This window comes from Bacillus sp. YH3-2-B2, assembly GCF_053663335.1.
On the sequence record NZ_JBSJQE010000001.1, the window covers coordinates 56,899 to 113,973 of the forward strand.

Annotated in this window: 59 protein-coding genes (2 of these 59 cut by a window edge); 31 read left to right on the forward strand and 28 right to left on the reverse strand. The window is 47.5% G+C overall.

Annotation, left to right across the window (positions count from 1 at the left end):
• The 6 genes from glpK to ACWJJX_RS00405 all read left to right on the forward strand — a co-directional run.
• Positions 1–143: the final stretch of a glycerol kinase GlpK gene (gene glpK, locus ACWJJX_RS00380; protein WP_007610291.1), read on the forward strand. Its footprint begins 1,348 nt before the window's first position; 143 of the gene's 1,491 nt are visible here — the last part of the coding sequence; the start codon falls outside the window, past its left edge; its stop codon occupies positions 141–143.
• Positions 144–281: 138 nt separating this feature from the next.
• Positions 282–1,949, forward strand: a complete 1,668-nt coding sequence (gene glpD / locus ACWJJX_RS00385; RefSeq protein WP_003155341.1) for a glycerol-3-phosphate dehydrogenase — start codon at positions 282–284, stop codon at positions 1,947–1,949.
• Between the two features lie 139 nt (positions 1,950–2,088).
• Complete coding sequence (locus ACWJJX_RS00390; RefSeq protein ID WP_071392057.1) at positions 2,089–3,831, forward strand: phospho-sugar mutase; 1,743 nt, start codon at positions 2,089–2,091, stop codon at positions 3,829–3,831.
• Between the two features lie 145 nt (positions 3,832–3,976).
• Positions 3,977–5,113 carry a GAF domain-containing sensor histidine kinase gene (locus ACWJJX_RS00395; RefSeq protein ID WP_454022646.1) on the forward strand — a complete coding sequence of 379 codons (1,137 nt, stop codon included), beginning with the start codon at positions 3,977–3,979 and terminating at the stop codon, positions 5,111–5,113.
• Complete coding sequence (locus tag ACWJJX_RS00400) at positions 5,113–5,760, forward strand: response regulator (RefSeq protein ID WP_454022647.1); 648 nt, start codon at positions 5,113–5,115, stop codon at positions 5,758–5,760. The genes ACWJJX_RS00395 and ACWJJX_RS00400 overlap by 1 nt, the downstream gene beginning before the upstream one ends.
• The gene (locus ACWJJX_RS00405; protein WP_014304698.1) at positions 5,757–6,281 is read left to right on the forward strand and encodes an NADPH-dependent FMN reductase; all 525 of its coding nucleotides are present in this window, start codon (positions 5,757–5,759) and stop codon (positions 6,279–6,281) included. The genes ACWJJX_RS00400 and ACWJJX_RS00405 overlap by 4 nt, the downstream gene beginning before the upstream one ends.
• Positions 6,282–6,294: 13 nt before the next feature.
• Here the strand turns inward: ACWJJX_RS00405 and ACWJJX_RS00410 are convergent, their stop codons facing one another.
• Positions 6,295–6,537, reverse strand: a complete 243-nt coding sequence (locus tag ACWJJX_RS00410; RefSeq protein ID WP_070081560.1) for a YhdB family protein — start codon at positions 6,535–6,537, stop codon at positions 6,295–6,297.
• A gap of 191 nt (positions 6,538–6,728) precedes the next feature.
• On the opposite strand from ACWJJX_RS00410, the gene ACWJJX_RS00415 reads away from it, so the two are divergent.
• Positions 6,729–7,052, forward strand: a complete 324-nt coding sequence (locus tag ACWJJX_RS00415) for a DUF3889 domain-containing protein (RefSeq protein WP_003155332.1) — start codon at positions 6,729–6,731, stop codon at positions 7,050–7,052.
• A 42-nt stretch (positions 7,053–7,094) separates the two neighbouring features.
• Here the strand turns inward: ACWJJX_RS00415 and ACWJJX_RS00420 are convergent, their stop codons facing one another.
• From ACWJJX_RS00420 to ACWJJX_RS00430, 3 genes are all read right to left on the reverse strand, one after another.
• Complete coding sequence (locus ACWJJX_RS00420) at positions 7,095–8,549, reverse strand: LysM peptidoglycan-binding domain-containing protein (protein WP_454022648.1); 1,455 nt, start codon at positions 8,547–8,549, stop codon at positions 7,095–7,097.
• Between the two features lie 179 nt (positions 8,550–8,728).
• Positions 8,729–9,163: a nitric oxide-sensing transcriptional repressor NsrR gene (gene nsrR, locus ACWJJX_RS00425; RefSeq protein WP_003155328.1), complete on the reverse strand. Its 435-nt coding sequence runs from the start codon at positions 9,161–9,163 to the stop codon at positions 8,729–8,731.
• Between the two features lie 133 nt (positions 9,164–9,296).
• Entirely contained in the window at positions 9,297–10,811 is a 1,515-nt protein-coding gene (locus tag ACWJJX_RS00430) for a mechanosensitive ion channel (RefSeq protein ID WP_031378438.1), read from the reverse strand.
• 169 nt (positions 10,812–10,980) lie between these two features.
• On the opposite strand from ACWJJX_RS00430, the gene ACWJJX_RS00435 reads away from it, so the two are divergent.
• Positions 10,981–12,387: a SpoVR family protein gene (locus ACWJJX_RS00435; RefSeq protein ID WP_454022649.1), complete on the forward strand. Its 1,407-nt coding sequence runs from the start codon at positions 10,981–10,983 to the stop codon at positions 12,385–12,387.
• A 37-nt stretch (positions 12,388–12,424) separates the two neighbouring features.
• Here the strand turns inward: ACWJJX_RS00435 and ACWJJX_RS00440 are convergent, their stop codons facing one another.
• Complete coding sequence (locus ACWJJX_RS00440) at positions 12,425–13,804, reverse strand: alkaline phosphatase (RefSeq protein WP_229153927.1); 1,380 nt, start codon at positions 13,802–13,804, stop codon at positions 12,425–12,427.
• Between the two features lie 458 nt (positions 13,805–14,262).
• Between ACWJJX_RS00440 and ACWJJX_RS00445 the strand changes: the two genes are divergently transcribed.
• A complete protein-coding gene (locus tag ACWJJX_RS00445; protein ID WP_024085067.1) occupies positions 14,263–15,087 on the forward strand; it encodes a C40 family peptidase in 825 nt (274 codons plus the stop codon).
• Between the two features lie 68 nt (positions 15,088–15,155).
• Here ACWJJX_RS00445 and ACWJJX_RS00450 read toward each other — a convergent pair whose 3' ends face one another.
• Positions 15,156–16,031, reverse strand: a complete 876-nt coding sequence (locus ACWJJX_RS00450) for a LysR family transcriptional regulator (protein ID WP_015239479.1) — start codon at positions 16,029–16,031, stop codon at positions 15,156–15,158.
• Positions 16,032–16,140: 109 nt separating this feature from the next.
• Between ACWJJX_RS00450 and ACWJJX_RS00455 the strand changes: the two genes are divergently transcribed.
• The 4 genes from ACWJJX_RS00455 (at position 16,141) to ACWJJX_RS00470 (ending at position 21,397) form a co-directional block, all read left to right on the forward strand.
• Positions 16,141–17,244, forward strand: a complete 1,104-nt coding sequence (locus ACWJJX_RS00455; protein ID WP_024085068.1) for a citrate synthase/methylcitrate synthase — start codon at positions 16,141–16,143, stop codon at positions 17,242–17,244.
• A gap of 79 nt (positions 17,245–17,323) precedes the next feature.
• Entirely contained in the window at positions 17,324–18,193 is an 870-nt protein-coding gene (locus ACWJJX_RS00460) for an SDR family oxidoreductase (RefSeq protein WP_353574839.1), read from the forward strand.
• A 330-nt stretch (positions 18,194–18,523) separates the two neighbouring features.
• A complete protein-coding gene (locus ACWJJX_RS00465) occupies positions 18,524–19,927 on the forward strand; it encodes an amino acid permease (protein ID WP_014304702.1) in 1,404 nt (467 codons plus the stop codon).
• Positions 19,928–20,041: 114 nt separating this feature from the next.
• A complete protein-coding gene (locus tag ACWJJX_RS00470; protein ID WP_070081565.1) occupies positions 20,042–21,397 on the forward strand; it encodes a sodium-dependent transporter in 1,356 nt (451 codons plus the stop codon).
• A 36-nt stretch (positions 21,398–21,433) separates the two neighbouring features.
• On the opposite strand, the gene ACWJJX_RS00475 is transcribed toward ACWJJX_RS00470, so the two are convergent.
• The 3 genes from ACWJJX_RS00475 to sigM are packed head-to-tail and all read right to left on the reverse strand — an operon-like array spanning position 21,434 to position 23,269.
• Positions 21,434–21,724: an anti-sigma-M factor gene (locus ACWJJX_RS00475; RefSeq protein WP_003155315.1), complete on the reverse strand. Its 291-nt coding sequence runs from the start codon at positions 21,722–21,724 to the stop codon at positions 21,434–21,436.
• Entirely contained in the window at positions 21,712–22,788 is a 1,077-nt protein-coding gene (locus ACWJJX_RS00480) for an anti-sigma factor (RefSeq protein WP_088005355.1), read from the reverse strand. The genes ACWJJX_RS00475 and ACWJJX_RS00480 overlap by 13 nt, the downstream gene beginning before the upstream one ends.
• Entirely contained in the window at positions 22,778–23,269 is a 492-nt protein-coding gene (sigM, locus tag ACWJJX_RS00485; RefSeq protein WP_003155312.1) for an RNA polymerase sigma factor SigM, read from the reverse strand. Before sigM ends, ACWJJX_RS00480 begins: the two co-directional genes overlap by 11 nt.
• 238 nt (positions 23,270–23,507) lie before the next feature.
• On the opposite strand from sigM, the gene ACWJJX_RS00490 reads away from it, so the two are divergent.
• Positions 23,508–24,107, forward strand: a complete 600-nt coding sequence (locus tag ACWJJX_RS00490; protein ID WP_003155309.1) for a lysophospholipid acyltransferase family protein — start codon at positions 23,508–23,510, stop codon at positions 24,105–24,107.
• 45 nt (positions 24,108–24,152) lie between these two features.
• On the opposite strand, the gene ACWJJX_RS00495 is transcribed toward ACWJJX_RS00490, so the two are convergent.
• A complete protein-coding gene (locus ACWJJX_RS00495; protein WP_017417354.1) occupies positions 24,153–25,487 on the reverse strand; it encodes a hemolysin family protein in 1,335 nt (444 codons plus the stop codon).
• Positions 25,488–25,548: 61 nt separating this feature from the next.
• Positions 25,549–25,974 (reverse strand): MerR family transcriptional regulator, encoded by a 426-nt coding sequence (locus tag ACWJJX_RS00500; RefSeq protein ID WP_014304704.1) that lies wholly within the window; start codon positions 25,972–25,974, stop codon positions 25,549–25,551.
• A 179-nt stretch (positions 25,975–26,153) separates the two neighbouring features.
• On the opposite strand from ACWJJX_RS00500, the gene ACWJJX_RS00505 reads away from it, so the two are divergent.
• The 3 genes from ACWJJX_RS00505 (at position 26,154) to ACWJJX_RS00515 (ending at position 30,233) form a co-directional block, all read left to right on the forward strand.
• On the forward strand, positions 26,154–27,338 hold the full coding sequence (locus ACWJJX_RS00505; protein ID WP_025649535.1) for a pyridoxal phosphate-dependent aminotransferase: 1,185 nt from the start codon (positions 26,154–26,156) through the stop codon (positions 27,336–27,338).
• A gap of 32 nt (positions 27,339–27,370) precedes the next feature.
• Entirely contained in the window at positions 27,371–28,615 is a 1,245-nt protein-coding gene (locus ACWJJX_RS00510; RefSeq protein ID WP_146283676.1) for a beta-ketoacyl synthase N-terminal-like domain-containing protein, read from the forward strand.
• Between the two features lie 229 nt (positions 28,616–28,844).
• Positions 28,845–30,233 carry a hemolysin family protein gene (locus ACWJJX_RS00515; RefSeq protein ID WP_146276428.1) on the forward strand — a complete coding sequence of 463 codons (1,389 nt, stop codon included), beginning with the start codon at positions 28,845–28,847 and terminating at the stop codon, positions 30,231–30,233.
• A gap of 13 nt (positions 30,234–30,246) precedes the next feature.
• On the opposite strand, the gene crcB is transcribed toward ACWJJX_RS00515, so the two are convergent.
• The 3 genes from crcB to ACWJJX_RS00530 are packed head-to-tail and all read right to left on the reverse strand — an operon-like array spanning position 30,247 to position 31,716.
• A complete protein-coding gene (crcB, locus tag ACWJJX_RS00520; RefSeq protein WP_121984134.1) occupies positions 30,247–30,606 on the reverse strand; it encodes a fluoride efflux transporter CrcB in 360 nt (119 codons plus the stop codon).
• A complete protein-coding gene (locus ACWJJX_RS00525; RefSeq protein WP_070081569.1) occupies positions 30,603–30,998 on the reverse strand; it encodes a fluoride efflux transporter FluC in 396 nt (131 codons plus the stop codon). The genes crcB and ACWJJX_RS00525 overlap by 4 nt, the downstream gene beginning before the upstream one ends.
• Position 30,999: 1 nt before the next feature.
• Complete coding sequence (locus tag ACWJJX_RS00530; protein WP_121984135.1) at positions 31,000–31,716, reverse strand: glycerophosphodiester phosphodiesterase; 717 nt, start codon at positions 31,714–31,716, stop codon at positions 31,000–31,002.
• A gap of 169 nt (positions 31,717–31,885) precedes the next feature.
• On the opposite strand from ACWJJX_RS00530, the gene ACWJJX_RS00535 reads away from it, so the two are divergent.
• From ACWJJX_RS00535 to ACWJJX_RS00545, 3 genes are all read left to right on the forward strand, one after another.
• A complete protein-coding gene (locus ACWJJX_RS00535) occupies positions 31,886–31,990 on the forward strand; it encodes a YhdX family protein (RefSeq protein WP_003155299.1) in 105 nt (34 codons plus the stop codon).
• 163 nt (positions 31,991–32,153) lie between these two features.
• Entirely contained in the window at positions 32,154–33,269 is a 1,116-nt protein-coding gene (locus ACWJJX_RS00540) for a mechanosensitive ion channel family protein (RefSeq protein WP_003155296.1), read from the forward strand.
• A 24-nt stretch (positions 33,270–33,293) separates the two neighbouring features.
• Complete coding sequence (locus ACWJJX_RS00545; RefSeq protein WP_454022650.1) at positions 33,294–34,064, forward strand: NAD-dependent protein deacylase; 771 nt, start codon at positions 33,294–33,296, stop codon at positions 34,062–34,064.
• Positions 34,065–34,097: 33 nt separating this feature from the next.
• Here ACWJJX_RS00545 and ACWJJX_RS00550 read toward each other — a convergent pair whose 3' ends face one another.
• Entirely contained in the window at positions 34,098–34,946 is an 849-nt protein-coding gene (locus tag ACWJJX_RS00550; protein ID WP_025649537.1) for a polysaccharide deacetylase family protein, read from the reverse strand.
• Between the two features lie 256 nt (positions 34,947–35,202).
• On the opposite strand from ACWJJX_RS00550, the gene dat reads away from it, so the two are divergent.
• Positions 35,203–36,054: a D-amino-acid transaminase gene (gene dat / locus ACWJJX_RS00555; protein ID WP_077722003.1), complete on the forward strand. Its 852-nt coding sequence runs from the start codon at positions 35,203–35,205 to the stop codon at positions 36,052–36,054.
• 42 nt (positions 36,055–36,096) lie between these two features.
• On the opposite strand, the gene ACWJJX_RS00560 is transcribed toward dat, so the two are convergent.
• Positions 36,097–36,681: a TetR/AcrR family transcriptional regulator gene (locus ACWJJX_RS00560; RefSeq protein ID WP_015388489.1), complete on the reverse strand. Its 585-nt coding sequence runs from the start codon at positions 36,679–36,681 to the stop codon at positions 36,097–36,099.
• Positions 36,682–36,789: 108 nt separating this feature from the next.
• On the opposite strand from ACWJJX_RS00560, the gene ACWJJX_RS00565 reads away from it, so the two are divergent.
• Positions 36,790–37,341: a hypothetical protein gene (locus tag ACWJJX_RS00565; protein WP_060657740.1), complete on the forward strand. Its 552-nt coding sequence runs from the start codon at positions 36,790–36,792 to the stop codon at positions 37,339–37,341.
• 38 nt (positions 37,342–37,379) lie between these two features.
• Here the strand turns inward: ACWJJX_RS00565 and ACWJJX_RS00570 are convergent, their stop codons facing one another.
• Positions 37,380–37,880 (reverse strand): universal stress protein, encoded by a 501-nt coding sequence (locus tag ACWJJX_RS00570; RefSeq protein ID WP_003155289.1) that lies wholly within the window; start codon positions 37,878–37,880, stop codon positions 37,380–37,382.
• A 421-nt stretch (positions 37,881–38,301) separates the two neighbouring features.
• Here ACWJJX_RS00570 and ACWJJX_RS00575 point away from each other — a divergent pair, with 421 nt between their 5' ends.
• Complete coding sequence (locus ACWJJX_RS00575) at positions 38,302–40,059, forward strand: ABC transporter transmembrane domain-containing protein (protein WP_182068752.1); 1,758 nt, start codon at positions 38,302–38,304, stop codon at positions 40,057–40,059.
• Entirely contained in the window at positions 40,056–42,077 is a 2,022-nt protein-coding gene (locus ACWJJX_RS00580; protein ID WP_454022651.1) for an ABC transporter ATP-binding protein, read from the forward strand. Before ACWJJX_RS00575 ends, ACWJJX_RS00580 begins: the two co-directional genes overlap by 4 nt.
• Positions 42,078–42,117: 40 nt before the next feature.
• Here the strand turns inward: ACWJJX_RS00580 and ACWJJX_RS00585 are convergent, their stop codons facing one another.
• From ACWJJX_RS00585 to ACWJJX_RS00610, 6 genes are all read right to left on the reverse strand, one after another.
• Entirely contained in the window at positions 42,118–42,738 is a 621-nt protein-coding gene (locus ACWJJX_RS00585; protein ID WP_454022652.1) for an NAD(P)-dependent oxidoreductase, read from the reverse strand.
• Between the two features lie 28 nt (positions 42,739–42,766).
• Positions 42,767–42,892, reverse strand: coding sequence for a hypothetical protein (locus tag ACWJJX_RS00590; protein WP_003155283.1), 126 nt, complete (start codon positions 42,890–42,892; stop codon positions 42,767–42,769).
• A gap of 101 nt (positions 42,893–42,993) precedes the next feature.
• Positions 42,994–43,200, reverse strand: coding sequence for an alpha/beta-type small acid-soluble spore protein (locus tag ACWJJX_RS00595; protein ID WP_003155280.1), 207 nt, complete (start codon positions 43,198–43,200; stop codon positions 42,994–42,996).
• Between the two features lie 224 nt (positions 43,201–43,424).
• Complete coding sequence (locus tag ACWJJX_RS00600) at positions 43,425–43,640, reverse strand: YheE family protein (RefSeq protein ID WP_012117190.1); 216 nt, start codon at positions 43,638–43,640, stop codon at positions 43,425–43,427.
• A gap of 82 nt (positions 43,641–43,722) precedes the next feature.
• Positions 43,723–45,081: a YheC/YheD family endospore coat-associated protein gene (locus ACWJJX_RS00605; RefSeq protein WP_053573527.1), complete on the reverse strand. Its 1,359-nt coding sequence runs from the start codon at positions 45,079–45,081 to the stop codon at positions 43,723–43,725.
• Positions 45,071–46,162 carry a YheC/YheD family endospore coat-associated protein gene (locus ACWJJX_RS00610; protein ID WP_070081574.1) on the reverse strand — a complete coding sequence of 364 codons (1,092 nt, stop codon included), beginning with the start codon at positions 46,160–46,162 and terminating at the stop codon, positions 45,071–45,073. Before ACWJJX_RS00610 ends, ACWJJX_RS00605 begins: the two co-directional genes overlap by 11 nt.
• 237 nt (positions 46,163–46,399) lie before the next feature.
• On the opposite strand from ACWJJX_RS00610, the gene ACWJJX_RS00615 reads away from it, so the two are divergent.
• Together ACWJJX_RS00615 and ACWJJX_RS00620 are read left to right on the forward strand one after the other, a co-directional pair.
• The gene (locus ACWJJX_RS00615; protein WP_033574472.1) at positions 46,400–47,533 is read left to right on the forward strand and encodes a DUF445 domain-containing protein; all 1,134 of its coding nucleotides are present in this window, start codon (positions 46,400–46,402) and stop codon (positions 47,531–47,533) included.
• A gap of 85 nt (positions 47,534–47,618) precedes the next feature.
• Positions 47,619–47,969 carry a YlbF family regulator gene (locus ACWJJX_RS00620; RefSeq protein ID WP_007409239.1) on the forward strand — a complete coding sequence of 117 codons (351 nt, stop codon included), beginning with the start codon at positions 47,619–47,621 and terminating at the stop codon, positions 47,967–47,969.
• Between the two features lie 38 nt (positions 47,970–48,007).
• On the opposite strand, the gene ACWJJX_RS00625 is transcribed toward ACWJJX_RS00620, so the two are convergent.
• Entirely contained in the window at positions 48,008–49,147 is a 1,140-nt protein-coding gene (locus ACWJJX_RS00625) for a DNA alkylation repair protein (protein WP_173612612.1), read from the reverse strand.
• Between the two features lie 383 nt (positions 49,148–49,530).
• On the opposite strand from ACWJJX_RS00625, the gene ACWJJX_RS00630 reads away from it, so the two are divergent.
• The 3 genes from ACWJJX_RS00630 (at position 49,531) to ACWJJX_RS00640 (ending at position 53,403) form a co-directional block, all read left to right on the forward strand.
• The gene (locus ACWJJX_RS00630) at positions 49,531–50,397 is read left to right on the forward strand and encodes a Cof-type HAD-IIB family hydrolase (RefSeq protein ID WP_031378450.1); all 867 of its coding nucleotides are present in this window, start codon (positions 49,531–49,533) and stop codon (positions 50,395–50,397) included.
• A 112-nt stretch (positions 50,398–50,509) separates the two neighbouring features.
• Positions 50,510–52,012: a coproporphyrinogen III oxidase gene (locus ACWJJX_RS00635; protein ID WP_007409236.1), complete on the forward strand. Its 1,503-nt coding sequence runs from the start codon at positions 50,510–50,512 to the stop codon at positions 52,010–52,012.
• Positions 52,013–52,113: 101 nt separating this feature from the next.
• Entirely contained in the window at positions 52,114–53,403 is a 1,290-nt protein-coding gene (locus ACWJJX_RS00640; protein ID WP_003155267.1) for a lysine N(6)-hydroxylase/L-ornithine N(5)-oxygenase family protein, read from the forward strand.
• A gap of 26 nt (positions 53,404–53,429) precedes the next feature.
• On the opposite strand, the gene ACWJJX_RS00645 is transcribed toward ACWJJX_RS00640, so the two are convergent.
• Genes ACWJJX_RS00645 through ACWJJX_RS00655 form a run of 3 tightly spaced genes read right to left on the reverse strand, consistent with a single transcriptional unit; the run spans position 53,430 to position 55,530 of the window.
• Positions 53,430–54,644 carry a cation:proton antiporter gene (locus ACWJJX_RS00645; RefSeq protein WP_326360262.1) on the reverse strand — a complete coding sequence of 405 codons (1,215 nt, stop codon included), beginning with the start codon at positions 54,642–54,644 and terminating at the stop codon, positions 53,430–53,432.
• A 7-nt stretch (positions 54,645–54,651) separates the two neighbouring features.
• Complete coding sequence (locus ACWJJX_RS00650) at positions 54,652–55,149, reverse strand: cation:proton antiporter regulatory subunit (RefSeq protein WP_061890517.1); 498 nt, start codon at positions 55,147–55,149, stop codon at positions 54,652–54,654.
• 27 nt (positions 55,150–55,176) lie between these two features.
• The gene (locus ACWJJX_RS00655) at positions 55,177–55,530 is read right to left on the reverse strand and encodes a hypothetical protein (protein ID WP_077722007.1); all 354 of its coding nucleotides are present in this window, start codon (positions 55,528–55,530) and stop codon (positions 55,177–55,179) included.
• A 184-nt stretch (positions 55,531–55,714) separates the two neighbouring features.
• On the opposite strand from ACWJJX_RS00655, the gene ACWJJX_RS00660 reads away from it, so the two are divergent.
• Positions 55,715–56,482 (forward strand): enoyl-CoA hydratase, encoded by a 768-nt coding sequence (locus tag ACWJJX_RS00660; protein WP_077722008.1) that lies wholly within the window; start codon positions 55,715–55,717, stop codon positions 56,480–56,482.
• 24 nt (positions 56,483–56,506) lie between these two features.
• Here ACWJJX_RS00660 and ACWJJX_RS00665 read toward each other — a convergent pair whose 3' ends face one another.
• A complete protein-coding gene (locus tag ACWJJX_RS00665) occupies positions 56,507–56,692 on the reverse strand; it encodes a YhzD family protein (RefSeq protein ID WP_071392043.1) in 186 nt (61 codons plus the stop codon).
• A gap of 105 nt (positions 56,693–56,797) precedes the next feature.
• Here ACWJJX_RS00665 and ACWJJX_RS00670 point away from each other — a divergent pair, with 105 nt between their 5' ends.
• Positions 56,798–57,075: the start of an ABC transporter ATP-binding protein gene (locus tag ACWJJX_RS00670; protein ID WP_003155257.1), read on the forward strand. 619 nt of this gene lie beyond the right edge of the window; the window shows 278 of its 897 coding nt (coding positions 1–278); it begins with the start codon at positions 56,798–56,800; its stop codon lies beyond the right edge, outside the window.

Consider the following 57,075-nt stretch of genomic DNA (forward strand, 5'->3'; position numbering starts at 1 on the left):
TCGGCTACTGGAAGGACAGCACTGAAATCGCCGATCAGTGGAACCTTGATAAGCAATTCAAACCGGAAATGGAAGATGAAAAACGCGATGAATTGTACGGCGGATGGAAAAAAGCAGTAAATGCAGCTATGGCTTTTAAATAAGATAAAATTATGGTATACTGAAAACAAGTTAATAGGAACGGTCCTGAGATGAGGAGAGACCACAGCACCAAAGTGATGACATGCACTTTGGCTGTTGTGGTCTCTTTTTCTATACCGTGACAACAAGGAGGAAGCGTAATGATGAATCACCAATTTTCAAGTTTGGAACGGGATCATATGCTGGAAGACATGACTAAAAAAACATACGATCTGTTTATTATAGGCGGAGGTATTACGGGTGCCGGTACGGCGCTTGACGCTGCTTCAAGGGGAATGAAAGTCGCTTTGAGCGAAATGCAGGATTTCGCGGCCGGCACATCAAGCCGATCCACAAAGCTTGTCCACGGCGGTTTGCGTTATCTGAAGCAATTTGAAGTCAAAATGGTGGCTGAAGTCGGTAAGGAACGCGCCATCGTGTACGAAAACGGCCCGCACGTCACGACGCCGGAATGGATGCTGCTGCCGTTTCATAAAGGCGGCACGTTCGGTTCATTCTCTACTTCCATCGGCCTGCGTGTGTATGACTATTTAGCGGGAGTAAAAAAATCAGAGCGCAGAAGCATGCTGTCTGCTAAAGAAACGCTGCAAAAAGAGCCGCTCGTCAAAAAAGACGGCTTAAAAGGCGGAGGCTATTATGTAGAGTACCGGACGGACGATGCGAGACTGACGATTGAAGTCATGAAAGAAGCCGTTAAATTCGGTGCGGAGCCTGTCAACTATTCTAAAGTGAAAGAACTGCTTTATGAAAAAGGAAAAGTTGTCGGCGTTTTAATTGAAGATCTGCTGTCAGGCAAGGAATACAAAGTGTACGCCAAAAAAATCGTCAATGCGACAGGTCCGTGGGTCGACGAACTGAGAGAAAAAGACCACAGCAAAAGCGGAAAACATCTCCAGCACACAAAAGGGGTCCATCTTGTATTCGACCAATCCGTATTCCCGCTTAAACAGGCGGTGTACTTTGATACGCCGGACGGCCGGATGGTGTTCGCCATTCCGCGTGAAGGAAAAACATATGTGGGTACGACCGATACGGTTTACAAACAAAAACTTGAGCACCCGCGCATGACGGTGCAGGATCGCGATTATGTCGTCAGCTCCATCAATTATATGTTCCCGGAACTGAACATTACGGCGGACGATATTGAATCTAGCTGGGCCGGCCTCAGACCGCTTATTCACGAAGAAGGGAAAGACCCGTCTGAGATCTCCCGTAAAGATGAAATCTGGACATCTCAATCAGGCCTGATTACGATCGCTGGAGGAAAACTGACGGGCTACCGTAAAATGGCTGAGCACATTGTCGATCTTGTCCGCGACCGCTTGAAAGAAGAGGGCGGCCAGGACTTCGGCGGCTGCAAGACGAAGACGATGCCGATTTCCGGCGGACATGTCGGCGGCTCTAAAAACTTCGAGTCATTTGTGGAAGCAAAGACAAAAGACGGCTTGAAAATCGGTTTATCACAGGAAACCGCTAAGCAGTTAGCCATCAGATACGGCTCTAACGTTGAAAATGTATTCAGCCGGATTGAAGGACTGAAAGACGAAGCGGAAAAACGCCAGATTCCGGTTCACATTCTGGCGGAAGCGGCTTACAGCATCGAAGAAGAAATGGCTGCGACACCTGCCGATTTCTTCGTCCGCAGAACGGGAAGACTGTTCTTCGACATCAAATGGGTGCAAACGTATAAAACGGCCGTGATTGATTACATGAGCGACCGATTCCAATGGAATGACGAAACGAAAGAAAAACACACTGAGTGGTTAAATACGCTGCTGCACGACGCGGTTGTTCCGCTCGAACAATAATAACCGGAGGGCTGTGCCGAAAAGGCATGAGCCCTTCTTTTATCTTTTTACATAAAGCATTTGGTTAAGTTATCAAGTGACACGGGCAGCCGCTTCATATTAAAATATGGTCATAAGCTGAAATTATAGGAGGACGAACATGAGTTGGAGTAAGAGTTACGAACGCTGGAATCAGGCCGAACAATTAGATTCAGAATTGAAAAAATTATTGGCGGACGCAGAAGGAAACGAGCAGCTGCTGGAAGATTTTTTCTACAAAAATCTTGAGTTCGGAACAGGAGGCATGAGAGGAGAAATCGGGCCGGGTACGAACAGAATGAACATTTACACGGTCCGCAAAGCATCCGCCGGACTTGCGGCGTATATCGCGAAACAGGGGGAAGACGCGAAAAAAAGAGGGGTTGCGATCGCATACGACTCCCGTCATAAATCTCCTGAGTTTGCGATGGAAGCTGCAAAAACCCTTGCTTCCCAAGGCATTCAAACATACGTATTTGATGAGCTCCGCCCGACGCCTGAGCTGTCTTTTGCGGTGAGAAAGCTGAACGCTTATGCCGGTATCGTCGTGACGGCCAGCCATAACCCGCCTGAATATAACGGATATAAAGTGTATGGCGATGACGGCGCACAGCTGCCGCCGAAAGAAGCGGACATCGTCATTGCGGAAGTGAATGCCATAGAAAATGAATTAACGATTCAAGTTGAAGATGAACAGTCGCTGAAAGAAAAAGGTTTGATTAAAATAATCGGTGAAGAAATTGATAAACCGTATACTGAAAAACTGACTTCCATCTCCGTACATCCCGAGCTTTCGGATGAAGTGGATGTCAGCGTCGTGTTCACTCCGCTGCACGGCACGGCAAATAAACCGGTGCGCCGCGGTCTCGAAGCACTCGGTTACAAAAACGTCACCGTCGTAAAGGAGCAAGAGCTGCCGGACCCGGATTTTTCAACCGTCAAATCGCCGAATCCGGAAGAGCACGCGGCATTCGAATATGCCATTAAGCTCGGAGAAGAACAAAATGCCGATATTCTCGTCGCTACGGACCCGGATGCCGACCGTCTCGGCATTGCCGTAAAAAACAGCGAAGGCAAGTACACAGTGCTGACGGGAAACCAGACAGGCGCGCTTTTATTGCATTACCTGCTTTCCGAGAAGAAAAAACAGGGCACCCTTCCTGAAAACGGTGTCGTCATGAAAACGATTGTCACGAGCGAATTGGGCCGCGCCGTCGCTTCATCGTTCGGATTAGATACGGTTGACACGCTGACAGGCTTCAAATTTATCGGTGAAAAGATCAAAGAATATGAAAAATCAGGCCAATACACGTTCCAGTTTGGGTATGAAGAAAGCTACGGCTACTTAATCGGCGATTTCGCGCGTGACAAAGACGCGATCCAGGCTGCGCTGTTAGCCGTCGAGGTATGCGCCTTTTATAAAAAGCAGGGCATGTCGCTTTATGACGCGCTGCTGTCCATTTTTAAAGAATACGGATATTACCGTGAAGGCTTGAAGTCATTGACGTTAAAAGGAAAACAGGGAGCAGAGCAGATTTCCGCTATCCTGACTTCATTCCGAAACGATCCGCCGAAGCAGATGGCCGGAAAACAAATCACGCAGGCTGAAGACTATTCAACGGGAAAACGGACTGTATTTGCCGATCATCATGAAGAAGATATTGATCTGCCGAAGTCAAATGTCCTGAAATATTTCCTTGAAGACGGCTCTTGGTTCTGCCTTCGTCCATCAGGAACGGAGCCGAAAGTGAAGTTCTATTTCGCCGTGAAGGGAACTTCTTTACAAGACAGCGAACAGCGTCTTGCCGCATTATCTGAAGCAGTCATGAAAACGGTGGATGACATAGTGGAAAAAACGAAATAAACAACAAACCGCCGGAAGCGACATCCGGCGGTTTTTTTATACGCCTCATCCGAAAGTATGAGGAAAATTCATGCTGAAAACAAAGGAATATACAGAAAAGAATTGATATAATATGGATAATTCTGATTGGCCGGAGTGAGGGAAATTGACGAAAACGACGGTAGAAACGTTAAAAACGTTAAAAGCGATTGCGGAAACCTTAAACCAAAACCACGATTTAAAGGAAGCGCTTGATAAAGTGCTCAGCGAACTGCTCAGCCTGACCGGACTGCAGACAGGGTGGATTTTTCTGATTGAGCCGGACGGGTCTTATACGCTCGCCGCATCCGCTTATTTACCGCCGGCTCTCGGTCAGCGGGAAAATGCACTGATGTGCAGCGGGGAATGCTATTGTCTGACCAAATTCAGCAATGGCGGATTGACAAAGGCCGTAAACATAATGAATTGTAAACGGATTGAATTTGCGGAACAGACGACGAACTGCCGCGATACGGAGGGCATTACCCATCATGCGACCGTACCGCTTGAGGACGGCGGCCGGAAGTTCGGTTTATTAAACGTCGCCGCAAGTGAAAAGACATTTTTCAACGAAGAAGAACTGCATCTGCTTGAAGCGGTTGCATTTCAAATCGGAACGGCGATTCAGCGGATGAAATTGGCCGAATTTGAGCAGCAGAACGCCCTGTTGATGGAACGAAGCAGACTTGCGCAAGACCTGCATGATTCCGTCAATCAGATGCTGTTTTCTGTCAGCTTAACGGCAAAAGCCGCAAAGAGCTTTACAGATGATGATCGGCTCCGGCAGATGATTACGTTTATTCAAGAGCTGTCTCAGGATGCGCTAACAGAAATGAGGGCGCTCATTTGGCAGCTGAAGCCGGAAAGCTTAACGAAAGGGCTGTATGCGTCGATCAAAAGCTACGCCGCTCTTATCGGCCTGGAAGCCGTTTGTGAAACGGAGGATGAGCTGGAGCTTACGGATGAACAGGAACACGCGCTTTGGCGGATCGCCCAGGAAGCCTTGAATAACTGTAAAAAGCATGCGGGAACGGACCGGGTTATCATTTCCGCCGTTAAAAAGCCGGGTTACGCTGAGCTTCACATTAGCGACCGTGGAGCGGGCTTCAGCGCTGATGCGCATGCTGTGCTCCCATCGCTTGGCGTGGCCGGCATGAAAGCGCGGGCTGAAGCGATCGGAGGCCGCTTTACATTGCAATCCGAGCTTGGCGCCGGAACGATTGTCTCCGTTCGGCTTCCGTTTCGGGACAGGAGGTCTGATTGATGAAAATTGTGATTGCTGATGATCATCACGTTGTCCGCAAAGGACTGCGCTATTTCTTCGCCACTCAGGAAGACATTGAAGTTGTCGGTGAGGCGTCCACCGGTGCTGACGCGCTTCAGCAAGCTGAAAAGACGGAGCCGGACATCATTCTGATGGATTTATCAATGCCTGATATGGACGGCATAGAAGCGGCAAAAATCGCGGCTGAACGATTTCCGGACATCAGTATCGTCGTTTTGACGAGCTATTCTGATCAGGAGCACGTCATTCCCGCCCTTAAAGCCGGCGCAAAAGCGTATCAGCTGAAAGACGCTCAGCCCGATGATTTAGTGAAAACGCTCCGGGAAGTGTATTCCGGACGTTACCGGCTGTCGGCGGATATTGTGCCTCACGTGCTGACCCATATGGTTCAGGATAATCAGGATAAGGAAAAATATTATCAGCTGACCCCCCGTGAAAAAGATGTTCTTCAAGAAATAGCCAAAGGAAAAAGCAATAAGGAAATTGCGGCGGCACTGTTTATTTCAGAAAAAACAGTGAAGACCCACGTGTCCAACCTGCTGTCAAAGCTGAATCTTTCCGACCGGACGCAGGCGGCATTGTATGCGGTAAAATATAATGTTTTTGGAAAGGCGGTAAAATCATGAGCATATTAGTGATCAGCGGCACACCGAGAAAAAACGGGCGGACTAGAATTGCCGCTTCTTATATCAGAGATCGGTTTCATACCGATTTTATTGATTTGAGCGAAAGTGAACTGCCGCTTTATAACGGTGAAGAAGAACAGAATGAGCTGCCTTCAGTGCAAAAGTTAAGGCGGCAGGTGAAAAAGTCGGCGGCCGTCGTCTTATTATCTCCCGAGTATCACAGCGGCATGAGCGGCGCTTTAAAAAACGCCATCGATTTTTTAAGCAGCGATCACTGGGCATACAAACCGGTGGCCATCATTGCCGCGGCCGGCGGAGGAAAAGGAGGCATGAACGCGCTGGCGAATATGCGGACGGTCATGCGGGGCGTCTATGCAAATGTCATCCCGAAACAGCTGGTATTAGACCCGATTCACATCGACATGGAGCGCCGGACCGTATCTGAGGATATGGCGGTCAGCCTGAAAGACATGATCGAAGAGCTGAATATGTTCACAAACACAAGAAATCCCGGCGTATGACGCCGGGATTGTTTTATGTCAAAATGGCTAATTGATCTTCATAAGCGAGCTCTGTCGCATGATCAATATACCCGAGAAGGGAATACAGCTCTTTTTCAAGCACCGCATGATCGTATTCGAAATGATACGCGTGCAGAAAGTGCTCAATACGCTTTGATAATAAATCATCTTTTGTACGAACCATCAAAATTAATAAATTGTCCCATTGAGACCGGTGTGTGTAATACAAGGCTTTATCATAATCGGCATGATCCATCTTACGCTTCTCCTTTCAATGAGAAGTTCTCCGTTAGTTTATGCCGCCGAAGCCCGGATGCAACGGGGGAAAACTTGGTGTCCTTATCATTGCGGCATAGCAATATGAGGGAGACATAAAATAAAACCGCATATCCGTCTCTTCTTTGGACACGCTAAGATTGACAAAAAACGACTCAGGAGAACATAAAGATGAAATCCCTTCCATTTGCGCTTGCCCTCTTGTTTTGCGGCATTCTCATTGCCTCTATCGCTGAAAAAGGGCATACAGAACACCTCGATCCGTCAGTTGAAAAATGGGAACAGCTCGCATGGAACCAGCTTGAACGTGAATACAAGGGGGCCGAGCTTACCGATTATTCGTACATGGGCCGTACAAAAGTGAACCGGGAACAGACGAAAGACGTGTTTCGCGTAACGGTGCAAACCGCAAAAGAAACGTTTTCATCCCGTGCTGAAGTGTATTTCCATCCCGTAACAAAACACGTGATCAGCATCAATATTTTCAGACTGTAAAAAAGCTGCACAGCCTTATGCGGCCGTACAGCTTATCAGATATCAGAAGAAACGTTTTGCGCCGAGGTAGCGCTGTTTCCAATAGGAATTGTTCATGCTGGAAATAACGACACCCGAATCGTTGGCATTAATAAACTGGCCGTTCCCGAGATAAATACCGACGTGGGAAGGTCCGGCTTTATAAGTTGAGAAAAAGACAAAGTCACCGACCGCCGGCTGGCTGACTGATGTCATCGTATTCCAGTAGCCTGCGGCTGAAAGTCTGGATACAGAAGTGACCTTATTGAGAACGTAATAAATGAAACCGCTGCAGTCAAAGCCTCTCGGCGTCGTCCCGCCCCATACATACGGTACGCCCAGCTGAGCTTTTGCGGCATCGATCATTACATTAATCTTCGCGCTTGTTGAACCTGTGCCGCCTGTGCTGCCGGACTGATTCGGTGTCGTGTTTGTCTGCTGCCCGGTAATCGTCAGTTTCTGTCCGATTTGAAGAACGTCTGTTTTCAGATTGTTTTTCTCGCGGATCTGCTGGGCGGTTACATTGAACTTTTGGGCGATCACCCATAAAGAATCCCCGCTTTTCACGGTATATGTAGTGGTTTTCCCTGTATTTCCGGACTGGTTCGGAGCTGACGGTGAAGACGAAGAGCCGGAAGAAGACGTTTTGGTCAGCTTCAGCACTTGTCCGACCCGCAGCATGTCTGACGTCAGTTTGTTGATGCTTCTGATTTGCTGAACCGTCATATTGTATGCGTTTGCGATTTTCCAGAGTGAGTCTCCGCTTTTTACTGTATAGGAGGACGTTTGCGTCTGGTTTTTATTTTGGTTTGAATTGTCTTTTGACGGCGTGTTTCCCGAAGAAGACGTTCCTTTTGTTTTCAGGACTTGGTTTACGTAGATCGTATCCGTTTTTAAGTTGTTTAATACTTTGAGTTCCGCAATGGTCATATTGACGCTGTTTGCGATCTTCCATAGGGAATCGCCGAGTTTTACTTTATAGGTCCCGGAAGATGATGACTGATTTTTGCTGCTGTTTGAGCTGCTGCCCGGCGCGGTTTTTTTCTGATCGGTGCTTGAGGAAACTTTCCCCGTCACTTGCAGCTTCTGTCCGGCGCGGATTAAGTCGCTTGTCAGACCGTTCAATTTTTTCAGTTCCTGTACGGACATTTTAAAATCAGATGCGATCAGCCACAGCGAATCGCCGTTTTTCACTGTATAAACGCTTTTAGTCGTGCCGCTGTTCTTTGAAGATGGCTTTTTGCTGCCGGAATCTGATTTGCCGTTAGGGATGGTGAGCGTCTGCCCGATAGAAAGAACGGTGGATTTTAGATGATTCGCTGATGTAATGGCATCCACGCTTGTATTGTAGTTTTGGGCAAGCTTCCATAATGAATCTCCGCTTTTAACCTTAATCGTTTGTGCTTCTGCCGGTGTTACAGCTAACGCAGACCCGACGATCGCAGATGCAGTCAAACCGACCGCTACCTTTTTTTTCATAGTGAATCTCCCTTTTCCTGCGATAATTTTTCTATCCCCATTCGTTGCAGCCGCAAGGTGAGGATATCAGTAATGATAATCTTTATATCGGCACTTGTCTGCAATCGTTTATCATATTAATAGAAATAGTCCTTTTTTCTTATGCCGGCATAAAAAAAAGAAGGAATGCGGACATTCCTTCAGCTTCTGAGCAGTCTCATAATCTCCTCTTTGTTTTTGACCAGATCCCTTAACGTATATTTGTCTAAAACGGCCAGGTAAGCTTGCAGGGCTTCATTCAGAAGGTTCTTTAAGTTGCAGGCGGGAGATATGATACAGAGATTTTTTTTGGAGTCAAAGCATTCTACGATGTTAAAGTCGTCTTCTGTATGTCGAACGACTTCTCCAATGTTTATGTCTTCCGGTGTCATTCCTAATCGAATTCCGCCTCCCCGGCCCCGGATCGTTTCGACATACCCGAGCTGGCCGAGACGGTAAATGACTTTCATGAGGTGGTTTTTAGAGATGGAATAAGTATCTGCGATTTCTTTTATGTTGGAAAGTTCGTCGGAATGTCTGGAAGCCAAAAAAATCAAAACGCGTAAAGAGTAATCGGTATAGTTCGTTAATTTCATAGAATGACCTCGAAAAAAGAGATTTTGCTTCTGTTACAGTCTATCATATATGAATCTAAAATGAAAAAAAAGGAATTTGCTCCCTTAACTTTTAAAAAAAACGTGCGCTCCTTCTGAGCACACGTTTTTTTCGTTAAGACATCGGCGGCTTACGATCGTCAGCCGATTGATGTTTTTCAATTTTGCGATCCAATTTTGCGAGATAACGGGAGGCAAATTCTTTTCCGCCAAGCCCGAATGAAAGTCCGAAGGCAAGCGCGAAACCGCCCAGAATCAGAATAAACGCGGCATTTACGATCGTGTCGGCGACACCGAGCTGATCCAGCGCCATAAAGATTGAGAGAGTGATAATGGTATATTTCGCAAGCGGCGCCAGGAATCTGAATTCCTTTCCGCTCAGCATGCCGGCAAGCAGCCTGCTGACGAGCTGTCCGGCCAAAAGCCCGATTCCGAGAATAAATACAGCGGCCAGAACATTAGGCAGGTAAGCGATAATACCGGTTGCGATAACGACGAGAAATTCGAGATGAACAAGCTGCAGCGCCTCTGCCGTAAAGAGCAGGACGATGATGATCTGAACAATCATGCCGACCGTCTGAGAAAGCGTCAGCTTCGGGGTGCCCGCCTGTTCAAAGCCCATTTTACCGAGAAGAGAGTCGAAACCGGCCCGGTGCAAGAGCCCGGATACAATGCTGTTGACCCATTTTCCGACCCAGATGCCGGCGATGATCAGCACAATACCGATGATGATATTAGGTAGCATTGTGAAGACCGTGTGCAGCATGGCTGACGCCGGTTCAGAAATACCCGCCACATCAAGCCGGTCAAGCGCAGAGATGATCACCGGAATGAAAATCAGCACGTAGACAATCGTTCCGATGATTGCCGACAGGCTCGTATCCTTCAGATAAATAGAAAGCCCCATACGTGCGGCGAGCCTTTCCGTGCCGATACTCGCCAGAAAGTTTGTGACGATATCACGGACGAGACGGGCAACAAGCCAGCCGATTAAAACAATCAGCGCCGCGGCGAATAATTTCGGTATAAAGGACAAAACGCTTTGGATCATATTTGTAAACGGCCCTGATACTCCGCTGATTTGGAGAGCGGACAAGACGCCGGGCAGGAACAAGAGCAAGACGAAGTAAAAAACGATTCGTGAAGCGGCCGTAACGGATCTGCTCATCTCCGCTTCTTCAGACACCATTGTCCATTTTCTGAGCCGGCCGTTTTCAGCGAGTTTCATGCCCGCTTTTTTGACGAGATAGCTGAAAAGCGAAGCGGCCGCCCAGCCCACGAGCAGAATCAAGCCGGCTTTTAAGACGCTCGGCACAGCCGCCGTTATCGCCGACAGCATGCTGACAAAAGGCGAAGCCACGGTTGTCAGATGCAGAATGTTAAAGAATAGAATAAAAACGATGATTAATGCGATAAAATAAATGACTTTACTGATGACTTTTTCTGAGGAATAGCGCGCCGGCTTTTTTTCGGCGAACAGCCTGTCGTCGATTTTTGTTTTTTGCAGGCCTTTGTATACGGCTTTTTCAATGATTTTGGCAATGCCCCAGCCGATAAGCAGGACGAGCAGTGCAATGATCAGATTCGGGAGTTTGCTGAGATACGTCGTAAGCATGTCTGCTGTATTCAAGTAGAATCGCTCCTTTTCTTTTTGGGGTATGGTGTGTGTTTTACCCACTTACATATAAAGCAAACGGGGCGGATGTGCCGAAAGTTTTCAGTCGGAAACCGGCCTGTTATTTCATCTTTTGAGAGGAGGGGTCATACATTATAAATAAGTCCAAGTAGGGGGGATTCGCTTGAACGCGGAGGAGACAAAAGGTTTACAGCGGGCAATTGAGGAAATAACCGACATTGCGAAGGGTTTCGGCCTTGATTTCTACCCGATGAGATATGAAATTTGCCCGGCTGAAATTATTTATACATTCGGCGCGTACGGCATGCCGACGAGATTCAGCCACTGGAGTTTCGGCAAACAATTTCATAAGATGAAACTCCATTATGATCTCGGTTTGAGCAAAATTTATGAACTTGTCATTAATTCCAACCCTTGCTACGCTTTTTTGCTGGACAGCAATTCGCTGATCCAAAATAAATTAATTGTAGCCCATGTTCTTGCCCATTGTGATTTTTTCAAAAATAACTGCCGCTTTCAAAATACGAACCGGGACATGGTTGAGAGTATGGCGGCTGCGGCGGAGCGGATTAAGCATTATGAAAGAATTCACGGGATAAAAGAGGTGGAGTCCTTTTTAGATGCCATTCTGGCGATTCAGGAGCATATCGATCCGTCGCTTGTCAGGCCAAAGCTGCTGTGGAGCGTCGATGACGAAGAGGAGGACGAAGAAGAAACCGCGCCATCGCCTTACGATGATTTATGGGGAATGGATAAGCCGAAGCAGGTGAAAAAGAAAAAAGGGAAAAAACCGTTTCCGCCCCGGCCGGAAAAAGATATTCTGCTGTTTATCGAAGAACATTCGCGGGAGCTTGAACCGTGGCAGCGTGACATTTTAACCATGATGAGAGAAGAAATGCTGTATTTCTGGCCTCAGCTGGAAACGAAAATCATGAACGAAGGCTGGGCATCCTATTGGCATCAGCGGATTATCCGCGAGCTTGACCTGACTTCAGATGAAGCCATCGAATTTGCGAAGCTGAACGCAGGCGTCGTTCAGCCGTCAAAAACGGGAATCAACCCGTATTATTTAGGGCTGAAAATTTTTGAAGACATCGAAGAGCGTTATGACAACCCGACAGATGAAATGAAAAAAACAGGGGTAAAGCCCGGTTCCGGCCGCGAGAAAATGTTTGAGGTCAGGGAAATTGAATCGGATATCTCATTTATCCGCAATTATTTGACGAAAAATCTCGTCATGCGTGAGGATTTGTATTTATTCCAAAAGCAGGGCAGGGACTATAAAGTGATCGACAAAGAATGGAAGGCCGTGCGCGACCAGCTCGTGAACATGCGGGTCAACGGGGGATTTCCTTATCTGACCGTCAATGACGGGGATTACCTGAAGAATAATGAGCTTTATATTAAACATTGGTATGAGGGAATTGAGCTTGATCTGAAATACTTGGAGAAAGTGCTGCCGTATCTGTACCAGCTGTGGGGCAGGAGCGTGCACATCGAATCTGTTCTTGAAGACAGAGAAGTGATGTTCTCGTATGACGGCAAAGGAGTGCACCGGAGATATCTGTAAAAGAAGAAAGGATGCGGGGAAACCCCCGCATCCTTTTTTATTTTCCGTGTTTCAGGATGTGAAAGATCTTTTTGGCCTGGTCCGTGTTGTTTAAAAGCCCCGTAAATGATTCTCTTCCCGGACCGTATGCGTAAACGGGAACTTCTTCGCCCGTATGATCGCCGGTTGTCCAGCCGCTGTTGGTTTTCGCATTAAAAAGCTTAATGATCGCTTTGTAGACGCTCTTGTCAGCATCCTGTTTTGCGGCCGTTTCGATCTGTTTAATTTCAGCTTTTGACCATTTCAGGTCTGTATAACGCGCAAGCACGGAAGATACGGATTTGCCCGCTTTGATTTGGTCAGCCATAAATGCCGGGGTTTTCTTGGCGGCAAGAATCGGTTCAACATGCCAGTTTTTATCGTCATTCGCGCCGATCGTCAATCCGCCGGTGGTATGATCAGCCGTGGCAACGACAAGCGTATGTTTGTCCTTTTTGGCAAATGCGATCGCTGCTTTATACGCTTTTTCAAAATCCTTCATTTCACTCATTGCGCCGACTATATCATTGTCATGTCCCGCCCAGTCTATTTGGCTGCCTTCGACCATTAAGAAGAACCCTTTTTTATTCTTGTTCAGCCTGTCGATCGCCGCCGTTGTCATGTCTTCTAATGAAGGGACGGCGTTTGACCGATCGATTGCTTTATCGAGTCCGCCATCGGCAAACAGGCCGAGAATCTTCTTGTTACGATCTTTTTTCAGCTCCTGTTTTGATGTCACATAGCTGTATCCCGCTTTTTTGAAATCCTTTGTTACATTGCGGTCTTTACGGATAAAGTTTGATTTGCCGCCTCCGAGGAGCACATCGACTTTTTGTTTTCCGTTGATGCGGTCATCAAAGTAGCTGCTTGCGATGTCATCCATATTCTTTCGGGATTTGTTATGGGCTCCGAATGCCGCAGGGGTGGCGTGGGCAATCTCCGAAGTTGCGACAAGTCCGGTGGATTTCCCTCTTTGTTTCGCTTCTTCGAGGACGGATTTGACCCGCTTTCCTTTTTTATCGACTCCGATCGCCGCGTTATACGTTTTCACGCCCGTGGCCATTGCCGTGCCAGCCGCCGCGGAATCGGTAATATTGGAATCAGGATCGTCAGGATAAGTCATCATCATACCGGCGAGATTGGGGTCGAATGCCGTCAGTTTCATACCATCCGAAGGCTTTCCTTTGTTAATGACCGAACGGTAGGCGTTCATATAGGGAGCGCCCATTCCGTCGCCGACCATGAAGATGACGTTTCTGATCTCGTTTTTGTCAGGCTGTTTTTTTGCCGCAGCCTGTTCAGAGTGCTGAAACCCCGCGCCCGCAATCAGACCGGCTGTCAGCACGGATACGGCTGCCGCCGGCAGAAGTTTTGATCGAACCTGTTTAAATAGACTCATTCTCACTCGTCCTCCTTTAATCGTGTCTGCATGTCTAATGGTAGGGGGTGTTTGTAAAGAGCGCCTGTTTCTCCTGTAAATTTCAGGTGAAACATTGTTAGAAATGTAAATTCCGGTGTAACTTATGTTTTCAAGAAAGGGTGAAAACCATTCACTTTTTTGAAAAAGACGAGGATTTTTTTAACAAGGAGTTATTTGGAAAGTAAACTGCTTTGTTTTTCCAAAATACGAGGATCACAGGAAAAAAACATGACAAATTGACTCGTTTTTCGTCACGTTTGAAATCAAATTGAAATATTTAATACCCTTAAAAACTTTTTTCAAAAACGAATTAGTAAGAAATTTGTCACGGGAAGTCAAGTCTATTTCTAGTGGAAATTGAACCTTATAATAGGAAACAGATAAAAACATTAAAAAAGAGACACATAAAATAGATAGAATCATTCAGGGAGGAAAATATGAAAAAGCAACTTGTTACAGCAACAACGGCAGTGGTTTTGGGGACGACTTTGTTTGCGGGCGCGGCATCTGCGCAAACGATTAAGGTAAAAAAAGGCGATACATTATGGGGACTTTCAAATCGGTATGGAACGTCAATTAATTCCATTAAATCTGAGAACAAATTAAAATCGGATATCATTTACATCGGTCAGACGCTTTCGATCAACGGTAAATCATCTTCAGGTTCAAATTCGGGCAGCAAGTCATCATCGTCTACATATAAAGTCGTAAAAGGCGACAGCCTTTGGAAAATTGCGAATAAATATAAAATGACGGTAAACCAATTAAAAAGTTTAAACGGTTTAAAAACGGACCTGATCCGCATCGGGCAAGTGCTTAAAGTAAAAGGATCAACTTCCGGTTCAGCGTCTTCAGGATCTTCGTCATCAAAGAAGCCTTCATCCAGCCATAATATTGCACAGACGAGCCTGAATGTAAACAAGCTGATTTCTGATGCGCAATCTTTAATCGGCACGCCGTATGTATGGGGCGGAACAACGACTTCCGGCTTTGACTGCAGCGGATTTATCTGGTACCTGTTAAACAAACAGACGAGTGTCGGCAGAACAAGCACTGCGGGATACTGGAGCTCAATGAAGAGCGTGTCCAGCCCGTCAAGAGGAGACTTCGTCTTCTTTACAACATATCAGGCCGGCCCTTCACACATGGGTGTGTACATCGGAAACAACAAGTTCATCCATGCCGGTTCTGACGGCGTCACAACAAGTGATCTGAATAACAGCTACTGGAAGCCGCGCTACCTGGGCGCGAAAAGATTCTAGCAGTGAGAGAAACCCGTTCATCCGAACGGGTTTTTTATTTAGACGGGGCAGAGCTCCATTTGTTTCACCTAAAAATGAAAATGTGATAAAAAATCTAAAAAGGTTTTCTTTTTTTCATTTTCATAGAGGGCGATGGCGTACGCGCCCGCGCTCGGCATCTGGGCGAATTCGCACGGAATTTCAATCATGCTGCCTGCGGCGAGTTCGGACCGTACCGCTGACAGCGGCAGAAATGAGACGCCCAGCCCCTCTTTAATAAATCGTTTCGTAATATGCGTCTGTGTCACCTTCATTGTTCTGACGAAAGGGAACTGTATTCTGACCTGGCGGAGCAAATCATCCCAATAGTCAGGATGGTTATGGGTCAAAAGCAGATATTGTCCGAACAGGTCTTTCACTTCATCCGCCTTCCCTGTCCCGGGTTTTCGGCCGGGTGGCGCGACGAGGACAACTGGGTCATTGTACAGGGGGCGGCAAGTGAGGGAAGATGATTGCACCTTTAAGCAGCTCAGTCCGATATCGGCTGAGCCGTTTCTGATTTGAGAGGCGATTTCTTCCGATTCGAAAATGGTGACCGTCATTTCGGTTTCTTTATTGTCCTCTGTATAACGCTTCATGACAGACGGGAGAACGGTGTCGGCGATAAGCGGCGAAACAGCGAGTGTCAGCGTGTGCGAGTAGCCCTGGCGCACCCTGTGCAGCTCCGCCATGCTGTTTTCATAGTCTTCCAAAAGTCTCATGGCAAACGGCACGTATGCTTTTCCTTCTTCCGTCAATTGTATTTTCCGGCCGCTCCGCTGAAACAGCTTGCAGCTGATTTCTTTCTCTAATAATTTTATATGAACGGTGACGGTCGGCTGAGATAAAAAAAGCGTTTCCGCCGTTTTTCTGAAATTCTCATATTTTGCCGCGGTGACGAAGGTGTGAAGCCATTTAAAATCCATAGATGCACTCCTCTGATTAAAAGTTTTAATTAATTCCCTTAAAAATATTCATTATTTTTTAAATATTATATTTACTATAATAACAGAAAGAGGATAAGGGGGAATGAAATTGATTTATCGTGGATTGAAAGGGATTACTTGTGCAGAAACGGCGATCAGCCACATTGACGGAGAAAAGGGGCATTTAATATATCGCGGCTATGACGCGAAGGATATCGCATTGCAATTCAGTTTTGAAGAAGCGGCGTATCTCATTTTGAACGGGGCGCTTCCTGATGAGCGGCAATTGCTTGCGTTTCAGGAAGAACTTGCAGCCGAGCGCGGGCTTCCGAAACATTTGATCGGCTTACTGGAAACGCTTCCGGATGAAATGGACGACATGGCGGTGCTGAGAACGGCTGTTTCGGGTTTGGGCACAGATTCATTTACATATCCGCCCAAGCCGGAAGAAGCGATTAAACTGATTGCCGTCACACCGACGATTATTGCGTACAGATACCGCCGTAAACAAGGGCAGGAAGCGCTGTCACCTGAGGCGCGATACGGACACGTTGAAAACTATTTGTATATGCTGACAGGCAGGCAGCCGTCCGCAGCCCAAAAGAAAGCGCTTGAGACGTATATGATTCTGGCGATGGAGCACGGGATGAATGCATCGACTTTTTCGGCGAGAGTCACCGTTTCGACTGAATCGGACTTAGTGTCTGCCGTCACTGCCGCACTGGGTACGATGAAAGGGCCGCTGCACGGAGGCGCTCCTTCAGGTGTCACGAAAATGCTTGAAGACATCGGGGAAAAAGAAAATGCAGAAGCGTATTTGACAGCGAAGCTTATGAGGGGAGAACGCCTGATGGGCTTCGGGCACAGGGTGTACAAAACAAAAGACCCGCGGGCGGAAGCGCTGCGCATAAAGGCTGAAGAAGTGGCAGGAAATGATCCGTCGCTTGACTTGGCGCTTTATGTGGAGAAGGAAGCCATCCGCTTGTTAGAGCAATATAAGCCCGGACGGAAGCTGTATACGAATGTGGAGTTTTACGCAGCGGCTGTGATGCAGGCCATTGATGTCGACAATGATTTATTTACGCCGACCTTTTCAGCAAGCAGAATGGCAGGCTGGTGCGCACATGTGCTTGAACAGTCCGCTGACAACATGATTTACAGGCCGTCTGCGAAATACACCGGCGCTTTTCCCGAAACGGCTCAGCAGCTTTAATTACCGGCATATTTGTCCGTTTAATTCCCCGCACTGCGTGGTATCGTCTCAGTAATACCAATTGCAGGAGTGTGAGAATATGAATCCGATGGACAGACAGACGGAAGGACAAAAGCCGCAGGTGCAAAACCGCCAGCCCGGCATTGAGTCAGACATGGAGCCAAAACCGCTCTTGGAGGACCCGGATGTAAAAGGATCGGGCAGATTAAAAGGAAAAGTCGCCGTCATCACGGGCGGAGACAGCGGCATCGGCGCAGCGGCTGCGATCGCTTACGCGAAGGAAGGGGCGGATCTTGCCATCCTGTACCTAGACGAACATGCCGATGCCGAGAGAACGAAAAAGCGTGCGGAAGAATACCAGGCCGAATGCCTGTTAATTCCGGGAGACGTCGGTGATGAGGCGCATTGTCAGAAGGCGGTCCGGCAAGTCTTAGATCACTACGGAAAAATAGATATTCTCGTTAATAATGCGGCTGAGCAGCATCCGCAAAACGGGATTCTTGATATTACGGCTGAACAGCTGGAGAAGACATTCCGTACAAACATGTTTTCTATGTTTCATATGACTAAAGCTGTGCTGCCTCATCTCAAAAGAGGGAGCGCCATCATTAATACAACGTCGATTACCGCTTATCAGGGAGACACATCATTGATCGACTATTCGTGCACGAAAGGCGGCATCGTTTCCTTTACGCGTTCAATGGCGATGTCATTGGCCGATCAGGGGATCAGAGTAAATGCGGTGGCACCCGGGCCGATCTGGACCGCCCTGATTCCGGCAACGTTTACTGAAGAAAAGGTGGAAAAGCACGGTCTGGACACTCCGATGGGAAGACCGGGACAGCCTGTGGAACACGCCGGAGCTTACGTGCTTCTGGCTTCAGACGAATCTTCCTATATGACTGGGCAGACCATTCACGTAAATGGCGGCAGGTTTATTTCAACATAATACGCAAGTCTTATCCCGCGCTTTTAAAAAGTGCGGGATTTTTATTTGATTACATATGAATACGATTTTTAAAAAATGGAAGACTCCAGCCGAATCACTAATGTTAATATTTCACAGCAGAGAATCCTCTGAGTTCTGTTTTATGAAAACTGAAATAATATATAGAATTTTCAAAAAAGTTATTTTCATTTTTATATTTTTCGCTATAATATGATGTAGGAGAAAGGAATGATGTGCTGAAACATTTCATGCGAAAAATAAGAATTTAGTCATTATTGCTATTGTTATCTGAATATTCTAACATATATTGATTTACAAGGAGTGAAGCAGATGAAGGGGAGCATATTCAGAAAGAAAAGCATTCAGGACCTGCTTGCCGCAACGGGCGGGGAAAAGTCGCTGAAAAGAGAGTTAGGGGCCTTTGATCTGACCCTTCTGGGGATAGGGGCTATCATCGGAACGGGAATTTTTGTATTAACCGGAACAGGCGCTGTCACGGCGGGGCCGGGGCTGACCGTTTCATTTGTCATCGCCGCTCTTGCATGTTTATTTGCGGCTTTGTCATATGCCGAATTTGCTTCAAGCGTCCCGGTTTCCGGTTCCGTCTACACGTTTACTTATGCGACACTGGGTGAACTTCTCGCATTTATCATCGGATGGGATTTAATCTTGGAATATATGCTCGCCGTCAGCGCGGTTTCGGTCGGTTGGTCCGGCTATTTTCAATCATTCTTGGCGGGCTTCGGCATTCATCTTCCGACTGCATTAACGGCCGCGCCGGGATCCATTAAAGGCACGGTCACATTCTTTAATCTCCCCGCATTTGTTATCGTGCTTGCGATTACATTCCTCCTCTACTTAGGCATTAAGGAATCGAAGCGGGTCAATAATATTATGGTCATTTTGAAGGTTCTGGTTGTTCTATTGTTTATCGCCGTTGCGGCCGTATATGTCAAACCTCACAACTGGCAGCCGTTTATACCGATGGGGTTCGGCGGTGTTTTCAGTGCCGCGGCGCTCGTTTTCTTCTCTTTTATCGGTTTTGACGCCGTCTCTTCCGCCGCTGAAGAAACGAAAAATCCGGCGAAGGATCTGCCGAAAGGAATTATCTTTTCATTAATCGTCTGCACCGTGCTGTATGTGACCGTATCGGCGATTATGACGGGCGTCGTTCCGTTTGCCCGCTTTGAAGGCGTTGACCATCCCGTGTCTCTCGTCCTGCAGATGGCCGGACAGAATTGGGTGGCCGGGATTATTGATATCGGCGCAGTGTTGGGAATGACAACGGTGATGCTCGTCATGCTGTACGGCCAGACGAGGGTGATGTTTGCCATGTCCCGTGACGGTTTGGTGCCGGGGGCGCTTTCAAAAGTCCATCCGAAGCATAAAACGCCGCACGTGGTGACATGGGTGTTCGGCATCCTGTCGGCATTACTCGGCTCACTCGTCCCGCTTGATGAGCTGGCGAAGCTGGTGAACATCGGCACGCTTGCCGCATTTGTCCTGATTTCAGTAGCGGTTATCGTATTGAGAAAGAAACAGCCTGATCTGCCGAGGGCTTTTAAATGTCCGGGGGTTCCCTTTATTCCGATATTATCCATTCTGTTCTGCGTATTTTTGATTATTAACCTTGGCGCCACCACCATATTCCGTTTCTTTATCTGGCTGATCATCGGTCTGGTGATTTATTTCTTATATTCGAGAAAGCATTCGAAATTAAACGGGGATTTGTAAGGAGCGGCACCCGCCGCTCCTTTTTATTTTTCGGAATAATGAAACATATTGAAATGGGCTTAAGTTATCGCAGCGAATAAGGGATAATATAGGGCGGAAGGGAAGTGGAAAGTCGTGTCTGACCAAAAAAGGGTTCAATGGGCCTCAAAAATAGGATTTATTATGGCCGCTGCCGGTTCGGCGATCGGTCTGGGGGCCATTTGGAAGTTCCCTTACGTAGCGGGTACGAACGGAGGAGGCGCTTTTTTTCTTGTATTCGTCCTCTTTACCGTGCTTTTAGGCTATCCGCTTTTGCTCGGTGAATTTATTTTCGGAAGACGGAGCCAGACAAATGCGATTGATGCCTACAAACAAGCCGCGCCGAAGTCGGTATGGCACCTCACGGGTTATGTGGGTGTGGCGGCCTGTTTTTTAGTTTTGTCTTTTTACAGTGTTGTCGGCGGGTGGATTTTGCTTTATGTGTTAAAAGCTGTTACGGGTTCTTTATCCGGGCTCACTCAGGAGCAGTACGGAACGGTGTTCGGGACGGTCATTGAAAATCCGATCCAGACTCTCGCCGCGCAGCTTGTATTTATGATCTTGACCGTGGCGGTCGTCGCAAAAGGCGTGCAGAAAGGGATTGAACGTGTCAGTGCGGTGCTGATGCCGGTTTTATTCGTGCTGTTTCTATTGCTTGTGCTGCGATCAGTCACGCTCGATCATGCCGTTGAGGGGATTAGATTTTTATTGGTTCCGCACTTTGAAGATTTGACGCCGGAATCCATCCTATATGCTTTAGGACAGGCGTTCTTTACATTAACGCTCGGCGTTTCGGTCATGGTGACATACAGTTCGTATCTGCCGAAAACCCAAAACCTTCCGGGATCGGCGGGTTCCATTGTTGTGATGAATGTGCTCGTCACGCTGTTTGCGGGACTGGCCATTTTTCCGGCGGTTTTTTCGTTCGGATTTAAACCGGATGAAGGGCCTACACTGCTGTTTACCGTACTGCCGGCTGTGTTTGACCGGCTGCCGTTCGGCTCGCTGTTTTTTATCAGCTTTCTGGCGGTCTTTTTCTTTGCCGCGCTGACTTCGGCCTTTTCGATGGTGGAAATTATCGTAGCGACTGTCGGGAAAGGTGATGAAACGAAAAGGAAGAAGCTGTCGTGGACAAGCGGTCTGCTCATTTTCTTAGTCGGAATTCCGTCGTGTTTATCATACGGTGTGCTCGGTGATGTTCATTTGTTCGGAAAAACGTTTTTTGATCTAGCGGATTTCACAGTGAGCAATGTGCTGATTCCGCTCGGCGCTTTATTAATATCAATCTTCATCCCGCTGAAAATACCGAAGCGGGAGCTGTTCGCCGAGATGAAAAGCGGTTCCGCCATCGGCTATCGTTTCTTTCAGGTGTGGTATTTCCTTCTGAAATATCTCGTGCCGCTGGCTATCATCGTCGTATTGCTGCATTTAATCGGCGTTCTTCCATTTTAAAAAAACAGGCCCCCGTAAAAGGGCCTGTTTTTATGTTTAAAAACCGAATTGCAGATTCGTATCAACGGCAACGATCGTATATACACAGACAATGACGAAAAGGTTGAGGATGACACCGAGCAGTCCCGGGCCCGTCCGTCCTTTTTTAATAAACAGCTCAATGATGCCGAACGGCACGGCGGCCATCGCAAACGGCAGCATCTGATAAGAATAGAAAGTCACATTGCTGATGATTGCCACGTTCAAAAGCAGCAGCGACAAAATCGCGGTACCGACTGATATCCAGCCGAAAACATTATGCTCTTTAAAAATTCTTACCAATTCCATAATTCCACCTCACCGATGTTTGCTGCTTTTACTGTTTTGTTTTTCAGCAGACGTTCGATTTCTTTTGTCGGCCCCGTCACGACAGAGCCGTATACGTTCATTCCGTGATGTTCAACATAGTCGATTCGGCTGCCCAGATTCATGTCTTTGCGTTTCGATATTGCATGCGCCCATTTTTTATGGCGGGACATAAATTCAAGGGCATTGATAAATTGTTCACGGTCTGTCTGTCCTTGCGTTTCGAAAGAGGACACCATCTTGGAATCTTTCCCGGGAAATCCTAACGGCTCGGCATAAGGACTGTCTTTCAGATTTTTCTCCGTTTCGACCGCGTTCCATAAAAACTTCACATCGTATTTTTTAAAAGTTGAATATACTTGAGAAGAAGGGTAGGCCCGGTCATAAGAAAGATAGACCTCCGCCACGCTTCCTTCAGGCAATTTTTTCAATGTCTGTCCGGCTTTGTCAATCGTGCGTTCCTTTAAGCCCGAAGGATGGGCGAAATAATGCTTTGCCTGTGCCGCGTCTAGATCATAGTAGTTAACGGCAGGCGATTTGACCGTATCTAAAAACATTTCAATCCGTTCTCCGCCGACGGATTTCGTTTTTGTGCCGATCTGCTTTTGCAGCGGAAACTCTGTATTCATTCCAAACAGCTTCACCTGGCTTTTCAGTCCGGAGGTATCGACGAGGACGTTCGGCATGGTGGTCGCGACCGTCACGGCCGCGGTTTCCATTAATTGATTGCCGGTGCTTTCCTTTCCTCCCAGACCGTAATAGAGGTAGCTTCCCAAAGTGCAAAGCGGCAAAATCATCAAAGTGGAGATGACGGCGAGAACTGAAATCCGCAAATACGATTTGCGTTTTCCGTATGACAAAATGGCCTTCTGTTTTTCCGGGCTGATGCCGACGTCCCATTCCCGGTCGTCCTGCATTTCGCTTTCAATCAACTCCTGATAGACTTCCAGCTTTTCCAGCTCTTCTTCAAAGGCGGCCATTTCCCGGTCGCTCATTTCTCCATTTTTGTATTGGTAAAAACGCTTTTTAAATTCTTCATTCATCATTAACACCTCTATTATAAAGTGCTTTCAGCCGCTGTCTGGCACGAAATAAAACACTTTTAAAATTAGCCTCTGAAATATTCATAATATGGGATGCTTCTTTGTAATTCAGTTCTTTTAAATAATACAGTGTTAAGGCCTCCCGATAATTGTCGGGAAGTTCGGACATATACCCTGTCAGCACTTCCTTGATTTCAATCTGATGAGCCGGGCTTTGAACAGCCGTCTGAAAAAGGCTCCCAATTAAGTCATCGGAAATGGTCACTTCCTTTTTATGTTTTCTGACATAATCTATAAACGCATTTCTCGCCACTTGAAAAAGCCATGGCTTTACTTTGCTGTGGTCGTAGGAGTGAATGTGTATGTATGCCCTCATAAAGGTTTCCTGCAGCAAATCTTCAGCGAGATGCTTGTCTTTTGTCATGGAGAGCAGGAACCGGTAAACATCATTCATATACATTTGGTAAATTTCATCGATCGTCACTGCCTTTTCTCCCCTCTATGTTATACACGCATAAGAAAGGTTTAAAGTTGCACGTTCCATGCAAACGGCTTAAATTCATTTTCACCTCATCAAACACCATTTCTCTATAGTACCCAAAATCCGTCATAAAAGATAGAGATCGGCGGAGGAAAAATATATTTATTAGTACCAGGTAATAAAAAATATTGTTATAATAGAGAGAGAACACTTTTGATCATTACAACAAAGGAAGTGCGTTATGTATAAGTTTTGTGCAAATGCCATCAAATTCATTCTTTCTCTGCGCGGAGGAGTCAAAGTATACAATAAAGAGAATCTTCCGTCTGATAAAGGATTCGTTATCGCGTGCACGCATGCGGGCTGGGTGGACGTCCTCACGCTCGGTGTCGGGATATTGCCCCATCAGATTCATTATATGGCGAAAAAAGAGCTGTTTCAGAAAAAGTGGATCGGAAGTTTTTTAAAGAAGATTCACGCGTTTCCGGTTGATCGTGAAAATCCGGGTCCGAGCAGCATTAAAACGCCGATTAAGCTTCTGAAGGAAGGGAAGATTGTCGGGATTTTTCCGAGCGGCACGAGAACTTCTGAAGACGTCCCGCTGAAAAGAGGGGCCGTGACCATCGCCCAAATGGGGAAAGCGCCGCTCGTTCCGGCCGCATATAAAGGGCCGTCTACGGGAAAAGCGCTGTTTAAAAAGGGAAAAATGCGGCTTATCATCGGCGAGCCGATTTTTTTGGAGGACTTTTCCGATCTTGCGCCGAAGGAGAGGCTTGCGGCCATGACAGAAGAGCTGAATGCCAGAATTAAAGAGCTTGAGAAAAAACTTGAACAACTGTAAATGAAAAAAAGCTTGCCGTCTGTATCAGACGCGCAAGCTTTTTTGTTATGCTTCTTTTTGTTCGGCGGTTTCCAGCAGTTCATCAAACGCCAGTTTTTTCACTTCGATATATGCGACGTGGTGGCCGTCAATTTCATTAATGATAAATTCGCAGCCTTCTTCGATAATCGAGTCGTATTGTTCGACGTCGTATTTCTGGGTAAGGAACCAGCCGCCGATGGTGTCGACCTCGTCATTTTCTAAATGGATGCCGAGGAGTTCGTTCACTTGATCAATCAGGACCTTGCCGTCAAGCATGTAATGGCCGTCGCCGAGTTTGCGGATTTCATTGATTTCATCGATATCAAATTCATCACGGATTTCCCCGACGATTTCTTCAATAATGTCTTCAACGGTGACAAGCCCCGCGGTTCCGCCGTATTCATCCGACAGAATCGCCATATGAACCCGTTCCTTCTGCATTTTTACAAGCAGATCGTGAATCGGTGCCGACTCAATCACATGGATGATCGGATTGACAAAATCCGTAATCGGCGAGTCGACTGATACTTCGCCGCTGATGCAGGCGGTCAGCACTTCTTTAATGTTAATAACGCCGATAATATTATCTTTGTCACCCTCTTCGACAGGGTACCGGGTATATTTTTCAATCTGAATGATATCCATCATTTCAGAAATTTTAATATCATGCGGCAGACTGACGATTTCCGTACGCGGAATCATGATTTCTTTTGCAAGTCTGTCGTCAAATTCAAAGATTTTGTTCACATATTTAAATTCAGACTGGTTGATTTCACCGCTTTTATAGCTTTCCGATAAAATGATGCGCAGCTCTTCTTCAGAGTGGGCAAGCTCATTTTCAGACACCGTCTCCAGACCGAACATCTTCGTTAAAAGACGGGCGGAGTTGTTCAGAAGCCAGATAAACGGGAACATGATGCGGTAAAACCAAATGAGCGGTTTCGAAAACAGCATTGAAACGGCTTCCGCTTTCTGGATGGCGACTGTTTTCGGCGCCAATTCTCCCACGACCACGTGTAAGAATGTAATGATCGCGTAGGCGAGAATAAATGAAATAATATGCGATAATGAGCTTGGTACGTTTATCTTTGTGAAAAGCGGATGAAGCAAGCGTTCAATCGTTGATTCGCCTAAGACACCAAGACCGATGGAAGTCAATGTTATGCCGAGCTGGCACGCCGATAAATACTCATCTAAATGCGTGGTCACTTTTTTGACACCGATTGCGGCTTTATTTCCTTCTGCTATAAGCTGGTCAACCCGTGAGCCTCTGATTCTGATTATCGCAAACTCAGATGCTACGAAAAATGCCGTCAGCGCGATTAAAACCGCGACTAAAATCAAATTCACAATGTCCAATTAGAACCTTCACTTCTTTTGGGAAGATGAAGGTAACACCTCCTGTTAGTAAGATAATGGTTTAACTTAACAGCAGCATAAATGATTGAAGCACTGCAAGCTTTTCAGGAGCCAGCCTTTTTTTCAGCTGGGCGCGCTCCTCTGGTTCAAGCTTTTCAAACCGATTCAAGATCCCGGAGATGTTTTGATTCATGTGATCAATTTCCGATGCCAGATTTCCAACATCGTCAGGCAGGGCTGAAGAGGGAAACTGGTTCTCCAGTCGATCTTTTATATCAGACAGGGCCAATCGCTGCTTTTTACAAGCGACTATAAACTTTAACCGATTAAGTGCAAGTGTATCGTAGTAACGATAGTTCGAACAAGACCTGTCAGGCTTTAAAAGCCCGAGGTTTGTGTAGTAATCCACCGTGCGTTTCGTTACACCGGCAAGCTCTGCTAATTCACTGATGCGATAAGTCTCAGCCCCATCTAAATCCCTCCCCAACCATCACGTTATAGTTATGAGAATAGTTTAATATATGAAGGGGAGTTTGCACAAGTTTATTGTTTTCCGTCTTTCTCCTGAAACGGGGCGGCAGGCTGTCTGAAAAAGCGTTGACTGCGCCATGTAAATCTTTCATAATCATTGTAAATAGAAACGGCAGAAAAAGACAGAAGGGACAGATGACAGTGGCCGGTTTATCAAGGGAAGTGACACAGAATCTGGAGAAAGGTTCATGGATACGCAAACTATTTGATGAAGGCGCTCGGCTGAAAAAAGAGTTCGGCGCCGATAAGGTGTTTGACTTTTCGATAGGAAATCCGGTTGCGGAGCCGCCTGAAACATTTAAAAAGGCGCTATGCGAAGCGGCTGAAACAGGACGGCACGGATACATACAAAACCAAGGGCTTCCGGAGGCGAGAGAAAAGGTTGCCCGCTTTTTGTCAGAGCGGTTTCAGACAGAAATTTCCGCCAGGCATACAGTTATGACGGTCGGAGCCGGCGGGGCGCTGAATGTCGCGCTGAAGAGCATTTTAAACCCGGAGGAAGAAGTCATCCTTCTTTCGCCTTATTTTGCGGAATATAAAGCGTATGTTGAAAATTACCGCGGCAGACCCGTCATCTGCCCGCTGACTGACTCATTTGAGATTGATATTGAAGCGGTTAAAGGTGCGATCACCCCCCGTACGAAAGGACTGATCGTCAATACGCCGCATAATCCGACGGGGACTGTGCTCAGCCAGAAAAACCTTAACGAATTGGGCGCCTTATTAAAAGAAGCCGAAGAGCGGAACGGCCAAAGCATATTTATTTTATTTGATGAACCGTACAGCCAGCTGATCTACGGAGAAGAGCAGGCGAATCCGTTTCAGGCGTATCACCGCGTGATTTTAGTCAGTTCGTTCAGTAAAGATCTCGGCATTGCGGGGGAAAGGCTCGGGTATATCGCGGCGGACGCCCAAATGCCTGAGGGCGATCTTCTGACGGATGCATTCGTTTTCTGCAACCGGACGCTCGGCTTTGTGAACGCTCCGGTCATGATGCAGCGCGCCGTGGCGAAAATGGATGATCTTTCGATTGACGCTGAACCTTACAGAAAGCGGAGAGACCTTATGGTGGACATCCTCACAGAAGCCGGCTTCGAATTTGAAATGCCGAAAGGAGGCTTTTTCGTCTTTCCGAAATCACCGATTGAAGACGAGGTGGCGTTCTGCATGCATGCCGCACAGAAATACAAACTATTGATCGTACCTGGCAGCGGATTTGGAAAAAGCGGCTATTTCCGATTATCTTTCAGCGTGCCTTCGGAACAGATCAGATATTCGCGCGATATTTTCAAAGCACTGTATCAAGATTTTTCTTCATAGCTTCCAATATATAAAGATGGGAGAACGGACACATGTCGAGGAGAAATAATGGCACATCAGACATCAGCATTACAGGAATCGGAGTCTTAACCGCGGTCGGACAAGGCAAGGAGGCGTTTCTCGCTGCGCTCATGGAGGGGCGGCACGCCTTTGATGTGATGAAACGCCCCGGCCGGCAGAAAGGCAGTTCGTTTATCGGCGCGGAGCTTAGCGAATTAACGCCGCCGGACGCGCTGTCGAAGCGCTTGTACCGAAGGGCCGCATTATCTGGAAAGACGGCGCTTATCGCTTTATATGAAGCGTGGCATGACGCTCAATTAGACGGCGCTGATCACAGCCGCACCGGTCTGATCATCGGCGGGTCGAATATGACGCAGCGCGAATTGCTGCAGGCCTTTGAGAAAAACGGTGAAACGCCGCAATTTGTAAATCCGACATACGGGCTTTCTTTTATGGATAGTGATTTGTCGGGGCTTTGCACGGAGCAATTTGGGATAAAAGGGCCGGCCTTTACGGTCGGCGGCGCGTCGGCAAGCGGCCAGGCGGCGGTTATCCAGGCTGCTCAAGGAATCAAAGGAGGCCTGTTTGACCGGTGCATCGTGATCGGGGCGCTGGCCGATCTGTCGTACATGGAGTGTCACGCTCTCCGTTCTTTGGGAGCGATGGGCACTGATACATACGCTGAACGGCCTGAAGCCGCCTGCCGCCCGTTTGACCGGCATACGGACGGGTTTATATTCGGAGAGGCGTGCGGGGCGATTGTGCTGGAACGCGCTGAATCTGCCGAAGAGAGGGGCGCACGATCGTGGGCCGGCTTAAAGGGCTGGGGGATGGCTTCCGATGCGAACCGCAACCCGAATCCTTCAGCAGAGGGCGAAATGACGGTGATCCGCCAGGCGCTGGAGCGGGCCGGTCTTTCAGCGAAAGAGATCGATTACATCAACCCGCACGGCACTGGTTCGCCGATCGGCGATAAGACTGAATGCCGGGCGCTTTCTGAAAGCGGCCTGTCGCACGCGCGGATTAATGCGACAAAATCGATTACCGGACACGGTCTGAGTGCGGCCGGAACGGTGGAAATCATTGCTGTTCTCTTGCAAATGCGGGAAAACAAGCTTCATCCGATCCGAAACTTAACGGAGCCGATTGACGATTCATTTCAGTGGGTGACCGACGGGCCGAGCGCCCATACCGTACACCATGCGTTAAGCTTAAGCATGGGATTCGGAGGGATTAATACGGCGCTTTGTTTAGAAAATCATTTCCGAAGCAGATAACGGCAGCCTTCTTTTTGAAGGCTGTTTTTATATGATGAAAAATCTGAAAATGATGAAAGAATGGAGTTGTGATACAATAAACTATACAAATGACAATCATGCTTTGACTTAGGAGGTGGCAGGATGGGGCCCTCTGTGTAGTCAATCACCCATTTCGTTCCTCTCGCTTAAGAAAAAACGATGAAATCAGGAGGTGACGTCCTTATCCTTCAATTCGGGATAAGGTGAAATGGACGATATTGACAGTTTGATTTTAATCGGTGTGCTCATTGCGTTAACGGCATTTTTCGTGGCGAGTGAATTTGCGATCGTCAGAGTGAGGAGATCCAGAATCGATCAGCTCATCTCAGAAGGGAACAGACGGGCGGTGCTCGCAAAGCGTATCATTACGGATCTTGATGAGTATTTATCCGCCTCGCAGCTTGGCATTACACTCACATCCATCGGGCTCGGCGTACTGGGAGAGCCTGCATTTGAGCGGATGCTTCATCCTGTGTTTCAGGGCATGGGGCTTCCGGATTCAGCCGAGCATGTGACTGCTTTTGCTGCGGCGTACGGGCTGATTACGTTTTTACATGTCGTCGTCGGTGAGCTTGCGCCTAAAACGGTTGCGATTCAAAAAGCGGAAAAGCTGACGTTATGGATTGCCGGACCGCTTCGGTTATTTTACGTGTTCATGTTCCCGTTTATTTGGGTGCTGAACGGCTCCGCGAGAATTCTGACCGGTTTGGCCGGATTAAAGCCGGCATCTGAGCATGAAGGCTCCCACTCTGAAGAAGAGCTGCGGATCCTGCTGTCAGAAAGTTTAAAAAACGGAGAAATCAATCCGTCTGAATATACATTTGTGAATAAAATTTTTGATTTTGATAATCGGATCGCCAAGGAAATCATGATCCCGAGAAAAGAAATCGCGGCTGTTTCCACCGATATGGACGTGCCGGAAATGCTTGATATGATGCTGAAAGACAAATATACGCGCTGGCCCGTAACGGACGGGGACAAAGACAGTGTGATCGGCATGATCAATACGAAGCATCTCTTTTCAGATCTGCTGTTTATGACAGAAGATGAAAAAGCGGAAGTATCCATCACGTCTTACGTCCGCCCGGTGATTGAAGTCATCGAGACGATTCCGATACACGACCTGCTGATAAAAATGCAGAGAGAACGGATTCATTTGGCGATATTGTCTGATGAATACGGCGGAACGTCCGGTCTTGTGACGACCGAAGACATACTTGAAGAAATCGTCGGCGATATCAGAGACGAATTTGATGAGGACGAACAGCCGCAGATTCAAAAGCTGTCCGAACGCCATTATGTGCTGGACGGAAAGGTTCGGATCGATCAGGTGAATCATCTTCTCGGCGCAGAGATTGAAGAGGAAGTCGATACGATCGGCGGTCTTGTGCTGAAACGGAATATTGACATTTGTGCGGGTGAGTCGATACAAATCGGGGGATACACTGCCCTCATATTAGAAATGGACGGCCGGTTTATTAAACAGCTTGAACTCAAAGAAGAACAGGGCCGCCCGGGCGGTCAGGGGACAATAAACCGCCCGCTGCCCGTGCCGGAAACGGTCATGCTTCATAACGCAACCTTGAGCGAAAAATAAGCTCAAGGTTTTTTTAAATGGATATCATAACAAAGCCGCACCAGAATGCCAAAAGGCTTCCGGCTGCTGAAACAGCGATGTAGAGCAGACTTTCCTTTATGCGATTGTTCATCATCAGCTGCACGGCTTCAATACTGAAGGTGGAAAAGGTCGTAAACGCACCGAAAAAGCCCGTCGCGATGATGATGCCGGCAGAAGGATTATCCAGACCCAATCCGGTGAATATGCCGAGGCCGAAGGAGCCGAGCAGGTTGACCGCAGCCATTCCAAGCGGAATCGGAAAACCTTTTGTTCTTTCTGAAATTGTTTTACTCAGCAGAGACCGTAATACCGCTCCGATACCCGCCGCGATAAGCATCAGGACAATCGTCATGGCGTATCATGCCCCCTTCCCGCTGCGTGAAGGGCAATCCGCCGTCCCCAAAAAATGCCGGCGTATGCAAGGGCAAGACCAGCGAATAAAGTCGCGGCAGCATAACAAAAAGCCGCTGCGGGAGACGATTGCAGCAGAAAAATGGTTTCTTTTGCGAAGGTTGACATCGTCGTGAAACCTCCGCAAAAACCGGTTCCTAAAAAGGCGGTCAAAAGAGGGCGTTTAGCCCGAATGATGAAATAACCCGTAATAAGACCGAGTAAAAGGCTTCCCGCCGCGTTTTCGAGGAAAGTGGCACCAGGGAAAGATCCGCTGTGAATGTGCGCGCTCATTTCAAAGCGGAGCAATGCGCCGAGCGCGCCTCCGATAAAAATTGCGATGTATTGTTTCATATCAGCCATCCTTAGAAATAATATCCGGAAAATCAGTTACAATGCCGTCAACTGCCATCATTTGCAGCTTTTCGGCCGTCTTGTGATTTCTGACCGTCCAGGCAAATACTTTCAGGCCGTGTTTGTGAGCGGTGGAAATCAAGAACCGATTCAGGCGGGTATATTTAATATTGACATAATTTGCGGCTGATTTGTAAGCGGCCAGCTGGCTTTTGGAAAACATCCCGAAGCTGGGTCTTGCGATAATTGCAGTCGGAACGGACGGATACATGTCGTGAAAGGTCTGAATCGACTTGAGACTGAATGATTGAACGATAGGGTGGGTGGAAAAGGTAAACCTGCTTAACAGCTGGCCGACTGCTTTTTCAAGACCGACTTGAGAAATGTGCCCTTTCAGTTCAATTAAAAAACCGATTTCAGAATGATAACGCTCCAGAACCTCTTCGAGCAGGGGAATCCGCTCCCCTTTAAACTCAGCCCCATACCAGCTGCCGGCGTCCAGAGACTGCAGCTTCTTCAGCGTAAAATCTTTTACAAAACCGGAGCCGTCCGTCGTCCGGTCGACTTTGTCATCATGGATGACGACAATCTGGCCGTCTTTTGTGAGCTGGACGTCAAGCTCAATGAAATCAGCGTTCATTTCGGCAGCGATATCAAATGCCGCAAATGTATTTTCGGGCGCGTAACCGGATGCGCCGCGATGAGCGATGGTATACAAGCTTGTCAGCTCCCCTCATGGGCATTTCTGTTATTATATCAGATTCGTATATGCACAGCGATTCAAACTGGTGAATGTGCAAAACAGTATTTTTTTGGAATAAAGATAGTGCTTTTTTCGGTTTACAATCCGCAGTGATGTTTTATAATGGCAAAAAGGAGGCGAGATCATGGGAAAAGGGAGATTGAAAGTGGAAGAAAGAATTAAGGCCGAAACCGATGCTGAAATCCAAAAAGCGACTCTCCTGAAACAGACACAATCAAAGAAGAAATAGTGCCTGACCCTGTTGTATCTGGCTGAAAGATGAACGAATGTGTGAAAAACCCCGGCTGTGCTCTGATGCCGGGGTTTTTCAGGTTGCCTAAAGACAATAAAACAAGCTGATGTCCGAATGTTTTAGTATAATAGATTTTCGACAAGACAAAGGAGCATATGCCATGATGACACAATTTCAGAGCTTTTTTACTCTTGACCATATTTTGCAGATCAGTATCAGCATCGGAATTTTAGCGGCTTTTCTCGTTTTGAGAAAACTGTTTGTCAAATACTTTTTTCAGCTCATTTACAAATTGGCGAACAAGCCGAAAACCGACATATTCAAACAGATTGCCGTAGCGTTTGACAAGCCGGCCAGATGGTTTTTCGTGGCGCTGGGTCTGTTTTTGGCGATTGAGTATTCGCCGTTTTTAGACGGACAGATGGACATTGTCAAAAAAATGTACCGCTCTTTGATCATAGCGCTGATCGCCTGGGGGCTTTGCAATCTGACATCGGCGTCTTCGTTTTTATTTCATAAAGTCAATCAGCGTTTTGAGCTTGATATGGATGACATTTTGGCGCCGTTTTTATCCAAGGTGCTGCGCTTTGTCATTCTCGCGCTCAGCGTCAGTGTGATCGCGCAGGAATTCAATTATGATGTAAACGGGTTCGTGGCCGGACTCGGCCTTGGCGGATTGGCCTTCGCGCTTGCGGCTAAAGATACGATCAGCAATTTTTTCGGCGGCATTATCATCATTACGGAAAAGCCGTTTACGATCGGCGACTGGGTCGAGACGTCATCTGTGACGGGGGGCGTTGAAGATATCACATTCCGAAGCACAAGGTTCCGGACGGCGCAGGGGGCGCTTGTTACCGTACCCAATTCAACGCTGTCCATGGAAGCCATCACAAACTGGACGAGGATGACGAAGCGCCAGGTCACGTTTTCCGTTCGTGTTTCTTATGCGACGCCGATTGATCGTTTAGAGCGGTGTATCACAAGGCTCAGGGAAATGCTTCGTGAACATGAAGGCGTGCATGATGATACGATTATGGTTAACTTTGACGTGTTTGCGGACAGCTATTACAATCTGTTTTTCAACTTTTACACAAAGACCATCGTCTGGGCGGAAAGCCTGGACGTGCGGCAGGATATCAACCGCCGGATTATTGATATTTTTGCTGAGGAAGGCGTGGAGTTCGCCTATCCGGGCCAGAATGTATTCGTAAAACAGAAGAGCCACGATGATCCGGTTCATGTGAAGGATCATTCCGGAGAAAAAGAACGGGCATAACAGGCGCCGTTCTTTTTTCATGATATGATAAAAAGAAAAGGCGGTGGAAGAGTGGAAGCGTTTATAACATTGATCAATCAGGCTGAACGTATCCTGGTGCTGACGGGAGCGGGAATGAGCACGGAATCCGGCATTCCCGATTTTCGTTCGGCGGGCGGTATATGGACCGAAGACACCTCCAGAATGGAAGCGATGAGCAGGGAATACTTTGAACGCCGTCCGCGTGAATTCTGGCCTAAATTCAAACAGCTCTTTCAGATGAAAATGAGCGGAAGCTATGAGCCGAATGCCGGCCATACGTATTTGGCGGATCTTGAAAAGCGGGGAAAGCAGGTAGACATTTTCACGCAGAACATTGACGGACTGCATAAGAAAGCGGGAAGCAGCAGTGTCTATGAGCTTCACGGTTCAATTCAGACTGCCGCATGCCCTCGCTGCGGAGCGCGCTACGGGCTTTCTCATCTGCTGAAGGACGAAGTGCCGGAATGTACGGCGGAAATCGGGGATCATGCGGTATGCGGCACCGTATTAAAAACGGATGTCGTGCTGTTCGGCGATCTCGTTCAGCATTTTGAAACCCTTTATGAAAAGCTTGATAAAGCTGATCTTCTTCTTGTGATCGGCACTTCGCTTGAAGTGGCGCCGGCAAGGTTTGTCCCTGAGGATGCGGACCGGATTCCCGGTTTGAAGCAGGTGATCATTAACCTTGAGCCGACATATTGCGACCATTTATTTGATCTTGTCATCCATGAGAAGATCGGTGAATTTGCAAAACGGATCAGCGCCGCGACATAAAAAAAGCCGGATCCTATACAGATCCGGCTTTTTTTATTCATGGACGGGAATCATTTGATCCGTCAGAACATCAAAGGAGTAGCCCTGGGCTTTCAGTTTTTGAATCAGGCTCGGTAAAGCGTGCACCGTCGCAGGCAGATCGTGCATTAAAATGACATGCGGCCTGCTCGTATGAACGCTTTCCAAATATGCGAGCTGATTTAATACTTCCGGCACGTACCGTGCGTTTTTGTACTTCCAGTCTTCACTGTCTATCGTCCAGTCCCAGTACACGAATCCGCCTTTTTCGAGATTCTTAATCTGGGCATCCGTCAATGACGGTTTACTGCCGTAAGGCGTGCGGACAAGATCCGTTTTTACTCCAGTGATTGCCTCGAGCGTATCGCGTCCCTGCTGCATTTCGTTCAGCGGCGATGTCGGTGTTTGATAAAACAGGTGATTATCGTGCGTCACGCCGTGCAGGCCGAGCGCGATTCCTTCCTGCTTCGCTCTTTGCACGGAATGCTTATAGGCTTTCATCCGCGGTTCAAGCATAAAAAAAGTGGCCTTTGCGCCATTTGCCTTCAATACATTCAACAGCTGTTCAGTATATGGAGACGGCCCGTCGTCGAAGGTTAAATATACCGTTTTTTTCCCTGGGTCACGCTCTTTCTGCAAATGTTTCATTAAGACGTCGGGAGAATCATTTTTCAGCCGCAGGCTTTCTGCTTCATCCCGAAGCTGCCCGTTTGCGGTCACGGTGACCTGTTTGTTTTTTGCGGCGGAAGCGGAATATCCCATTATGACGATTACCAGAAGCAGTCCGCACAAAACTGCTAAACTCGTAAGTTTAAAAGCTAATGAAAACAGAGAAGGGGAAGCACCTTCTTTTGTGTTGCGCATAACAATCTCTCCAGTAGCATAAGTTTCTGCATAATGCCGATAACAGCGGAGGCTTGCGAAGTGCCATAAGTTAACAGCATATGTATGTCGAATCAAGTATACAGGAACAAAACTGGAAAAGACATAGAAAAGATGTCGAATAATAAGATTTTAAGAAAAAAATAAACTCCGCAGCCGGCTCGTTCAGTATGATAGAATAGTTGACAATAACAGCTGAGAATGCACATCACGGCAGATAACGATTAGGAGGGTTTACATGAAGACATTAGTAAACGGCCAGTTGATTGATCGTGAAGAAGCGGCAGTTGATATTGAGGACCGCGGATATCAATTCGGTGACGGTGTGTATGAGGTCATCAGAGTGTATAACGGCGCCTTATTCGGTCTGCGTGAGCATATCGTCCGTCTTTTCAGAAGCGCCGCAGAAATCGGCATCACCCTGCCGTTCTCCGCAGAGGACATAGAATGGGATCTGCAAAAGCTCGTACAGGAAAACAAACTCATTGACGGCGGGGTCTATATACAGACGACGAGAGGGAAGGCGCCGCGGAAGCACCAGTATGACGAAGGTTTGGAGCCGCAGACGACGGCATACACCTTTTCAGTGAAAAAACCGGAAAATGAACAAAAAGCCGGAGCGCAGGCCATCACGGCGGAAGACAAACGCTGGCTGAGGTGTGACATTAAGAGTCTGAATTTACTGTATAATGTGATGGTAAAACAAAAAGCCTATGAAGCAGGCGCTTATGAAGCGGTGCTGATAAGGGACGGAGCGGTCACGGAAGGAACCTCATCCAATGTATACGCCGTCATAAACGGCACCGTCCGGACGCATCCTGCAAATGAGCTGATTTTAAACGGCATTACGCGGATGAAACTGTTAGAGCTGATGAAAGAAAACGGGATTGAGGTGCGGGAGAAGGCTCTTACCGAAGACGAACTCAGAGATGCGGATGAAATTTTCATCTCGTCAACGACGTCTGAATTAATCCCGATCGTAACCCTTGACGGAAAACCGGTCGGAAGCGGCGCGCCGGGACCTGTAGCCAAAACGATTCAGGAGGCATTTCAGTCGCACATTCAGCAGGAGCTCGGCGTTCAGTCATAAGCTGAAAAAAAGGCCGGAACACATCCGGCCTTTTTGCTTCAGTCAGATAAAAAGAGATTCGATATGCTGAACGAGCACACGGGAGATCTTCTCTTTTGAAAGACGATCAGGTTCAAGCATGGCATGCAGCGCCAACCCGTCGGCGATAGCGTACATTTTCTCCGCTTCGGTTTCTTTATCAAGATTTGGTTTCAGAAGCTTATTTTCATCCAGCCAGTCAATCAGGCCGCGGATATATGCCAAGATCCCGTCCTGCTGGGGTTGAAACTCTTCTCCCTTATGTCTGGCATAAGCTGTGAAAGCGAACCATACCTCCATTTCAGCCATCGTTTCTTCATCTGTCGGGATAATTTCAAGCATCAGACGCACCGCTTTTTCTTTCGGCGGCAGATCTTTCATGGCAACTTCGTTAATTCTGGCGGCCGCTTTTTCTTTTACGAGTGTCATCGCATACCCTAAAAGCTCATCCTGGGTGGTGAAATAGTGCCTCAGCGCGCCTAAAGAAAGACCCGCTTCTTGGGCGATGTTTCTCACTGTCGCTCCTTCCATTCCCCGCTCCAAAATCGTCCGCCAAGTGGCTTCGGCTATTTGTTTTCTTCTTTTTTCATGATCGATTATTTTAGGCATGGTTCCAGTGTAACAGGAAATATTTTTTCTTGCAATTTTGTGATACAGTTGTATTAAATAAAAAGCAGTGATACAATGCATTTTAGAAAACGATAAGGGGGAACCGGATTGAACGCGATTGCTTGGTTGATTGTCATTTGTGAGGCTGCTTTTTGGGCAGCTGTCATCTTCGGATTGGCGGCGCGCTATATATTCAGGCGGCAAAAGCTCGGAATGTTTTTTTTCGCTCTCATTCCTATATTGGATGCCGTACTGTTTCTGGCGGCCGCAGCTGATTTATACAGAGGGGCGGCGGCGACTATGGCGCATGCAGTGGCGGCCGTTTATATCGGAGTGTCTGTCGCCTTCGGAAAAAGCATGATTCAATGGGCGGATGAGCGGTTCCGCTATTATGTGGTAAAGGAAGGGGCAAAACCGGTCAAGCGGTACGGACTGGATTATGCCAAACATTATGCAAAAGGATGGGGAAGACATGTATTAGCATTTGTCATCGGCGGCGTTCTTTTAGCCGGAACGGTATTTCTCATTCAGGACGCTTCCCGCACCGAAGCGCTCAGCGGACTGTTAAAGGGCTGGTCTGTCGTATTGTGCATCGATTTTTTGATCATGGCGAGTTTTTTTGTGATGCCGAAAAAAAGAAAAAACAGCCGGGAGCTGTAAAAAAAGCAGCTTTTGATTAAGCTGCTTTACAGAAAGAATTATTTTACGATCAGCACGGGAATATCGGATTTCGATGACAGTTTTTCACTGACGCTTCCGAATAAAAGTTTTTTCAGCCTGTTCTGGTCCCGGCTCCCCATGACGATCAAATCCGCCGATATACGGTCGGCATGCTCGATAATGGCATCAGCGGGATCACCTTCTAAAATGTCGATATCCCCGTCAATCTGGCTGTCGTTCATCAGCATTCTCGCTTCCGCAACGATTTCTTCCGTACGGTCTTCATAAATCATCGGATCAGGGGAGATTCTTTCCGCCTGGAGCGGGTCAGGAACGCTTGCAATCCCGCCGCCGATATACGTTGCCCCGGCTCCCGGCCTCGGGGGATCAACAATCGTCTGGGTATCTTTTGCATTGTGGGAATGTACGACCGTTAAATCTGCGTGAAACGTTTTTGAAAGGTCTATGGCTTTTTGAAGCGCTTTTTTACTATCATCACTTCCGTCAAAAGCTGCTATCAACCGGTCTGCGTGAAACATCAGCCTCATCCTTTCAGTAAAAAAGGTTTGTTTTACAATACCCGTGCGGCAGAAATGTAAAACCTGCATTGACAAAAAAAGGATTTGTTTATATGATGAAGGAACAATATAGGGAAAAAGGAGGTATGGATCATGTCAAAACTAAAGCTTGTCAACTCATCTTCAGCTGAATACCGGCGTGACTCCCATACAGCTTCCGTTTTCTGAACATTTGCTTAAAAACGGGGCAGTCGCGCATAAACGGCGGGTCTGTACCTTATTTATAATAATAAGAGGCATGGAGCTGAGGCTTCATGTCTTTTTTTATACAAAAAAATGAAAGAAAGACAGGTGTGATGCATGTGGCGGCATTAGCGAAAACAATGAAAAACAATCCGGAAAAGCTTGAGGGCGGCTGATTGATGAAAGGGGATGACGGTATTTGTTTACTGTATTAAAAAAGCTCGCGTGGTTTTTTAAAGCCTATTGGCTGCGCTATACGACAGCGATTGTTCTGTTATTGATTGTGAATGTCATTGAGATGTTTCCGCCTAAACTTCTCGGTAACGCGATAGACGATATGAAGGCGGGCGTGTTTACGAAAAGCGGGATGATGTTTTACATATGTGTTTTTCTCGCATTAACGGCAGCCGTCTATTTACTGTCTTATTTTTGGATGTATCAGCTTTTCGGCGGGGCGAATGTCATGGAGAAGATTCTCCGGTCAAAACTGATGGGAAGGCTTCTTCAAATGTCACCGCCGTTTTACGAGAAATACAGAACGGGCGATTTAATGGCGCGGGGGACAAATGACCTGCAGGCCGTCAGTATGACGACGGGCTTCGGGGTCTTAACGCTCGTTGATTCGACGATGTATATGCTGACGATATTTTTGACAATGGGGCTTCTCATCAGCTGGAAGCTGACATTTGCCGCGATTATTCCGCTGCCGATAATGGCGGCTGCGGTCAGCCTGTACGGAAAAAAGATCCATGAGCGGTTTACGGAAGCGCAGGATGCTTTCGGATCATTAAATGACAAGGTGCTGGAGTCGGTATCCGGCGTCCGGGTCATCCGGGCTTTCGTACAGGAAAAAAATGATGTCAGCCGGTTCGGTGATATGACGGCGGATGTATATGAGAAAAATATGAAGGTGGCGTTTATCGATTCACTTTTTGAACCGACTGTGAAACTTCTCGTCGGCCTCAGCTATCTCATCGGTCTCGGCTACGGCGCTTATCTCGTTTTTCAAAACCGGCTGACGCTGGGAGAGCTGGTATCGTTTAACGTGTACCTCGGAATGATGATCTGGCCGATGTTTGCGATCGGAGAATTAATCAATATCATGCAGCGCGGAAATGCCTCCTTGGATCGTGTCAATGAGACGCTTTCCTATGAGCCTGACGTGATCGGGCCCAAGCGCCCCGCCGGCATCAAGGAGCCCGGGCGTCTTGTTTTTGAACAAGTGACTTTCACGTATCCGAGCGGAGCGGGACCGGCGGTTTCCGATGTATCTTTTTCCGTAGAAAAAGGGCAGACACTCGGCATTGTCGGGAAGACGGGAAGCGGAAAGACGACGATCATTAAGCAGCTGTTGCGTGAATATCCGCCCGGGGCGGGAGCAATCACGTTTACAGGCGTTCCGATTCAGGAGATCCCGCTTGAGGAGCTCCGCGGGTGGATCGGCTATGTGCCGCAGGATCATATTTTATTTTCTAAGACTGTAAAGGAGAATCTGCTTTACGGACGGCAGGATGCAAACGAAGAGGAAATCGGCGGCGCGCTGAAAGATGCGCATTTTGAAAACGATATCGGCATGCTTTCCGACGGGCTTGAGACGCTTGTCGGCGAGAAGGGCGTAGCGCTCTCGGGCGGACAAAAGCAGCGCATTTCAATTGCGAGAGCGCTTTTGACCGATCCTGACATTCTCATATTAGATGATTCGCTTTCTGCCGTAGACGCGAAAACGGAAGCCGCCATCATTGACAGCATCCGTAAAAAACGGCGGCATAAAACAACGATTATCACCACCCACCGGCTCTCGGCAGTTGAACACGCAGATCTCATTCTCGTCATGGATGAAGGCCGGGTGTCTGAAAGAGGCACGCACCGGGAGCTATTGGAGCAGAACGGCTGGTATCGAAAACAATATGAGAGGCAGCAGCTGTCATCTCTTGAAGAAGGGGGGACGGGCGCATGAAGACCGGGAGAAGATTATGGAATTACGCGCTTCAATATAAGAAGCTGCTGATATGGGCGGTCGTCCTGCTCATTATTGCGGTCGGCACTGAGCTGACCGGCCCGTTTATCGGAAAAAAAATGATTGACGACCACATTCTCGGCATTGAAAAAACATGGGTTAAAGCCTCTGCGGACGATCCAGGCGCCGTCAGGTTCCGGGGGCATGATTATGTCAGGGAGGACCGGCTCAAACCGGGGGCGGATAAAACCGGAGAGGCGCACATTTATCAAGTCGGTGCGGGCTACTATTTTGTTGACCGTCCCGTCAGTTTTGACGGAAACCGTTCGGTGGCTGACGGCCGGCTGACAATATCAAACGGTAAAGAAAGCAGGTCATATCCCGCCATTACGTTATCAAGACAGGAGATTTTTGAATTTTACCGTCCGGAAATAAAAGGATTGCTGACGTTGACCGCCATTTACGCCGGACTGCTCATGTTTTCCGTATGTTTTCATTACGGTCAGCATTATCTGCTGCAGATGGGAGCGAACCGGATCATACAGCGCATGAGGCAGGATGTATTTTCACACATTCAGAAAATGCCGATCCGCTACTTTGATAATCTGCCTGCCGGAAAAGTCGTGGCCCGTATTACGAATGACACAGAAGCGGTCAGGGATTTATATGTAACGGTGCTGTCGACATTTATCACAAGCGGCGTTTATATGCTCGGCATTTTTACGGCGCTGTTTATGCTTGACGCCAGGCTGGCCGCCGTTTGCCTTCTGATTATTCCGATTTTAATGATCTGGTCGGTTGTGTACCGCAAATACGCATCCGTCTTCAACCAAAAAATCCGTTCCATTAACAGTGACATCAATGCGAAAATGAATGAGTCCATTCAAGGAATGCCGATTATTCAGGCGTTCCGCCGCGAGAAGGAAACGATGAAGGAATTTGAAGAATTGAATGAAGCTCATTTTCGCTACAAAAACAAAATGCTGTCCTTAAATTCCCTCATGTCCCACAGTCTTGTCAATGTGTTGCGCAATCTGGCGTTTGTCGGGCTGATCTGGTATTTCGGAGGCGCGAGTCTGAGTGCGGCCGGAATTGTTTCGATCGGTGTTTTATATGCATTTGTTGATTATTTAAACCGTTTGTTCCAGCCGGTTACGGGAATTGTCAACCAATTTTCGAAGCTTGAATTGGCCCGTGTCTCTGCCGCCAGAGTATTTGAGCTTTTACAGGAGGAGGAAACGGAAGAAACAGGCGCTCCCGCAGACAGAAAGGCGGAAGGGACTGTGGAATTCCGCGATGTTTCTTTCGGGTATCGTAAGGGAGAAGAGGTGCTGAAACACATCAGCTTTACAGCTGAAAAAGGCGAGACGGTCGCCCTCGTCGGCCATACGGGTTCCGGCAAAAGCTCCATCCTGAATCTTCTGTTCCGTTTTTATGATGCCCAAAAAGGGGATATCCTGCTGGACGATAAAAGCATATACAGCATGTCAAGGCAGGAGCTGAGGTCCCATATGGGGATCGTGCTTCAAGATCCGTATCTTTTCTCTGGAACGATCGGCTCCAATGTGACCCTCGATGATCAGCGTATTTCTTTGGAGCAGGCGGAAGAAGCGCTTCGCCAAGTCGGCGCCGCAAGTCTTCTGCAATCTTTGCCGAAGGGCATCAGAGAGCCCGTCACTGAAAAAGGCGGCACACTATCCTCAGGCCAGCGTCAGCTGATTTCTTTTGCAAGAGCGCTTGTGTTCGATCCGGCCATTTTAATTTTGGATGAGGCGACGGCGCACATTGACACCGAAACAGAAGCAGTCATTCAAAAAGCGCTGCAAGTCGTTCAAGAAGGGCGCACGACATTTATTATCGCCCACCGGCTTTCCACGATCAGACACGCAGACCAGATTCTCGTGCTGGAAAAGGGCCGCATCATTGAAAAGGGAAGCCATGACGAATTAATGGCGCAAAAGGGGCAGTACCATCAAATGTATGAATTGCAGAAAGGATCGGCGAAGTCCGCGGTGTAATCGGAAAGGGTGAATCTAAAGAGATTCGCCCTTTTTTCATTCAGTAAGCCAGTCCTACCCGTTTTCTGACAAACTGCGGGCTGATCAGCTCGCGGTACAGAAAATGCGCAGTGTCTCCGACTGTGATTTCGGCGCCGTCTTCAGGAAGGCGATCCTGTTCGAACCGGTAAACTCCGGCAGCGTCTCCGTCAGGAAGGTAGGTAGGGCAGATGATCGTCCAGTCAAGATCCTCTGCCAGCAGCATCTCGTATACGCGGGCGTGTTCCTTTGCGGCTCCTGTTGATTTTCGTTTTGATTCTGCCGATTCAAAACGATATTGATCAGGCATAAGCCGTGATTGAAGGATACCCGCGGTGCCGATCGTAATCAGACGCTGAACATGATGCCGTTTCATGCCGTCTATTATATGGGTCATAGCGGCTGAAAGGGTATCGTCACCGTCCGTGCCGAGACAGCTCACGACTGTGTCCGCTTTGGAAATCAATCGGCTTACATCTTCCCGCCGCCTCGCATTCCCTGTTATGATCTGTTTTTCAGGAATGGGAAGGACTGTTCCGGCTGATCTGACAAGAGCGAATATCTCCATGTGTCCATGTTTCTGCGCTTCTTTTATAAAAGCCTGTCCGACTCTTCCCGTTGCTCCGAGTAAAGCGATGTTCATGTAAAAAACCTCCTCGCCGCTCATTATATCATTCAAAGCAGCGGGGAAAAGAATGCCTGTGAATAAACGGGAAATGGTGGGCAACATATTCATTGACCAAAGAAACACTTACGAACTGAAACAGCTCCCAATTGACTGAGGCAATGAATGACATGTTTTCCCTCCTTTTTTCCTAGGGTATGTGAAATAGGAAAAAAGGGTGACGGCATAAAAGAAGACGCGGTATCCCGCGCCTTCTGTAAGCCATTTATTGAGTTATTGTACGCCTTGGCCGCCCATGTTCTGCTGTGCGAAAGATACTAAACGTTTCGTGATTTCTCCTCCGACAGAACCGTTTGCACGAGAAGTTGTTTCTCCGCCAAGGTTTACGCCGAACTCAGAAGCAATTTCGTATTTCATTTGGTCGATTGCTTGAGCAGCGCCGGGTACTAATAGTTGGTTTGAAGAGTTGTTGTTTGCCATTTGTATGATCTCCTTTATTAAGTAGTATGGTTGGGTTTGCTGGAATTGCACCAGCCGATGATTTTCGGAATGAAAACCATTGCCAGCTCGGCTTCACCCAATGCTGTTTGCCGCTTTGTACTACGTATTATGGTGAATCAAACGGCATCTCATTCGGAAAACCGGGTGGTAAATAGCGGAAGGAAAAAGAAAAGCCCAGCCTGATGCGGCTGAGCTTTTAGCTTTCAGTCATATATGTGATAAAGCATTAATTCATGCAGCTCTTTTACGAGAGCCGGCTCTTCTTTTCCCGGATGTGTGTGTCCCCATTCAATGTCACCGGACTTATGGTAAATCCCTTCGTAATGCGTACCCTGCCAGTAAAATGAAATCCGCCATCCGGGCAGTTTCTCTTTTTTGAATAACGGTTTCCAGCTGAAGTGCGAAATCATGACGTTCACGCTCCTTGTGGGAAATGTTGATCTTGTTCATTGTAGCTCATCATTCTGTGCCTGTCCCGGGTAAACCCAAAAAAAGACAGCCTCACCGCCAAAGTTTTTCCGGGGCGGTGATGGACCGTTCTGATAAATAGGACGCGTATTCAAAATTTCTCCGTTTTGTCAGGTAATCGACCGATCTCAGCTTCGGATGGGAAAAAATGCTGCGCCCGGGGCGGGAATTGGCTTCAAACATCCAAACTTTCCCTGAATGATCGACGCCGAGGTCAAAACCGATTTCGCCGATAAAACCTTCAATGTGCTCATTTAACACGCGGCTGACCGCCAAGGCGGCTTTTGAAAGTTTCCGCATCATGCCGACTCTCTCTCGCGGATCGCCGTATAATTCAGCTAACGTCCTGACTTCTCCGCCGGTTGCCAGATGCGTCGTGATGCTGTTTTCACCGGAAATTTTTGCCGCGATGGCCGTCACTGTCCATTTCCCCTCGGCGTTTTTATTCGTGTGCACCCTGAAATCGACGGGGCGTCCATCCAGCCGGATCAGGTCAATGCCTTGCTGAATTAAAAATGCGGACGGGTCATTGTTTTCTTTAAATGATTTCATGAAGGATGCCGCATCTGAATACTCTGCCGTCACCACCGTTTTTTCCTCATTCGTGTGTTTGACAGATAAGCCGGCATCTGTTTTTTCCACCCTGTAAATCCCCGTTCCGAGTGCGCCGTCTGCAGGTTTGATATAGACGGTGTCAAATGTGTTGCATAACGTCTCTAACGCTTCTGCATTCGGGTGCAGGACAGATTTTGGCAGAAGTGAAGCGGTGAGACTGTTTTTTTCCAGAAGCTTATGAATGTCCCATTTATTAAAGAATTGCGGATTAAACCACGGAATCTGATAGTCATTCATCAGCCTCTGTTTTGTCTGCTGTAAAAGCGGAACTCCTTCCGTTTTTCGGCTCGGGAGCCTGTCATATACGACATTCGGAAGCGGGACGGCCGTCCGTTTCCAGCTGTTTTCTTTATAAATCAGCGCTTGGACGGTGCCTTCTTCCCAGTTGATCTGATGAGCCCCGAAAACGAAACAATATCCGTTCGCCTGTTCATGAAGTGAGAGCATCTTGGAAAAGAAGGCTGTACGGTCTCTTAACGGGCGGGACGGCGATGATGTGAACCCGGCTGTGAAAACGCCGATCAGCGGTCCGATGTGCACCGTCTGGCCGTGTATGAGAAAGTCAGCCCGGCTTTTATACGGTATCAACAGCTCCTCAAACAAATCTTCAGAAAGGAGCGCGCTTTTTTCAAGTGATTGAGAAAAGGCTACACGGCATTTGACAACCTTGGTCCCGAAGGCAGCGGATAAAAGCCCTTCCCGTTTCATGGAGGAGGGGAGAAACAGCGTATTTTTGCTTTTTTTATCGATGCCGACAATCATCCCTTTATGATTCACGCGGTAATACTCCTTTCCTGCTTTCCTGTGACTGAAGTTCGCGGAAGCGTCTCAGCGGACCCGTATACAAATCCTCTTTCGCCTCCGGAGCCACGCTTAAAATAGCTTTCCGTCCCGGCTTTGAATTGACATCCAAAAGCCAGATGCGTCCGTCTTTGGCATAACAAATATCGAGCCCCAGCTCAAACAGCGGTCCGAACCGTTCATCAAGGAAATAAGGGACGGATTGGGTGATCGAAAAGACATCATCCAATAAAACGGCCTGCTGCTTTCTCGGAATTTCCTCAAACCATGTGTCAAACTTAATCGGTTCTGATCCTCCGGGCAAATGAGATAAAAGACCGTTCTGATAACCCCTTCTGACCGCTTTTCCGACCGTTTCCCAAACGCCTGACTCCGTTTTGCGCATGAAAATGCGGATGTCGCACGGATGCCGTTCTTTATCCTGGATATTTAAGTAGGATTGAAGCAAATAGCGGTGCTGCAGCACTTTTTTGCACCAAGACTTAAAAGACACGTGATTGGAAAATGATTTTGTTTGTTTGTTTTTTCCGATATAGTAAGTGGCCGTAATTGATTTTTTGCCTGTTTCAAGCAGGATGATGCCTCTGCCTCCCGCGCCGAAAGCGGGCTTAAGTATACATGCTTTTTCCTTGGCTAAGTATGATTGCACCTGTTCATAGCGGCTGACTTCGGCCGTTTCAGGAATATAGGGACTGATCAGGTGATGCTTTTGGAGCGCATCCGTGACCGTCCATTTATCAGGAAGCCCCCGCCCGATAAATTCCGTTTTCGGATATTTTTTCAGCCATTCGACGATCGGTTTGGCTTTTTGCGCTTCAGCGGATTTTCCGTAAAAACAGCGGTCGTAAATATATTCGGGAATATCGATTTCCGTTTCGTTCCACTTTCCGCTTTGCGGGTGATAGACGAGCGCTTTCACGCGCAAAGAATCCGGAAATATATCAAACGGTGTAAAGCGGGCTAAGCGCACATTATATTGAGGCGCTCTTTCAGCCAATTCCCCGGCGTAATCTTCTTCGTGCCGGCGGGATACAGACATAAAACCGAGTGTTGTCATATTATTACTCCCCCTTTATTCAAAAAGCCGCTGATGGAACGGCCCTTCCATCCAATAAATATGCTAAGCCCATCATAAAAGATGATCTACTGTAAAGAGTACGAAACAGCATCTTGCCTTATTCCTCACAAACAACAATTCAGGTTCTTCATTTGCCCGCATGCCCGCCAGCCTCTATAATACGAATAGATATATCATCAAGAAAATAGAACATAAGATGGAGGCAGAAGAAAAGGAATGGGCATAGCAGGAACGTTTCTATTTATGATTGTGATCGGAGCCGCGATCGGCGCGGTGACGAATCATCTTGCCATTCAGATGTTATTTCGTCCGTACCGGCCGTATTACCTGTTCGGAAAACGGGTTCCGTTTACGCCGGGGCTGATCCCGAAAAGACGGGATGAATTGGCAAAACAAATGGGGCTCATGGTGACGAACCACCTTTTAACCCCGGAAGGAATAAAAAAGCGGCTTTTATCAGATACCGTTAAAAACCAGGCGCTTCTTTTCGCCGAACAATTCACGCAAAAAATGGCCGCTTCCGAGATGACGGTGCACGAAGCTTTGGCCGCCGCGGGCATCCGGAATCCGCAGGAAAAGACGGATGCCTGGATTGATCGTTTTACCGATGAAAAGCTTTCGGACCTGTACCGGAAATATGAGCACCGCGCCATAAAAGACTGGCTTCCTGATGAGCTGCAGGAAAAGCTGGATGAAAAAATCCCGCTGGCCGCAGATTATATCCTGAAGCGGAGCATTGATTATTTTGAGAGCGAAGAAGGGAAAGACAGGCTCGGAAATATGATTGACGACTTTTTGAATTCCCGGGGGATGCTCGGCGGCATGGTGCAGATGTTCCTCGGCAATTCAAGCTTGGCAGACCGTGTGCTGCCTGAGCTGTTAAAGTTTTTGCGCAATGAGGAAACGAAAAAGCTTCTGGCTGATCTGCTTTCTCAAGAATGGGGCAAGCTCAAATCTTATACACTTTATGAGGCCGATGAAAAGTGGAATGCGAAAGATCTGCTGTTCAGCATGAAAAAGCGGGCTTTGGCCGCACTTCAAACCGCGCCCTTTTTCGAATGCCGGATCGGTGACATCATCTCCCGTTATGAAGGGGAGATTACGGGGACGTACGCGCCGAAGCTGCTTGATGCGGCACTCGGCAGTATTGCCGCTCATTTGGAGGATGTGCTGAAACGGCTGCGTCTTGAGGAAGTGGTCAAAGAGCAGGTTGATCAGTTTCCCGTTGAACGGCTGGAAGAAATGGTGCTGTCAATTTCCAAGAGAGAATTTAAGATGATAACGTATTTAGGCGGTCTGCTCGGCGGGATAATCGGAGCAATTCAGGCTTTGTTTGTCATTCTTTTCTAAGGAAAACATACGCCGATGATGAAAGTCGCTCCGCAGTCTGTTATAGTGGAGTGGTATGTCCGAAAGGAAGAAAGGAGCGGTTACTATGGCAGTTCATTTTTATGATGCAGCATATGATCTTGAAAAAGCTTTGCGAAACAGTGATGAATACAGCCGTCTGAGAGGGCTTTATGATCAAGTAAACGCAGATGAATCCGCAAAACGCATGTTTGATAACTTCCGCAATGTACAGCTGCAGCTGCAGCAGAAGCAGATGTCAGGTGAAGAAATCACTCAGGAAGAGGTAGAGCAGGCACAAAAAACCGTTGCTCTCGTACAGCAGCATGAATTGATTTCTCAGCTGATGGAAGCGGAACAGCGCATGAGCATGCTGATCGGCGAGTTAAACAAAATCATTATGAAACCTCTTGAAGAGCTTTACGGCAGCCCGCAATAAGCTTCAAACCCCTCCATGTATGAAATGGAGGGGTTTTTTTATTCAACAGAAAAATCAAGAGAACCTTTTACCGTTCCGTTAATGATGACAGACAGAGTGTGAATTCCCCGATAATGCTTGCGGGTGGTTAAATCTTTAAGGGAATGATGTTTGCTGAAGGCTTTTACGTCTCCGTTATCCATGGCGGACTCCGACATCTTAAACACCTTGCGGCTGCGGTGCCCCCTTTTCTTTACAAAATCAATCGCGTATTCAACCCTGACTTTTTGCCGGGCGGATGAGCGGATCTGAAAAGAAAAATGTATGCTTGTTCCGATGGCGGCCGTTTCCGGATTCAGTGTAAAACGTTCCAATGAAATCCGGGAGGCGTCTTCAAACCCGAAAATCGCAAGCGCCTGTTTGTCTCCTCTTTTTAACAGTGTCCTGCAGGCGTGCTTCAAAATCCAATCCGTGTGCGGACAGCTTCCGAACCGCTCGGCTGCGATCTGTGCCAGAACATCCGGATGTGTTTTGGAGATGTCATTCAGGTTATTCGCCACGCTTTTTCTGACATATAACGAGTCATCCTGCATCAAGCGGTCCAGAACAGGGAGAATCGGAGAAGGGTCGTCAAGAAGAGCCGGAATGGAGATTCCCCACGGCAGGCGCGGTCTTGAGCCTTCGCTGGCAAGCCTTCTGACATGTTCGTCCGGATGCTCCGTCCAGGAAAGGAACTCTTTGAACATCCTCTCCCGGTCAAGCCTGATATACGGGCGGACCGCAAATTCGGAAGTGGAAAAACGAGTGAAAAACTGAAGCGCCTTCATTGATGCTTCCCAGTGATCCGTTCCGTACTGTTGGACATAATCGGGAAAAATAATCCCGGCGAGCCCTGTGAAATGGGGAGCTGTCTCGTATAAGACGTCAAGGGCCCGTATGTAATCCTTCGGCAGTGTTTCATATAAAGAGTCTGTGATCCGGCGCATCCGCTGTTTTAACGTCAGTCCGGGCCAATCTTCCTGAAACATCAGCGCCCGGCACTTGTCCCGCTCAAAAGCCGGGTACGCCGATTTGATTCTGTTCAGAAGTGCTTCTGCAAATTCTTCGTTATAAATATCTTTTAATAGAGACATGACAGTCACCGCTTTTTTTCTTTTATTATATGCGAATATATGTTCCCTTTCAACTTTATCATACATTCAGCACAGATATTTCCCCTGATTTTTTTAGTTAAAAAAACCCTTGTTTTTTAACAATATTATTGAGATAATAACTCTGAAAGCGCCTACACTTACAGATGATCTAAGGATACGGTCGCCTATACTGCCTGGTATGTTAAGGGGTAGCAACAGAGAGTAAGTGAAACGAGCGCATCAACGGTCAAATAAGGGGTTCCTGATATATTTCGTAAATAGAAATGCACATTGGGGAGAAGGCAGCAAATCGATCGTATCCCAACAAAACGACAGTTCAAAGTCTGCTTGAGGCAGGCTTTTTTGCTGCGGAGAAAAGGTTGTTCTAAACAAAGAGACAGGGTCATATCCTAATGACAAGTACAGTCATCAAGGAGGGGGACTTCTCTGTGTCAAAACAAATGCTGGCGTTAAATATAGACGGAGCGCTTCTTCGCTCCAACGGCAAACTTCATCAGACGACAAAGGATGCCATCGAATACGTCAAGAAAAAAGGGATTTACGTCACACTGGTCACAAACCGCCATTTTCGCTCCGCTCAAAAAGTGGCGAAAATATTAAAGCTTGATGCAAAATTGATTACCCACAGCGGTGCATACATTTCTGAAAAAATAGATGAGCCGTTTTTTGAAAAGAAAATATCAGAAGATCACACGTTTAATATCGTTCAGGTGCTGGAAAGCTATCAATGCAATATCCGGCTTCTTCACGAAAAATATTCGATCGGAAACAAGAAGAAAGTGAACTCCAATCTGGTCGGAAAAACGATGATTCATCCGTCTGACCCGATTTTTTATCCGGTGCAGTTTGTCGAATCATTAAGTGACCTGCTCCTTGATGAGCCGGTTTCAGCGCCCGTCATTGAAGTGCATGCTGAAGATGGCCTGCAGGCTGATATAACGGATACGATAATGAAAGCATTCCCGGCCGTCGATGTGATCCGCGTCAACGGAGAAAAACTGAACATCGTGCCTAAAGGGGTTTCAAAAGAAAGCGGACTTTCGATGGTCGCCGCTGATCTCGGGCTTTCAATGGAAGAGGTTGTAGCTATCGGCCATCAGGAAGATGATCTGCCGATGATCGAGCTGGCCGGTCTCGGCGTCGCGATGGGGAATGCCTCAAATGAATTAAAAAGAAAAGCGGACTGGGTGACAAGGTCAAATGATGAACAGGGAGTCGCCTATATGATTAAGGAATATTTCCGCATGCAGCACCGCAAAGGCTTTCTCGATAAGTTCCATATGAAACGGCCGTAATCAAGAGCCGCAGACGCGAAACGCCGGTCTGCGGCTTTTTCGCGGATTGATTTTAGCCTGTTCTTTCTGTACACTAAAGAAAGTTTTGAATCTGAAAAATAAGGTGATCACATTGCAAATAAAAATAGACGGCATAACGGATGACAGGCTGCATCGTCCGCTGCAAAACATCGCGAATTTATTTTTTGAAGAGTGTGTTCTTGCGTACGGCGAAACGGAGGAACCCTCTGATCTCGTCATCTCACTTGCCATTTCTCAAGATGCAGACAGCGTGTCGGTATCCGGAGAAATCAAAGGAACCGGCGAAAAGGAACATCACACGAAACCGCTTCTTGCCGGATGGAGCGAAAAAGAAGTATTTAAACAGGTGAAAAACACGCTGTCATATGTCTACTTAAATCTTCTTCAATCACATACGGGCATGACACAAAAATGGGGAATCTTAACCGGCATCAGGCCTACTAAACTTCTTCATAAAAAGCTGCAGAGCGGCCTGACAAAAGAAGAGGCGCATGCCGATCTGAAAAAAGACTATCTGATCCATGATGAAAAAATCAATCTGATGCAGGAGATTGTCGACCGCCAGCTCGCTGCGGTTCCCGATCTGTACCGGGTCAAAGATGAAGTCAGCATATATATCGGCATCCCGTTCTGCCCGACGAAATGCGCCTACTGCACGTTTCCGGCTTATGCCATTCAAGGACAGGCGGGAAGAGTCGGCTCCTTTTTATGGGGGCTTCACTATGAAATGCAGAAAATCGGAGAATGGCTGAAGCGGCATGATATCAAAGTGACGACCATTTATTTCGGCGGCGGCACGCCGACAAGCATTACCGCTGAAGAAATGGATCTTTTATATGAAGAAATGGTCCGCTCTTTCCCGGATGTCGCAAATATCAGGGAGATTACCGTTGAAGCGGGCCGTCCCGACACGATTACGGAGGAAAAGCTGGCCGTTTTAAATAAGTATAAGATTGACAGAATCAGCATCAACCCGCAATCTTATGAAAACGAAACGCTAAAGGCCATCGGCAGACACCATACAGTTGAAGAAACCATCGAAAAATACCATCTTTCCCGCAAACACGGCATGAATAATATCAACATGGACCTGATCATCGGCCTGCCGGGAGAAGGGACGGCTGAGTTCAGGCACAGTCTTGAAGAAACGGAAAAGCTGATGCCTGAATCTTTGACCGTTCATACGCTTTCTTTTAAACGGGCGTCAGAAATGACGAGAAACAAGCATAAGTATAAAGTTGCCGACAGGCAGGAAGTATCCCGCATGATGGATGACGCCGTCCGCTGGACAAAAGAGCACGGCTATACGCCGTACTACTTGTACCGGCAGAAAAACATTCTCGGAAACCTTGAAAATGTCGGCTACTCCTTCCCGGGTCAGGAGAGCATCTACAACATTATGATTATGGAAGAAGTGCAGACGATTATCGGTATCGGCTGCGGCGCGGCAAGCAAATTCATTCATCCGGAAACCGGAAAAATCACGCACTTCGCCAATCCGAAAGATCCGAAATCATATAATGACCGATTCGAGCATTATACAGAAGAGAAAATCAAATACTTAGATGAGATGTTCGTCAAATCTGCATTATAATATCAAAAACGGCACAGAATCAGCGTGCCGTTTTTTTATGTTTAACCGTCTGTAAAAACGGGAAAAGTTCATCAGACTGTTATTCGCAAGAGGTGCATAATATGTATGATGTCATAGGAGCGGGAATCGGGCCGTTTAATTTAGGGCTTGCCGCATTGTTAGAGGATATACCCGGAACAGACGCTCTTTTTTTCGATAAAAAGAAAGAATTTGCGTGGCATCCCGGTCTATTAATTAAAGGGACGGATTTACAGGTGGCGTTTCTGGCGGACCTGGTCACGCTCGCCGATCCGAAAAGCCGCTACACGTTTTTAAACTTTCTCCATGAACATGACCGGCTGTACCGGTTTTATACGTTTAATGAATTTGATATTCCGAGACGGGAATTTAACGACTATTTAAGCTGGGCGGCTTCAGAAATCAAATCATGCCGTTTCGGCTCAGAGGTAATCGGCGTGAAAAATGCCGGCGGACATTATGAAGTCAGCGTCAAAAACATTGAGGACGGAAGCATCAGTGTCTATCAGACGAAGCATTTCGTCATGGGGACGGGGTCTGAACCGCTTATTCCCGCAGAGATTGATGACGGGGCGCGTCAGGACACGATGGTCAGCACGGAATATTTGTTCCGGAAAGACGAGCTCGCCGGCGCCGAATCAATTACAGTGGTCGGCTCCGGACAGAGCGCCGCGGAGATCTTTTCTGACTTATTGCATGATGAACAATACCGCCGCAGCCGGCTGCAATGGGTGACACGCTCCGCCGGATTTCGAGAATTGGAAACCGCCAAGCTCGGGCAGGAAATGTTTACACCTGATTATGTGGAATATTTTAACCGCCTGCCTTTTAAAGAACGGCTGAACACACTCCCTGAGCTGGACGGACTGCGCCACGGCATTGATTCTGACACACTTGCCGCCATTTACGATGCCCTGTATCACAGATCGATCAGCGGAGGTTCACCTGACGTGTATATTCAGCCGATGGCGGAGCTTGAAAAAATTGAAAAGCAAAACGGGCGCTGCGTACTGAGCTTTCATCAATGGCAGATGGATGAAACCTTTACGGCCGATTCAGAAAAAGTGATATTGGCGACCGGCTTTAAACCTCATATTCCGGAATGGTTTACGGCAATTGCCCCCGATATTGAATGGGAGGATGAGAAACGGTTTAAAGTGACGGCCGATTCCCGTCTTGTCTTTAAGGACGACAGGCGGCATCACTTTTTCACATTAACGAATCTTGATCATGCTCACGGAACGGGCGCTACGAATTTGAAGCTGTCTGTTTACAGAAACCAAAAAATCATCAATACCATTCTGGGAAAAGAGCATTTCTCCATTAATAAAAAAACGGCTTTTCAGCAATTTCTTCCCGCTCAAAAAAACTGACCTCTTATGAAGAGGTCAGCTTTTTTTTATGATTTCTGCGGCTTCTTTTCAGGCGTCTTCCATTTGAATATGCTGTTCAGCAGGAGATATATCCGCTTCGATTCTTTCGTGAGCAAAGGGCCGAAGATGGCCAGTATCAAAACATATAAGGCGGCGAAAGGTTTAAGTGAAGCGGACAGGCCGCCGGCGATGCCGAGATTTGCGACGATAATGGAGAATTCGCCGCGGGACACAATGGTCAGCCCGATATTGGACGATGCTTTATGAGAAAGCCCCGCCCGGCGTCCGGCGATCATGCCGGCGATAAAGTTTCCGGCAATCGTCAGCAGAACGGCGCCGAGGGCGAGCCATACCGCATCTCCGAGTGAAAACGGATCAATGCTGAGGCCGAAGCTGAAGAAAAACATGGCGCCGAAAAAGTCACGGAACGGCACGACAAGATGCTCAATCCTGTCAGAATGGGCCGTCTCCGAAAATACGAGTCCGAGCAAGAGCGCGCCGATCGCTTCAGCGACATGAATCGTTTCGGAAAAGCCGGCAATGAAAAAGAGCGCGGCGAAAATGACGATGACAAATACCTCGTTTGAACGGATATCAAGCAGCTTGTTCAGCAGAGGCGGCAATTTCCGAGCGGCAATGAAAAACAGCAGCATATATCCGAAAGCGATCACGATTGACATCAGCGCGCCCCCGACAGACGTCGCGTCTCCCAGAACAAGCCCGGAAACGACGGACAAGTAAACCGCCAGAAAGATATCCTCAAACATAATGATGCCGAGAATCAGTTCAGTTTCCGGATTGGCCGTGCGCTTTAAATCGACAAGCACCTTTGCGACAATGGCGCTTGATGATATCGTGATGACGCCCGCCAATACAAGCACTTCCAAAAAGGAAAAGCCCGTGATAAAGCCGTAGATCAGCCCTAAACTGAAATTAATCAGAATATAAATCGTTCCGCCGGCGGCGATTGAACGTCCGGATTTGACTAATTTTCCGACCGAGAATTCAAGCCCGAGGTAAAAGAGGAGGAACAGGACGCCCATCCGTCCGAAAAACTCAATCACTTCCCGGCTTTCGATAAACGTCAGGTCAATGATGCCCGCTTGGGGCGCGTGCGGCCCGACAAGCATTCCTAAAATGATCAGGAAGGGGATGATCGAGAATTTAATTTTATTGGCGATGACACTCGCAATGGCCACAAGAACTAACGCCGTACCGACTTCAAATACGAGATGATCCATAAACAGATCACACTCCGTCTCTGGAGAGGAAGTCTTGGATCAGTTTTTTCAGATGCTTTCTTTCACCTGAGAGGACGAGTGTATCGTTTGCTTCAAGGAGCGAATCAGCGCCCGGGTTTAAAAACTTTTTCTGGTCATGCTTAATGATGGCGATAACCGTCACGTCATAGTTTTGGCGCACATCCAGTTCGCCGAGCGTCCGCCCTGCCGCTTTTGCCCCTTTTTCAACTTTAAACCATTCGATAATCAGATCGCTGAACGCCATTTCAATCGATTCAAGCGCCTGCGGTTTGTACACCATCCCGCCGATAATCGCGGCAATCTGTCTTGCTTCCGTATCATCAAGTGAAATGCTTGCCAGAAGCTCATCAGGGTCGCGGTCATCAAATCTGTAAATTTCCCGCCTGCCGTCATCATGAATGATGATCGTCATTTTTTCATGATTTCTCGTTTCGATTTCGAATTTTTTCCCGATGCCGGGCAGATCGTTTTCTTTAATATTCATAAAAAATCCCTCCGGAATATACTGTTTTTACACCGTAAATACAGATTGGCAATGAGAAATGGTCTGATGCCGGAGGTAATTTGACTGGTATTGTATCGGAATGGCGCATGTCCTTTCCAGTGTGGAATCAATGAATTGATCAAGAGGTTTGACAGATAACAGGGAGATCATCCGGGATAACGCACCGTATCCTTTTGACAGGCCTTGCGGAGCGGTTTTGGTTTGAACCGGCGTCTTTGCCGATTCCGTTTCCTGCGGGTAAACCGAAATTTGTACATGGCTGTCTGTTTCTGTCACCAATTGGGAAGGAAGAGCGACATCCGAAGGGGGGAACAGCACCATAAAAAAGCTCAGTAACAAGCTGAGTATCACATATTTCATTATCGGTGTTTTTCCCCCCTTTTGTTTTGTATATCAATTTCACTATATAAAAATGTATGTTCAGTTTCAAATGATATGCATTTTTCGGTATCTGTTGACCTTGAAAAATAAAGGAGTTTCGCTTTGGGGGAAGGAATATATCATTTGAACAAAATATGTAAGCGAATTCAAGGAGGGAGTAAACATGCAGTATATTCGTTATGAAGAAAAAGGAAAGATCGCAGAGATTGTGCTGAACCGGCCTGACAATTACAACGCGCTGAATGAACAAATGCTCCGGGAATTGGAAAATGCATGCGTTATGGCAGCCGACAGTGAAGCGCTTATCGTCCTCTTGCGGGGGGAAGGCAGGGGATTTTCCGCGGGCGGTGATATCCAGATGATGACGTCTGATCATGATTCAGGAGAATATGAACGGCTCATGAAAATGATTGAATCCATTACGCTGACGCTCTATGATATGAAAAAAATTGTGATAGCCGCCATCCACGGAGCCGCGGCGGGGCTCGGGCTGAGTTTCGCGCTGTGCGCCGATGTGGTGCTCGCCGAAGAAAACGCCCGACTCGCGATGAATTTCATCGGCATCGGATTGGTTCCCGACGGTGGAGGCCACTATTTATTAATGAGACGCGTCGGTGAGATCGAAGCGAAAAAACTGATTTGGAGCGGTGAAAAATTGCCGGCTGAAAAAGCGGTGCGGCTCAAGCTTGCCGACGGGCTGTTCAGCGGCGGCCCTGCGGAGGGGGCACAACCGTATATCGACCGATTGCTGCATGCGCCGCTGTCAGCGATGATTGAAACGAAGGCTATTTATCAGAGCCTTCATATCAGCCGGTTAAAAGACGTTTTGTCTCTTGAACGAAAGGCCCAGGAAAATATGAGAAAAACGGATGATCATAAAGAGGGCATCCGCGCCTTTTTAGAAAAACGGACGCCTCAATTTAACCGGTAAAATACAGAAGCCGGAAAGCTCCTGTTATCTGTGGAATAAAATCAGCTTTCCGGCTTCATTTACCAAGCGGTGAGTACTGTTCTCAAGCTTTTTTTCCTTTAACAAAGCCTCTCCGGCGGCCTTCGCCTCCGCCTCATTATCTGCTTCGATCCGTTCATCCAGCATCGTTTCTCCCGACGCATGGAATGCGGTCAATACATATTGTCCCATCATGTCACCCCCTTTATAGAATGATATTCTGATAAAGAATTTAAAATCCTCCATTAATTTTTACCCATTATTAGTATATAATGGGTCAAGGAAGGAGTTGGATTCGTGCTTACAATTGAAAATGTAACGAAAACATTCGGCAGCTTTACCGCTGTTGACAATTTGAACCTGCAAATACCTGAAAGGGAAATGTTCGGGCTGCTCGGCGCAAACGGCGCGGGAAAAACGACGACCTTTCGGATGATTTTAGGTCTTTTAAGCCTGACTGACGGGCATATCACCTGGAAAGGGAAGCCGGTCAATTATTCCATCAGTGAAAAAATCGGCTATCTCCCGGAAGAGCGGGGGCTGTATCCGAAAGTAAAGGTGAGTGACCAGCTTGT

Coding starts and splice junctions, on each gene's coding strand:
- ACWJJX_RS00625 (WP_173612612.1), bottom strand. CDS start 49,147: ATGTATGATAAAGTTGAAAGGGAACATATATTCGCATATAATAAAAGA.
- ACWJJX_RS00505 (WP_025649535.1), top strand. CDS start 26,154: ATGACAGTGGCCGGTTTATCAAGGGAAGTGACACAGAATCTGGAGAAA.
- ACWJJX_RS00525 (WP_070081569.1), bottom strand. CDS start 30,998: ATGAAACAATACATCGCAATTTTTATCGGAGGCGCGCTCGGCGCATTG.
- ACWJJX_RS00560 (WP_015388489.1), bottom strand. CDS start 36,681: ATGCCTAAAATAATCGATCATGAAAAAAGAAGAAAACAAATAGCCGAA.
- ACWJJX_RS00660 (WP_077722008.1), top strand. CDS start 55,715: ATGCAGTATATTCGTTATGAAGAAAAAGGAAAGATCGCAGAGATTGTG.
- nsrR (WP_003155328.1), bottom strand. CDS start 9,163: ATGAAATTAACGAACTATACCGATTACTCTTTACGCGTTTTGATTTTT.
- ACWJJX_RS00545 (WP_454022650.1), top strand. CDS start 33,294: ATGATAAAAAGAAAAGGCGGTGGAAGAGTGGAAGCGTTTATAACATTG.
- ACWJJX_RS00595 (WP_003155280.1), bottom strand. CDS start 43,200: ATGGCAAACAACAACTCTTCAAACCAACTATTAGTACCCGGCGCTGCT.
- ACWJJX_RS00590 (WP_003155283.1), bottom strand. CDS start 42,892: ATGTCATTCATTGCCTCAGTCAATTGGGAGCTGTTTCAGTTCGTAAGT.
- ACWJJX_RS00550 (WP_025649537.1), bottom strand. CDS start 34,946: ATGCGCAACACAAAAGAAGGTGCTTCCCCTTCTCTGTTTTCATTAGCT.
- ACWJJX_RS00620 (WP_007409239.1), top strand. CDS start 47,619: ATGGCAGTTCATTTTTATGATGCAGCATATGATCTTGAAAAAGCTTTG.
- ACWJJX_RS00445 (WP_024085067.1), top strand. CDS start 14,263: ATGAAAAAGCAACTTGTTACAGCAACAACGGCAGTGGTTTTGGGGACG.
- ACWJJX_RS00510 (WP_146283676.1), top strand. CDS start 27,371: ATGTCGAGGAGAAATAATGGCACATCAGACATCAGCATTACAGGAATC.
- glpD (WP_003155341.1), top strand. CDS start 282: ATGATGAATCACCAATTTTCAAGTTTGGAACGGGATCATATGCTGGAA.
- ACWJJX_RS00410 (WP_070081560.1), bottom strand. CDS start 6,537: ATGGATCATGCCGATTATGATAAAGCCTTGTATTACACACACCGGTCT.
- ACWJJX_RS00645 (WP_326360262.1), bottom strand. CDS start 54,644: ATGGATCATCTCGTATTTGAAGTCGGTACGGCGTTAGTTCTTGTGGCC.
- ACWJJX_RS00490 (WP_003155309.1), top strand. CDS start 23,508: ATGTATAAGTTTTGTGCAAATGCCATCAAATTCATTCTTTCTCTGCGC.
- ACWJJX_RS00450 (WP_015239479.1), bottom strand. CDS start 16,031: ATGGATTTTAAATGGCTTCACACCTTCGTCACCGCGGCAAAATATGAG.
- ACWJJX_RS00615 (WP_033574472.1), top strand. CDS start 46,400: ATGGGCATAGCAGGAACGTTTCTATTTATGATTGTGATCGGAGCCGCG.
- crcB (WP_121984134.1), bottom strand. CDS start 30,606: ATGACGATTGTCCTGATGCTTATCGCGGCGGGTATCGGAGCGGTATTA.
- ACWJJX_RS00610 (WP_070081574.1), bottom strand. CDS start 46,162: ATGACAACACTCGGTTTTATGTCTGTATCCCGCCGGCACGAAGAAGAT.
- ACWJJX_RS00415 (WP_003155332.1), top strand. CDS start 6,729: ATGAAATCCCTTCCATTTGCGCTTGCCCTCTTGTTTTGCGGCATTCTC.
- ACWJJX_RS00650 (WP_061890517.1), bottom strand. CDS start 55,149: ATGAATATTAAAGAAAACGATCTGCCCGGCATCGGGAAAAAATTCGAA.
- dat (WP_077722003.1), top strand. CDS start 35,203: ATGAAGACATTAGTAAACGGCCAGTTGATTGATCGTGAAGAAGCGGCA.
- ACWJJX_RS00465 (WP_014304702.1), top strand. CDS start 18,524: ATGAAGGGGAGCATATTCAGAAAGAAAAGCATTCAGGACCTGCTTGCC.
- ACWJJX_RS00515 (WP_146276428.1), top strand. CDS start 28,845: ATGGACGATATTGACAGTTTGATTTTAATCGGTGTGCTCATTGCGTTA.
- ACWJJX_RS00400 (WP_454022647.1), top strand. CDS start 5,113: ATGAAAATTGTGATTGCTGATGATCATCACGTTGTCCGCAAAGGACTG.
- ACWJJX_RS00475 (WP_003155315.1), bottom strand. CDS start 21,724: ATGGAATTGGTAAGAATTTTTAAAGAGCATAATGTTTTCGGCTGGATA.
- ACWJJX_RS00640 (WP_003155267.1), top strand. CDS start 52,114: ATGTATGATGTCATAGGAGCGGGAATCGGGCCGTTTAATTTAGGGCTT.
- ACWJJX_RS00655 (WP_077722007.1), bottom strand. CDS start 55,530: ATGAAATATGTGATACTCAGCTTGTTACTGAGCTTTTTTATGGTGCTG.
- ACWJJX_RS00580 (WP_454022651.1), top strand. CDS start 40,056: ATGAAGACCGGGAGAAGATTATGGAATTACGCGCTTCAATATAAGAAG.
- ACWJJX_RS00460 (WP_353574839.1), top strand. CDS start 17,324: ATGAATCCGATGGACAGACAGACGGAAGGACAAAAGCCGCAGGTGCAA.
- ACWJJX_RS00535 (WP_003155299.1), top strand. CDS start 31,886: ATGGGAAAAGGGAGATTGAAAGTGGAAGAAAGAATTAAGGCCGAAACC.
- ACWJJX_RS00440 (WP_229153927.1), bottom strand. CDS start 13,804: ATGAGTCTATTTAAACAGGTTCGATCAAAACTTCTGCCGGCGGCAGCC.
- ACWJJX_RS00480 (WP_088005355.1), bottom strand. CDS start 22,788: ATGATGAATGAAGAATTTAAAAAGCGTTTTTACCAATACAAAAATGGA.
- ACWJJX_RS00420 (WP_454022648.1), bottom strand. CDS start 8,549: ATGAAAAAAAAGGTAGCGGTCGGTTTGACTGCATCTGCGATCGTCGGG.
- ACWJJX_RS00665 (WP_071392043.1), bottom strand. CDS start 56,692: ATGGGACAATATGTATTGACCGCATTCCATGCGTCGGGAGAAACGATG.
- ACWJJX_RS00390 (WP_071392057.1), top strand. CDS start 2,089: ATGAGTTGGAGTAAGAGTTACGAACGCTGGAATCAGGCCGAACAATTA.
- ACWJJX_RS00585 (WP_454022652.1), bottom strand. CDS start 42,738: ATGAACATCGCTTTACTCGGAGCAACGGGAAGAGTCGGACAGGCTTTT.
- ACWJJX_RS00570 (WP_003155289.1), bottom strand. CDS start 37,880: ATGTTTCACGCAGACCGGTTGATAGCAGCTTTTGACGGAAGTGATGAT.
- ACWJJX_RS00540 (WP_003155296.1), top strand. CDS start 32,154: ATGATGACACAATTTCAGAGCTTTTTTACTCTTGACCATATTTTGCAG.
- ACWJJX_RS00405 (WP_014304698.1), top strand. CDS start 5,757: ATGAGCATATTAGTGATCAGCGGCACACCGAGAAAAAACGGGCGGACT.